General features: G+C 45.0%; 53 protein-coding genes and 1 pseudogene (2 of these 54 cut by a window edge). 35 read left to right on the top strand and 19 right to left on the bottom strand.

The window, feature by feature from the left end; translation table 11 throughout:
* The 10 genes from DZ860_RS11235 to DZ860_RS11190 form a co-directional block, all read left to right on the top strand.
* A protein-coding gene (locus tag DZ860_RS11235; protein ID WP_120031272.1) for a CoA transferase subunit A crosses the window boundary here: on the top strand, positions 1-246 show its 3' portion. The gene continues 630 nt to the left of window position 1, outside the view; 246 of the gene's 876 nt are visible here — the last part of the coding sequence; the start codon falls outside the window, past its left edge; it ends in the stop codon at positions 244-246.
* 11 nt (positions 247-257) lie between these two features.
* A complete protein-coding gene (locus DZ860_RS11230) occupies positions 258-1,088 on the top strand; it encodes a CoA-transferase subunit beta (protein ID WP_120031270.1) in 831 nt (276 codons plus the stop codon).
* Positions 1,085-1,969: an enoyl-CoA hydratase gene (locus DZ860_RS11225; RefSeq protein WP_120031268.1), complete on the top strand. Its 885-nt coding sequence runs from the start codon at positions 1,085-1,087 to the stop codon at positions 1,967-1,969. Before DZ860_RS11230 ends, DZ860_RS11225 begins: the two co-directional genes overlap by 4 nt.
* 5 nt (positions 1,970-1,974) lie before the next feature.
* Positions 1,975-3,069, top strand: a complete 1,095-nt coding sequence (locus tag DZ860_RS11220) for an NAD(P)H-dependent flavin oxidoreductase (RefSeq protein ID WP_120031266.1) — start codon at positions 1,975-1,977, stop codon at positions 3,067-3,069.
* Positions 3,070-3,840: an enoyl-CoA hydratase family protein gene (locus DZ860_RS11215; RefSeq protein WP_120031264.1), complete on the top strand. Its 771-nt coding sequence runs from the start codon at positions 3,070-3,072 to the stop codon at positions 3,838-3,840. It abuts the gene before it with no gap.
* A gap of 62 nt (positions 3,841-3,902) precedes the next feature.
* Positions 3,903-5,054, top strand: a complete 1,152-nt coding sequence (locus DZ860_RS11210; protein ID WP_120031262.1) for an acyl-CoA dehydrogenase family protein — start codon at positions 3,903-3,905, stop codon at positions 5,052-5,054.
* 8 nt (positions 5,055-5,062) lie between these two features.
* A complete protein-coding gene (locus DZ860_RS11205) occupies positions 5,063-6,133 on the top strand; it encodes an acyl-CoA dehydrogenase family protein (RefSeq protein ID WP_120031260.1) in 1,071 nt (356 codons plus the stop codon).
* Positions 6,133-7,284: an acetyl-CoA C-acetyltransferase gene (locus tag DZ860_RS11200; protein ID WP_120031259.1), complete on the top strand. Its 1,152-nt coding sequence runs from the start codon at positions 6,133-6,135 to the stop codon at positions 7,282-7,284. The genes DZ860_RS11205 and DZ860_RS11200 overlap by 1 nt, the downstream gene beginning before the upstream one ends.
* Before the next feature lie 98 nt (positions 7,285-7,382).
* A complete protein-coding gene (locus tag DZ860_RS11195) occupies positions 7,383-8,261 on the top strand; it encodes an SDR family oxidoreductase (RefSeq protein WP_120031257.1) in 879 nt (292 codons plus the stop codon).
* 1 nt (position 8,262) lies between these two features.
* Positions 8,263-9,840, top strand: a complete 1,578-nt coding sequence (locus DZ860_RS11190) for an amidase (protein ID WP_120031255.1) — start codon at positions 8,263-8,265, stop codon at positions 9,838-9,840.
* A gap of 212 nt (positions 9,841-10,052) precedes the next feature.
* Here DZ860_RS11190 and DZ860_RS11185 read toward each other — a convergent pair whose 3' ends face one another.
* The 6 genes and pseudogenes from DZ860_RS11185 to DZ860_RS11160 form a co-directional block, all read right to left on the bottom strand.
* Positions 10,053-10,439, bottom strand: a complete 387-nt coding sequence (locus tag DZ860_RS11185) for a hypothetical protein (protein ID WP_120031253.1) — start codon at positions 10,437-10,439, stop codon at positions 10,053-10,055.
* 1,248 nt (positions 10,440-11,687) lie between these two features.
* Positions 11,688-12,002, bottom strand: coding sequence for a helix-turn-helix domain-containing protein (locus DZ860_RS11180; protein WP_120031251.1), 315 nt, complete (start codon positions 12,000-12,002; stop codon positions 11,688-11,690).
* Positions 11,989-12,120 (bottom strand): annotated as a pseudogene (locus DZ860_RS24955) (type II toxin-antitoxin system RelE/ParE family toxin); the annotation flags it as partial. The pseudogene DZ860_RS24955 and the gene DZ860_RS11180, both read right to left, overlap by 14 nt.
* A 540-nt stretch (positions 12,121-12,660) precedes the next feature.
* Complete coding sequence (locus DZ860_RS11170; protein ID WP_120031248.1) at positions 12,661-13,020, bottom strand: DUF6559 family protein; 360 nt, start codon at positions 13,018-13,020, stop codon at positions 12,661-12,663.
* Between the two features lie 247 nt (positions 13,021-13,267).
* Positions 13,268-13,789: an NADPH-dependent FMN reductase gene (locus tag DZ860_RS11165; protein WP_120031246.1), complete on the bottom strand. Its 522-nt coding sequence runs from the start codon at positions 13,787-13,789 to the stop codon at positions 13,268-13,270.
* A 112-nt stretch (positions 13,790-13,901) separates the two neighbouring features.
* Complete coding sequence (locus DZ860_RS11160) at positions 13,902-14,759, bottom strand: LysR family transcriptional regulator (protein WP_120031244.1); 858 nt, start codon at positions 14,757-14,759, stop codon at positions 13,902-13,904.
* Positions 14,760-14,869: 110 nt separating this feature from the next.
* On the opposite strand from DZ860_RS11160, the gene DZ860_RS24425 reads away from it, so the two are divergent.
* Complete coding sequence (locus DZ860_RS24425; RefSeq protein WP_165862890.1) at positions 14,870-15,040, top strand: hypothetical protein; 171 nt, start codon at positions 14,870-14,872, stop codon at positions 15,038-15,040.
* Positions 15,041-15,206: 166 nt separating this feature from the next.
* Here the strand turns inward: DZ860_RS24425 and DZ860_RS11150 are convergent, their stop codons facing one another.
* A complete protein-coding gene (locus DZ860_RS11150) occupies positions 15,207-15,458 on the bottom strand; it encodes a hypothetical protein (RefSeq protein ID WP_120031240.1) in 252 nt (83 codons plus the stop codon).
* A 550-nt stretch (positions 15,459-16,008) separates the two neighbouring features.
* On the opposite strand from DZ860_RS11150, the gene DZ860_RS11145 reads away from it, so the two are divergent.
* Positions 16,009-17,229, top strand: coding sequence for an acyl-CoA dehydrogenase family protein (locus DZ860_RS11145; RefSeq protein ID WP_120031238.1), 1,221 nt, complete (start codon positions 16,009-16,011; stop codon positions 17,227-17,229).
* A gap of 54 nt (positions 17,230-17,283) precedes the next feature.
* On the top strand, positions 17,284-18,318 hold the full coding sequence (locus tag DZ860_RS11140) for a ferredoxin--NADP reductase (protein ID WP_120031237.1): 1,035 nt from the start codon (positions 17,284-17,286) through the stop codon (positions 18,316-18,318).
* Positions 18,319-18,526: 208 nt separating this feature from the next.
* Here the strand turns inward: DZ860_RS11140 and DZ860_RS11135 are convergent, their stop codons facing one another.
* Complete coding sequence (locus tag DZ860_RS11135; protein WP_120031235.1) at positions 18,527-18,913, bottom strand: universal stress protein; 387 nt, start codon at positions 18,911-18,913, stop codon at positions 18,527-18,529.
* Positions 18,914-19,172: 259 nt separating this feature from the next.
* Between DZ860_RS11135 and DZ860_RS11130 the strand changes: the two genes are divergently transcribed.
* The 3 genes from DZ860_RS11130 to DZ860_RS11120 all read left to right on the top strand — a co-directional run bounded on the left by DZ860_RS11130 (position 19,173) and on the right by DZ860_RS11120 (position 22,136).
* Entirely contained in the window at positions 19,173-19,922 is a 750-nt protein-coding gene (locus DZ860_RS11130; protein WP_120031233.1) for an electron transfer flavoprotein subunit beta/FixA family protein, read from the top strand.
* A gap of 9 nt (positions 19,923-19,931) precedes the next feature.
* On the top strand, positions 19,932-20,891 hold the full coding sequence (locus DZ860_RS11125) for an electron transfer flavoprotein subunit alpha/FixB family protein (RefSeq protein WP_120031231.1): 960 nt from the start codon (positions 19,932-19,934) through the stop codon (positions 20,889-20,891).
* Between the two features lie 66 nt (positions 20,892-20,957).
* Positions 20,958-22,136 carry a helix-turn-helix transcriptional regulator gene (locus DZ860_RS11120; protein ID WP_207890621.1) on the top strand — a complete coding sequence of 393 codons (1,179 nt, stop codon included), beginning with the start codon at positions 20,958-20,960 and terminating at the stop codon, positions 22,134-22,136.
* 493 nt (positions 22,137-22,629) lie between these two features.
* Here the strand turns inward: DZ860_RS11120 and DZ860_RS11115 are convergent, their stop codons facing one another.
* The 5 genes from DZ860_RS11115 to DZ860_RS11095 form a co-directional block, all read right to left on the bottom strand.
* Positions 22,630-23,409, bottom strand: coding sequence for an SDR family oxidoreductase (locus DZ860_RS11115; RefSeq protein ID WP_120031227.1), 780 nt, complete (start codon positions 23,407-23,409; stop codon positions 22,630-22,632).
* A 30-nt stretch (positions 23,410-23,439) separates the two neighbouring features.
* Positions 23,440-24,480: a 4-hydroxy-2-oxovalerate aldolase gene (gene dmpG / locus DZ860_RS11110; RefSeq protein ID WP_120031225.1), complete on the bottom strand. Its 1,041-nt coding sequence runs from the start codon at positions 24,478-24,480 to the stop codon at positions 23,440-23,442.
* A gap of 10 nt (positions 24,481-24,490) precedes the next feature.
* Positions 24,491-25,393, bottom strand: a complete 903-nt coding sequence (locus DZ860_RS11105; protein ID WP_120031223.1) for an acetaldehyde dehydrogenase (acetylating) — start codon at positions 25,391-25,393, stop codon at positions 24,491-24,493.
* Between the two features lie 124 nt (positions 25,394-25,517).
* A complete protein-coding gene (locus tag DZ860_RS11100; RefSeq protein ID WP_120031221.1) occupies positions 25,518-26,315 on the bottom strand; it encodes a fumarylacetoacetate hydrolase family protein in 798 nt (265 codons plus the stop codon).
* A 9-nt stretch (positions 26,316-26,324) separates the two neighbouring features.
* Positions 26,325-27,293, bottom strand: a complete 969-nt coding sequence (locus DZ860_RS11095) for a flavin reductase (RefSeq protein ID WP_120031219.1) — start codon at positions 27,291-27,293, stop codon at positions 26,325-26,327.
* Positions 27,294-27,562: 269 nt separating this feature from the next.
* Here DZ860_RS11095 and DZ860_RS11090 point away from each other — a divergent pair, with 269 nt between their 5' ends.
* The 5 genes from DZ860_RS11090 (at position 27,563) to DZ860_RS11070 (ending at position 35,508) form a co-directional block, all read left to right on the top strand.
* On the top strand, positions 27,563-28,948 hold the full coding sequence (locus DZ860_RS11090; RefSeq protein WP_120031217.1) for a DUF1329 domain-containing protein: 1,386 nt from the start codon (positions 27,563-27,565) through the stop codon (positions 28,946-28,948).
* A 15-nt stretch (positions 28,949-28,963) separates the two neighbouring features.
* A complete protein-coding gene (locus tag DZ860_RS11085; RefSeq protein ID WP_207890620.1) occupies positions 28,964-30,475 on the top strand; it encodes a DUF1302 domain-containing protein in 1,512 nt (503 codons plus the stop codon).
* A 489-nt stretch (positions 30,476-30,964) separates the two neighbouring features.
* Complete coding sequence (locus tag DZ860_RS11080; RefSeq protein WP_207890619.1) at positions 30,965-31,972, top strand: WD40/YVTN/BNR-like repeat-containing protein; 1,008 nt, start codon at positions 30,965-30,967, stop codon at positions 31,970-31,972.
* A 20-nt stretch (positions 31,973-31,992) separates the two neighbouring features.
* Positions 31,993-34,398 carry an efflux RND transporter permease subunit gene (locus tag DZ860_RS11075; protein ID WP_120031213.1) on the top strand — a complete coding sequence of 802 codons (2,406 nt, stop codon included), beginning with the start codon at positions 31,993-31,995 and terminating at the stop codon, positions 34,396-34,398.
* Between the two features lie 303 nt (positions 34,399-34,701).
* On the top strand, positions 34,702-35,508 hold the full coding sequence (locus DZ860_RS11070) for an SDR family NAD(P)-dependent oxidoreductase (protein WP_207890618.1): 807 nt from the start codon (positions 34,702-34,704) through the stop codon (positions 35,506-35,508).
* 133 nt (positions 35,509-35,641) lie between these two features.
* Here the strand turns inward: DZ860_RS11070 and DZ860_RS11065 are convergent, their stop codons facing one another.
* From DZ860_RS11065 to DZ860_RS11055, 3 genes are all read right to left on the bottom strand, one after another.
* Complete coding sequence (locus DZ860_RS11065) at positions 35,642-37,063, bottom strand: coniferyl aldehyde dehydrogenase (protein WP_120031211.1); 1,422 nt, start codon at positions 37,061-37,063, stop codon at positions 35,642-35,644.
* Between the two features lie 153 nt (positions 37,064-37,216).
* Positions 37,217-39,334, bottom strand: coding sequence for an oxidoreductase (locus DZ860_RS11060; RefSeq protein WP_120031209.1), 2,118 nt, complete (start codon positions 39,332-39,334; stop codon positions 37,217-37,219).
* A gap of 18 nt (positions 39,335-39,352) precedes the next feature.
* Positions 39,353-40,183 carry an alpha/beta fold hydrolase gene (locus tag DZ860_RS11055; protein ID WP_120031207.1) on the bottom strand — a complete coding sequence of 277 codons (831 nt, stop codon included), beginning with the start codon at positions 40,181-40,183 and terminating at the stop codon, positions 39,353-39,355.
* 241 nt (positions 40,184-40,424) lie between these two features.
* On the opposite strand from DZ860_RS11055, the gene DZ860_RS11050 reads away from it, so the two are divergent.
* The 3 genes from DZ860_RS11050 to DZ860_RS11040 are packed head-to-tail and all read left to right on the top strand — an operon-like array spanning position 40,425 to position 44,480.
* The gene (locus DZ860_RS11050) at positions 40,425-42,317 is read left to right on the top strand and encodes a long-chain-acyl-CoA synthetase (protein WP_120031205.1); all 1,893 of its coding nucleotides are present in this window, start codon (positions 40,425-40,427) and stop codon (positions 42,315-42,317) included.
* 11 nt (positions 42,318-42,328) lie between these two features.
* Positions 42,329-43,540 carry a thiolase family protein gene (locus DZ860_RS11045; protein WP_120031203.1) on the top strand — a complete coding sequence of 404 codons (1,212 nt, stop codon included), beginning with the start codon at positions 42,329-42,331 and terminating at the stop codon, positions 43,538-43,540.
* Between the two features lie 4 nt (positions 43,541-43,544).
* Entirely contained in the window at positions 43,545-44,480 is a 936-nt protein-coding gene (locus DZ860_RS11040; protein WP_120031201.1) for a bifunctional OB-fold nucleic acid binding domain-containing protein/MaoC family dehydratase, read from the top strand.
* 266 nt (positions 44,481-44,746) lie between these two features.
* Here DZ860_RS11040 and DZ860_RS11035 read toward each other — a convergent pair whose 3' ends face one another.
* From DZ860_RS11035 to DZ860_RS11025, 3 genes are all read right to left on the bottom strand, one after another.
* Positions 44,747-45,244 (bottom strand): fasciclin domain-containing protein, encoded by a 498-nt coding sequence (locus DZ860_RS11035; RefSeq protein ID WP_120031199.1) that lies wholly within the window; start codon positions 45,242-45,244, stop codon positions 44,747-44,749.
* A 254-nt stretch (positions 45,245-45,498) separates the two neighbouring features.
* Entirely contained in the window at positions 45,499-46,305 is an 807-nt protein-coding gene (locus DZ860_RS11030) for a 5'-methylthioadenosine/S-adenosylhomocysteine nucleosidase (protein ID WP_120031197.1), read from the bottom strand.
* Positions 46,306-46,545: 240 nt separating this feature from the next.
* The gene (locus tag DZ860_RS11025; RefSeq protein ID WP_120031299.1) at positions 46,546-47,331 is read right to left on the bottom strand and encodes an enoyl-CoA hydratase; all 786 of its coding nucleotides are present in this window, start codon (positions 47,329-47,331) and stop codon (positions 46,546-46,548) included.
* Between the two features lie 155 nt (positions 47,332-47,486).
* On the opposite strand from DZ860_RS11025, the gene DZ860_RS11020 reads away from it, so the two are divergent.
* The 11 genes from DZ860_RS11020 to DZ860_RS10970 all read left to right on the top strand — a co-directional run.
* The gene (locus tag DZ860_RS11020) at positions 47,487-48,254 is read left to right on the top strand and encodes an SDR family oxidoreductase (protein WP_207890617.1); all 768 of its coding nucleotides are present in this window, start codon (positions 47,487-47,489) and stop codon (positions 48,252-48,254) included.
* 136 nt (positions 48,255-48,390) lie between these two features.
* On the top strand, positions 48,391-49,365 hold the full coding sequence (locus DZ860_RS11015) for a bifunctional MaoC family dehydratase N-terminal/OB-fold nucleic acid binding domain-containing protein (protein WP_207890616.1): 975 nt from the start codon (positions 48,391-48,393) through the stop codon (positions 49,363-49,365).
* Entirely contained in the window at positions 49,362-50,474 is a 1,113-nt protein-coding gene (locus DZ860_RS11010; protein ID WP_120031195.1) for an acyl-CoA dehydrogenase family protein, read from the top strand. Before DZ860_RS11015 ends, DZ860_RS11010 begins: the two co-directional genes overlap by 4 nt.
* Positions 50,452-50,874: a MaoC family dehydratase gene (locus DZ860_RS11005; protein WP_120031193.1), complete on the top strand. Its 423-nt coding sequence runs from the start codon at positions 50,452-50,454 to the stop codon at positions 50,872-50,874. Before DZ860_RS11010 ends, DZ860_RS11005 begins: the two co-directional genes overlap by 23 nt.
* An 11-nt stretch (positions 50,875-50,885) precedes the next feature.
* Positions 50,886-52,061 carry a lipid-transfer protein gene (locus DZ860_RS11000; protein WP_120031191.1) on the top strand — a complete coding sequence of 392 codons (1,176 nt, stop codon included), beginning with the start codon at positions 50,886-50,888 and terminating at the stop codon, positions 52,059-52,061.
* 8 nt (positions 52,062-52,069) lie between these two features.
* Positions 52,070-53,236 (top strand): acyl-CoA dehydrogenase family protein, encoded by a 1,167-nt coding sequence (locus DZ860_RS10995; RefSeq protein ID WP_120031189.1) that lies wholly within the window; start codon positions 52,070-52,072, stop codon positions 53,234-53,236.
* A gap of 16 nt (positions 53,237-53,252) precedes the next feature.
* A complete protein-coding gene (locus tag DZ860_RS10990; protein WP_120031188.1) occupies positions 53,253-54,461 on the top strand; it encodes an acyl-CoA dehydrogenase family protein in 1,209 nt (402 codons plus the stop codon).
* Positions 54,462-54,472: 11 nt separating this feature from the next.
* On the top strand, positions 54,473-55,597 hold the full coding sequence (locus DZ860_RS10985) for an acyl-CoA dehydrogenase family protein (RefSeq protein WP_120031186.1): 1,125 nt from the start codon (positions 54,473-54,475) through the stop codon (positions 55,595-55,597).
* 318 nt (positions 55,598-55,915) lie between these two features.
* Positions 55,916-56,701: an SDR family oxidoreductase gene (locus DZ860_RS10980; RefSeq protein WP_120031184.1), complete on the top strand. Its 786-nt coding sequence runs from the start codon at positions 55,916-55,918 to the stop codon at positions 56,699-56,701.
* Between the two features lie 12 nt (positions 56,702-56,713).
* A complete protein-coding gene (locus DZ860_RS10975) occupies positions 56,714-57,175 on the top strand; it encodes a MaoC family dehydratase (RefSeq protein WP_120031182.1) in 462 nt (153 codons plus the stop codon).
* A 16-nt stretch (positions 57,176-57,191) separates the two neighbouring features.
* Positions 57,192-57,671 carry the 5' end (the start) of an acetyl-CoA C-acyltransferase gene (locus tag DZ860_RS10970; protein WP_120031180.1) on the top strand. It continues 726 nt past the right edge of the window, so only the first 480 of its 1,206 coding nucleotides appear in the window; it begins with the start codon at positions 57,192-57,194; its stop codon lies off the right edge, out of view.

Genomic DNA, 57,671 nt, shown 5'->3' with positions numbered 1-57,671 from the left:
TATGTACTGTGGGAACGTAGCCAAACGACTGGCGTGATTGAAGTGGCTGGTGGTGCTCACCCTACGTCTTGTGCTCCTTTGTATGGCTTTGATACTGCTCACTTTAAAGAGTACGCCTCTTCAGCTCGAGAGGGTGGTTTTGAGGGCTACTTCAGCAAGTACATCCAAAACAGCGATGAACTAGCCTACCAAGAAAAAGTGGGTGGCTTGGATGCTATTCGCCAGTTATCACTGCCAGTTTACTAGAGGACGATTCGATGAAAGCAGCACAAGATTATAGCCTTGCGGAATTAATGATTTGCGCTGGCGCAGAGGCGTTTCGTCACGATGGCGAAGTATTAGCGACCGGCATTGGTGTTATCCCTCGCTTGGCGGCAAGCCTAGCGATGAAGACGGTCAACACAGATTTAATGATGACGGATTCGGAAGCATTTCTACTTTCAGAACCGAATCCCATTGGTCAGCGCGGCGAGCAGTTCGTGCAAAAAAATGAAACGTGGATGGGTTTTTCTCGCATTTTCGATAATGTTTGGAGTAAGAAACGCCACGCCATGGTTGGTCCGACTCAAATCGATCAGTATGGTCAATCCAATATTTCCGCACTGGGCAGTGATTACCAGCGTCCAAAAGTACAGATGCTGGGCGTAAGAGGCTTCCCAGGTAATTCGATTTGCCATGCCAACTCGTTTTTTGTACCAGACCATAACAGCCGAGTTTTTGTTAGCGGCGAATGTGACATGGTGGCATCTATTGGTAAAAATCCGGCTCGACTACCGAAAGGTTACTCTCTTGATGATATTGATCTTCGTTTGGTCATTACTAACCTTGCGGTGATGGATTGGCAAGGGCCAAATAACCAGTTGCGTTTAGTTAGTTTGCACCCAGGGGTGACAGTGAATGAAGTTGTCGCGAATACAGGTTTTGAAATTTTTGTTCCTGACAATGTGGTGATTACGCCAGCACCAACAGAAGAACAGCTCGCCATTATTGCTCAACTTGACCCAGATAATATTCGCTCTCGTCAACTTAAAGGTAACCCATCAGGGGTTCGAGAGGAGTCGAAAGCGGTTAAGGAGAGCCTTGTATGAATGAAGCCCCAATCTTGATTGATGATGTGGTTGAGTACCACATCAAAGAGGGTATTGCAGTTGTCACTATGGCAAGAGCGCAATACAACAATGCACAGAATGGACAAATGACTTACGCGCTTGATAAAGCGTTTAAGCTCGCGTGTGATGACGATGAAGTCAAAGCTATCGTCTTATGCGGCGCCGGAAAACACTTTTCAGCTGGGCATGATATTGGTTCTCCCGGTCGTGATATTGACCAAAGCTTCGATCGCGCCAGTCTTTGGTATGACCATACCAACAAACCTGGTGGTGAGTTTCTTTATGCGAGAGAGCAAGAAGCCTATTTAGGTATGTGTCGTCGCTGGCGAGATATGCCAAAACCAACTATCGCTATGGTCCATGGCGCTTGTGTTGCTGGTGGATTGATGCTGGCTTGGGTGTGTGACTTGATTGTTTGTTCGGAAGATAGCTTCTTTCAAGATCCGGTGGTGAGAATGGGGATTCCCGGTGTGGAGTATTTCGCTCACGTATTTGAGATGAATCCTCGAATGGCTAAAGAGTTTCTTTTCTTGGGTGAAAGGATGACCGCCCAACGTGCCTATGAGCTTGGCATGGTGAACCGTGTGGTAGCTAAAGCCGACTTGGAAGCAGAAACCTTTAAAATGGCCGGTAAGATAGCGACCATGCCAAGATTGGGTTTGCAACTGACTAAACAAGTGGTGAATACCGTCGAAGATATCATGGGTAAACGGACCTCCATGGATATGGCGTTTGGTTTCCACCATTTTGCTCATACTCATAATCAATTGATCTCCGGTGATAAACTTTCTGGTTTTGACGCTAAAGCGATGGCGCAAGCGAATAAGCAACAAGAGACCGAGTCCGCAAAAGGGAGGTAGGAATCATGTTACAGACAGAATTAACACGCAAACTAGGATGTCGATACCCTATCGTGCAAACAGCAATGGGTTGGGTGTCGGATTCAAACTTAGTCATAGCCACGACCAAAGCCGGAGGCTTTGGTTTTCTTGCTGGCGCCACGATAGTTGCGGATGAACTAGAAGATGAAATCAAACGAGTCATCTCTGAGACGGGCAGTCGTAACTTCGGCCTCAACTTTCACATGTTTCAAGAAAATGCGGCGCAATGTGTTGACCTTGCGATTGAGTATAAACTTAAAGCGATCAGCTACGGTCGCGGTCCAGATAAACAGACTATTGCTCGCCTAAAAGCGGCAGGTGTACTGTGTATTCCGACCGTCGGCGCAGTAAAACACGCGATTAGCGCAGTGAAATTGGGCGCGGACATGGTCACTATCCAAGGTGCGGAAGGTGGCGGTCATACTGGTGGTGTTCCCTCTTCAATATTACTTCCTCAAGTTTTAGACGCGGTTGATGTTCCTGTTATCGCTGCTGGTGGTTTTTCTACTGGTCGTGGCCTTGCTTCTGCGCTCGCCGCTGGCGCTTGCGGCATTGCGATGGGCACTCGCTTTTTAATGACGACCGACTCACCAACACCAAGCACCACGCTTGAACGATATCTAGCCGTGCATGATCCACAGAAGATTCAAGTGACCACCGCAGTGGATGGCTTACGACATCGCATGATCTCGACCGCATTGATTAAGAAACTCGAAAAATCGACCGCCATGGGACGCTTATTTATCGCACTATCAAGTGCATGGAAATGGAAGAAGCAAACCGATATGACGTTAGTTCATATGATGAGTGTTTTCTTCAAGTCATTGAAAGAAGATCCGGCAGAACTTTCACAAACCGTTATGGCTGCGAACCAACCGGTGTTATTGCAACACTCAATGGTCGATGGGCATCCAGATCAAGGTATTTTACCGAGCGGACAAGTCGCCGCTGCAATCAATGAATTGATCTCAGTCGATGCTTTGATAAATGAAATTGTTGATGAAGCCAATCAGTGCTTAATCAGTTTGTATCACAACAACGCCAATGATTTGGCCTATCAGCATAAGGAAGTGAGTTAAATGAAAGAACAAAACCAAACCAGTGCTTTTAGCATTGTTGTTGATAACGGTATCGCCGAACTGGTTATTGCAAGGCCACCGGTTAATGCACTAGATAGCCGTGAGTGGTTGGAATTGGCGCAAGCGATTGAACAGCTTGGTACGCAAGAGCATGTGAGCGTCATTGTTATTCGCTCAGAAGGCCGTGGCTTTTGCGCTGGCGTCGATATTAAAGAGTTGGATCAATACCCTGAGCGTATCGTTCAGGTTAATGCAGGAAATTACGCCACATTTAAAGCGGTTCACCGTAGCCCTGTACCTGTGATTGTTGCAGTGCATGGTTATGTGCTTGGTGGCGGTATTGGAATTACAGGAGCCGCTGACATTGTGGTGGCTTCTGAATGTGCCACATTCGCACTACCTGAGGTTGATCGTGGAGCAATGGGCGGCGGTGCCCACTTGCAACGCTTATTCCCAGTACAAAAAGTGCGTTATATGTTTTTCACGGGTGAAACCGTTACGGCACAACAGGCGGATCGGTATGGATTTATTGAACGCATTGTTCCTAAAACCGAGTTAAGAGAAGCCGCACTGGAGATCGCGGGTAAGATTGCCGCGAAAAGTCCAGCGATGATAAGAATTGCCAAAGAAGCACTCAATGGAATCGAAGATGGTGATCTAGAAGCCAAATATCGCTGGGAGCAAGGATTTACATTAGAAGCCTATACAAGGCCGGACTCGGCTGAAACAAGACGAGCGTTTGTCGAAAAACGCGAAGCACGTTTTGACTAATCTGAACTGATTTTAGGTTATTCCGAGTTCAGGTTAATTGGTTATGGAGGACATAAACCACCATGGAATTACATTTTACCGATAAACAACGAGCCTTTCGCGACGAAGTACGCCAATGGCTTGCAAGCAACGTCCCGCGCGAGCCTTTGGCAAGTTACGACACCAAAGAGGGTTTTGAGCAACATCGCGCGTGGGAGAAAAAACTCTACGAAGCACGCCTATCAATGGTGATGTGGCCAGAAGACTTGGGCGGCCGAGGCTGTGACTTAATTGATTGGCTCATTTTTGAAGAAGAATACTACGGCGCTGGCGCTCCAATGCGCGTCAATCAAAATGGCCAATTACTTCTTGGTTCTACACTGATTGATTTTGGTACCGAGGAACAAAAACAGCAGTTTTTGCCTCGTATGGCGTCGAGTGATGACATGTGGGCGCAAGCTTGGTCTGAACCTAATGCTGGTTCTGATATGGCTGCGATTACCAGTAAAGCGGTACTTGATGGCGATGAGTACGTCATCAATGGTCAGAAAACCTGGTCTACACGAGCGATTTTCGCTGATTGGTGTTTTGGACTGTTTCGCAGCGATCCGGATTCGGTACGTCACCATGGCTTATCTTATTTGATGGTAAAACTCGATACCCCAGGTGTGACGATTCGTCCAATTAAAGCGTTAAATGGTAAAGAAGCGTTTGCCGAGATCTTTTTTGACAACGTTCGCGTTCCGGCTCAAAACCGTATCGGTGAAGAGGGTAAAGGTTGGCAAGTCGCGATGGCGACCGCGGGCTTTGAGCGTGGCTTGTTACTGCGTTCGCCAGCACGTTTCCAACAGACGGCGCGTGAACTGATTAAGCTGTTCCATGAAAACCAAACTCACGCCGCGCAAAACCCAGCGCTTGCAGTAGACGTTGCTAATGCTTGGTCTGATGCGCAAGCCTATGCTCTATCGGCATATTACACGGTAGGGCGTTTGAGTAAGGGCGAAAAAATTGGTGCAGAATCGAGTGTGAATAAGATTTTTTGGTCTGAGCTTGATTTGAAAATGCATGAACTCGCCATGGAGATTTTAGGCGCACGCGGTGAGTTGACCAACGAAGCCAGCACGCGATGGCTTGAGGGATTCTTATTTGCCCAAGCGGGTCCTATCTACGCCGGAACCAATGAGATCCAGCGTAATATCATTGCTGAGCGAATGCTTGATCTACCAAAAAGTTGAGGTGAAAAATGGATTTTACATTCACAGAAGATCAGTTGGCCTTTAAGGATGCAATTAGCCGTTTTTTGATGACGGAAACTGCACCGGAAGTGCTGCGAGAGATCTGGGAAACTGACTCAGGACGTTCACCAAAACTGATGAGTAATATCGCGGAGCAGGGGATGCTTGCCGTCTCTGTTCCAGAAGAAAACGGCGGCATCGGCATGGGTGATGTTGCTTGGTCTTTGTTGACTCAAGAACTTGGCTATTACTGTATTCCTGACGTTATTGCTGATACCGGTTATACCGCCGTTGGCTTACTCAGCGCACTGCCACAATCCACATTACGTGATGAATGGCTTGAGCACATTTCTACTGGTTCACTGCGTGTCGCGGTTTCTCATCCTGAAAACCCTTTAGTCGCGGACGCGCATTTGGCTGACTTGTTGTTATTAATCGATGGTGATGATGTACATGCAGTGAAACGCGATCTGGTTGATGTTGTTCCGTGCACCAGCATTGATTCATCACGAAGATTGGCGAAAGTGGCTTGGAATCCGACTGATGAAACCAAGCTAGTCGGTGGCGAGCAAGGTAAGCAGGTTAAAGAACAACTGTTTAACCGAGGAGCATTAGCAACCTCTGGACAGTTATTAGGGTTGGCGCAACGGATGCTGGATCTCTCCGTTGATTATGTCGCGCAACGAAAACAATTTGGTCGTGCCATTGGTAGTTTCCAAGCGATTAAGCACCACTTAGCTGACGTAGCCAAAGAAATAGAGTTTGCTCGCCCAGTATTATACCGCGCTGCACACTCGCTTGAGACCGGGCATCCTGACGTTGATTTGCATGTTTCTCAAGCCAAATTGTACGCGGCAAAAGCGGCACATTTAGCTGCTAAGCAAGGCATTCAAGTTCATGGTGCCATGGGTTATACCTGGGAAGTCGATCTGCAAATGTTCATGAAAAGAACATGGGCACTAGAGTCTTACTGGGGTTCAAAAGCATCTCATCAGCAGAGGTTGTGTGACTTTGTCCACTCCACGCTTGCACAAGATTTGGTGAGCGCTGGTCCAGAATCAACATTTGGGAGAGGCTAATGGCACAAGCATATATTGTCGATGCGATCAGAACGCCAACAGGGCGACGTAAGGGAAGTTTATCCGATATTCACGCCATCGATCTGGGCGCTCATGTGTTGAAAGCCTTAGTAGAACGTAACGCGATCCCCGCTGAAGATTACGATGATGTGATTTTTGGTTGCGTCGATACGATTGGCTCTCAAGCGGGCAACATCGCAAGAACCAGCTGGTTAGCCGCAGGTTTACCACTGAACGTGCCGGGGACAACCGTTGACCGTCAGTGTGGTTCTTCGCAACAAGCGATTCATTTTGCTGCTCAAGCGGTGATGAGTGGTACTCAAGATGTCATTGCAGTCGGTGGCGTACAAACCATGACTCAAATCCCCATCTCTTCTGCGATGCTCGCCGGCCAACCTCTGGGTTTTACCACTCCATTTGCTCAAAGTGAGGGTTGGAGTGCACGCTTTGGGGATGCACCCGTCGATCAGTTTTATGCCGCTCAACGGATTGCCGATCATTGGGACGTGACGCGCGCAGAAATGGAAGCGTTTGCCCTCGAAAGCCATCGCCGTGCAATCGCAGCTCGTGATGAGGGTTATTTTGAGCGTGAAATTGTCCCAATTGCAGGGCTAAGCGCAGATGAAACACCAAGACAAACCTCTGTTGAAAAAATGGCAGAGCTTGATCCTGTTGGAGAGAGTTATCCATCTATCACTGCGGCAGTCTCAAGCCAAACTTGCGATGCTTCTTCTGCGCTGTTGATCGTCTCAGAAGAGGCGCTCAAGCGTTATAACTTAACGCCTCGCGCACGTATCCACCACATTAGTGTGTTGGGGGATGATCCTATTTGGCATCTAACGGCTCCAATTCCAGCGACCAAAGCGGCGTTGAAAAAGGCCGGATTAACCATAGATGATATCGATGTGGCGGAAGTGAATGAAGCGTTTGCTTCGGTAGCGATGGCATGGATGAAAGAAACGGGCTGCGATCACGAGCGTATGAATGTGAATGGTGGCGCCATTGCACTTGGTCACCCATTGGGGGCGACGGGGGCAAGATTGATGACTGGATTACTGCATGAACTTGAGCGTCGAGGTGGGCGTTTTGGTTTGCAAACCATGTGCGAAGGCGGTGGTTTGGCGAATGTGACTATCATCGAACGGCTTTAAATCACGATTATAGACAGAGCAAATACGTCATGGCGATACGAAATTAATACGAACATTAATCCGTCTGCCATGACGTGACGATAAGTTAAGGAGAGACAATGGAATGGTGTAGCGGACGCACAGTGATCATTACCGGTGCAGGCGGCGGACTTGGTCGATCGTATGCATTGGCTTTTGCCAAAGAAGGTGCCAATGTTGTTGTGAATGATATTCGCCATGATGCGGCAGCGGCGGTTGCTGATGAAATTGTGACAGCAGGTGGCAAGGCGATAGCGAACAGTAACGATATTACAGCCCTAGACAGTGCTCAGTTGATTGTTGATGCGGCCCTGTCGAAGTTTGGTGAAGTACATGTTCTCGTCAATAATGCTGGGATCTTGGCTGACAGAATGTTTGTCAGCTTGACTGAATCTGACTGGGATAAAGTGATGCAAGTGCATCTTAAAGGTCATTTTTGCTTAGCGAATATCTTGGCTCGTCGTTGGCGCGATTTGGCCAAAGCGGGCACGCCAGTCGATGCTCGCATTATCAATACGACTTCAGGAGCTGGGCTACAGGGTTCGATTGGCCAGTCTAATTATTCGGCTGCAAAAGGTGGAGTAGCGAGTTTAACGTTAGTTCAAGCCGCAGAATTAAAGCGTTATGGCATCACTAGTAATGCGTTAGCGCCAGCAGCGCGTACTCACATGACCGAAAGTGCCATGCCGGATGTGGTGAAAAAACCAGAAGATGACAGCTTCGATTTATGGGCTCCAGAAAACGTCGCACCGATTGTCGTGTGGCTTGGCAGTGCGCAATCTTCTCATGTGACAGGGCAAATATTTGAAAGCCAAGGCGGTCGTATCTCCTTGGGTGATGGTTGGCGCACGGGTGTTACCGAAGACAAAGGCGCGAAGTGGACATTAGAGCAAGTTGGCCCATCGATTGACGCTCTGCTCGATGAAGCTGTCCCTGCTCAAAAAGTATGGGGATCGTAATATGGAAGAGATCGATCGTCGTCGTCGCCAGCTTATTAAAGGTGGGTTAGGCACTGGTGCACTCGTGGCATCTGGCGTGAGCTTTGTCGCGAATGCCAATGCGTTATCGGGTTCTGCTAAGCAACAATCTTTGCCATTACCAGAATATGAGCGTTGGGACTTAACCGATATGAGCGAGTTGCTCAAAAAAGGGGAAGTCACACCGTTAGAGCTGTTTGATGCAGCAACCGCAAGATTTGAGCAGCGCAAGCAGTTCAATTTGCTGACGGTGAATCACTTTGACCAAGCGCGAGAAAAAGCGATTGAACAAAGTGGCTACTCAGCGAAACAGCGCGAAGCTATCTATCAGAAAGCGCCACTGCAAGGTGTTCCTTTTGCCTTGAAAGATCTTCATATCCAGCTCAAAGACACCATTACAACCAATGGCAGTGAGTTCTATAAAGACGCTCTAGCGAAGCAGAACTCAACATTGACCGATCGTTATCAAGCGGCCGGGCTTAACATTCTTGCTAAGTTGAGCAGCCCAGAGTTTGGTCAAACTGCCACGACAGAATCTAAGCTTCATGGTGATACATTAAATCCATGGGACGTACGCTACTCTTCAGGTGGTTCAAGTGGGGGTTCTGCTGTCGCCGTTGCTGCTCGTATTCTTCCGGCTGCCCACGCCAGTGATGGCGGTGGTTCGATCCGAATCCCAGCTTCGCACTGTGGTGTGTTTGGGTTAAAACCGAGTCGTGGCTTAGTTCCGATGGGCCCCGGTCAGGTTGAAGGTTGGATGGGGTTGTCTGTCCATAACGTGATTACCCGAACGGTAAGAGACACAGCAAAACTTCTTGAAGTGACCAGTGGTTCAGAGTCTGGTTCGCGTATACACCATCAAAATACCGATTTTGTTGCAGCGATTGCACGCCCACCAAAGCGTTTGAAAGTGGCGGTGATGGCGACGCATCCATTTGGTTTACCGATTGATCAAGACTGTTTAGACGCGGTAAACAAGACGGCCGAGTTACTGACTTCTCTCGGCCATCAGGTGGAATACGCAACGCCAGCATTGCCAATTAAAGATATGTTTACCGGTATGGGAATCGCCACATCCAGTGGTGTGCTTCATGCCATTCGTGAACGAGAAGCCATTGTTGGACGAGCAGCGGTAGAGAATGAGTTTTCTCCGATTGTTTGGCAGCATATCCAGCGCGCGAAAACATTCACAGCGCAGCAAGTTTATGATGCACGTAAAGCATTCGACGAGGGTGGCAAAGTATTTGATGATTTCTTCAATCAATACGATGTGATCTTATCGCCGGTTACGGCTGGGCCGCCACCTAAAATTGGCGAACTGACGCTTTACCAACCATACGATGCGTTTGTGCAAGAGGTAATTAAAGCGTCACCCATCACGGCGTTATTTAATATGACGGGTTTACCTGCTATGTCAGTACCTTTGCACTGGAATGCAGAAAATCTACCCATTGGCGTGCATTTTGGCGCCGGATTTGGTCAAGAACCATTGTTACTTTCATTGGCAGCAGAGCTAGAAACCGCCCTCCCGTGGAGTGACCGCATGCCGAGTACTATCTAACCTAGGTTCATTATTCATTCTGCTTACTATGAAGTAGGGGGGATACAACAAAAACGCCCGCTAAGTATGACCTAGCGGGCGTTTGTTATTTCTGGAGGGGTAATATTGCTAGAGTAGTTTGTGGTTTGGTTTTGGATAGAAGCTTGTCAGCGAATTATCTAGTTTCGCAATCTATTAATCAAATCATGTATGGCAAAGCCAAATTAGAAATGTCACATTAAATATTTATCCAATATAAATGCAAGTAATGTAGAAACTACTGCCACAACAATATTACTTTCTAGCACACTTTTAAGCTTTGCAGCAACACTCGTTGTGACCAGTATGTTGTGATCACCAACCTGTACTGCTTCTGAATTTATATTATAGGTATTGTTCACTTGTTCCCCACTTTGCTTAGTGCCGGTGTATTCAATATTAATCGGATTGTCCTCATGAAAGGAGGGCAAAGGAGATTTGCAAGTTCTGTTCATAAACTTAAACTGGTTACTTAAATCGCTACGAGTAATTTTTTCGATAGAACTGAAATGTTTACTTAAACCACTGTTGGTAATCTTTTCGATAGAACCAAACTGCTTACTTAAATCATATTTATTCATAGTTTAAGTTAATCCTTACTGACGTCTTTTGTTTAACTATCAGATAAGTTATCACATTGAATCATTTACCGTTTGTGGGGTATTTCCATCTTAAGAGGAATGTGTAAATAAAATTAGATACTTATGGAGAGTCATGATTGATAAGAAAAATTTAAAAAAATCTTCGAAGACAATAAAAGGAAAAAAGCCCTAGAAAGGGAAGGAACAAAGGTGATTTAGGCCACTGCGAAGGATTCCTTCCTAGTTGCCAGCTCGGAATGGGGTAGAAGTGAATTAGGTATAGTTGTTAGTGCAATGTGAGCACTAAGCGATTTTGTCGAACTTTTAAATAGAGCCGAAAGACCCCTCCTAACCTCCCCTTTATTGTGTTTTTAGGCCAATTTTATTTCCACTAAGGGGAGGGACGAAATGCTAAACGTTGAAGATATGGTGATCATCTTATGCTGTTCATTATTTACTAAATGGAAAAGCCAACGTTTCACACTCTAATTAGCCAAAAGTTTCCAACCACACGAGGAAAAAATTCAGGACAGAATTTTTAGGTTTTCGGCGTAGGGAACGCCTAAAACCGACCGGACAGCACACTCGATCAAAAAGCGCCTTTCTGATGACTCTTTGGCAAGACAAAGAGTTATTGGTCCGCATTCGCGAGGTGAAAGAAATGCTCGGTAGTTTTAAGCGGGACACACAGCGTCGGCAAACTAGAACAGACCTTAAGGTGTCTGTCTCTCTAATTCTCCAATCCTCTCATCATTCAGCCGAAAGACCCCTCCTAACCTCCCCTTTGTTGTGTTTTTAGGCCAATTTTATTTTTCAGCAAGGGGAGGGACGAAATGCCAAACGTTGAAGATATGGTGACCACCTTATGCTGTTCATTATTTACAAAAATGGAGCCTGCTTATCACACTTCAATTAGCCAAAAGTTTCCAACCACACGAGGAAAAAATTCAGGACAGAATTTTTAGGTTTTTGGCGTCGGGAACACCTAAAACCGACCGTTTAGCACACTCGATCAAAAAGCGCCTTTCTGATGACTCTTTGGCAAGGCAAAGAGTTATTGGCCCGCATGCGCGAGGCGAAAGAAACGCTCGGCAGTTTTAAGCGGGACATACAGCGTCGGCAAACTTGAACAGACTGTAAGGTGTCTGTCCCTTTTAATCCCTAAGCTCAATATTCATTCTGCTTATTATGGAGTAGGGTGGATATAACGAAAACGCCCGCGAAGTTTGGACTAGCGGGCGTTTGTTGTTATAGCTCAGCTATGTGCGAAAGAGTTTCTGGGTTACGCTGAACCAATTTTAAAAGCGTTACCGCTTGTCCATTTGGTGCGCTTCGACCTTGTTCCCAACTTTCTAATGTACGAGATGATGTGTGTAACAAACGAGCAAACACACCACGAGACATATTAAACTGTTCACGAATACTCACGATTTCATCAGGTGAGATATTTAACTCACTAATGTCGTTAACTTTATGAGTTTTAAGGGTTAGTTTGCCCTCTGAATGCTCTTTAGCTTCAGTAAGTGCTGAACTTAACTCTGCAAATAGATCACGATTGCTCATTACGCCATGTCTCCACAAAAGCTTTTAGCTGTTTCTTCTGGTCTGCGGTTAAATCGGACATTTCATTCTTGCCATAAATGGTCAGTAAGTAGAAACGACACTTTTCATACGCAAAGTATACGTGATTAACGTACAGTTGACAAAGTTGCCCATCCAGTACTCTCATCACTAAGCCGAATGACCCCTCCTAACCTCCCCTTTATTGTGTTTTTAGGCCAATTTTCTTTTTCAGTAAGGGGAGGGACGAAATGCCAAACGTTGAAGATATGGTGTCCATCTTGTGTTGTTCGTTATTTGCACAGCAGAAGAGCGAACGTTTCACACTCCAATTAGCCAAAAGTTTCCAACCACACGAGGGAAAAATTCAGGACGAATTTTTAGGCTTTCGGCGTCGGGAACGCCTAAAACCGACCGGATAGCACCCTCGAACAAAAAGCGCCTTTCTGATGACTCTTTGGCAAGACAAAGAGTTATTGGCCCGCATTCGCAAGGTGAAAGAAACGCTCGGTAGTTTTAAGCGGGACATACAGAGTCAGCAAACTAGAACAGACGGTAAGGTGTCTGCCCCTCTAATTTATTTCAAGTAGAACGGTACTCATAAGTAGATAGGGGCGATAGGTAGAAATATCGAGAACATCCCTCTACAACGATCTCTAACTTAATAACGACTCGTCATCCCCATTCTATGTGACATATCATCATTCATACGGCCGCCTTTCCATCCACCTTTACCTAGTAAATTAAGCACGTCGCGAGCATTAAATTCATTGGCTAAAAAGAAATCGTATGAAATATCGTGGCGAATTTGGCTAAGAGCAGGATTATTCGCCAAATCTAAATCGAGAGGATCAGCAAATAATGCGAACGTAATTTGCTGTTGGCGTTTACACAGTGTTGTCACATTGGCTTGTATTTGTCCTACAGTGAAGTAATCACGGCTTCCATACCCTTTTTGCAATATTGGTGACAGTGCCTTAATGACTTTCTTTACTCGACGGCGTTGGATATATCGAAACATATTACCCTCAACTTCACTGTTATCTTTATTGGTCGTATACCATGTTTAGAACACATTACAGGCATGAGGAAAACCAAGTCAAACACTTACTGCTAAAGAGGACGTTAGTGGAAATACACACTAACAATCATTGGCAATTTCAAGTTAAATCTTTAGACGAAAAAACGCCCGCTAGTCAGACTGAGCGGGCGTTTTTATCAAAGTACACGTCTAAGGCAAATGTATAAAGTCGACGTACTTTAATTTGTTATAGCGTTTCAATGGTATCTAGTAGCTGACGATTGAACTCTTCAGATGTGACTTGCGCCGTTTCCATGTCGAAGTTCTCGTAAAAGCTTGGTAAAGAGATGCTCGCTTTTACGTCCGCTGCAAAGTAAGGCGCTGAACCTGTTGCGGCTGCCAATACACTCGCTGCACCGCCAGGGCCGGGTGAAGTCGCTAGCATGATGACAGGCTTACCTTGGAATACTTGCATGTCGATACGCGTTGTCCAATCGAACACGTTCTTATAGGCCGCAGTGTAAGAACCATTGTGCTCAGCGAAAGAGATAACAATAAGATCTGCATCGCTGATTGCTTGGAAAAATTGCTTAGCTTGCTCAGGTTGGCCAAGTTCTTTTTCGCGTTCATCACTAAAGATAGGCATTTCTAGTTGGTTGATATCCAACATTGTGATCTCAGCGTTTGGAACTTGCTTTGCTGCGTAGTGAGCCAATTGTTGGTTAATTGAATTCTGGTTGTTGCTTGCGCCAAACGCTAATACTTTCATCTGCTATTCCTCAGTGCTTTTGCTCAATTCGGTTGATGAGGGGAGTTTACTTTGATTCCATATTTTGATTAATAGGGTTAATGTGTAATCATTATTTCCATATGACTTGCAATTAAAAGCACTCGCTACTCTTTCGTTGCAACCATTCGAGTGCTACACCTATGTTTTTTTCTTTAACCGTAATTCTATCAATCTGAATGAGCCAATCTGTTTCTTCTTTAGGTAGTTTCAATATCCTGATCTCTGGATATTTGTTAATTACATGATTAGGGATCAGTAGCCAATTGCTGTCGAGTTTTAGTAATTCAATGGCGGACTCAATACTGTTTACATAAGTGATGCTTGGCGACAATGGTGTGCTGTATTGGCTATTCTCATCGAGCAAGATAATTTGTCGATGTTTTTTCAACTGTTCGAATACAAGCTGTGAGTCATTGAGTAAAGGGTGAGTATGATGAACGGCCACAGAAAATGGTAGATAGCCAATCATGCCTACTTCAATCCCTTTCGGAAGGCTGTTGCCAAATGTCATAAAGCCAATATCTGCTTTGTGGTTCACTACTGAGTGAGCGACGTTATCGTTACTTTCACTGTATAGATTTAGCTCTGTATCTGGAAAGCGTGAATAAAATTCACCAATCATTTGATAAAAACTTGGTGTGAGGAGAATAGGATTAATGGCAATAGATATCTTACCCTCAATTCCAGAACTGAATGCATGAATCATGTTCTCGATGCTTTGAGAGTAGTCCACTAAAGCAACAGCTCGCTGATACAGCTGCTCACCTTGATCCGTTAAAACGGGAAAACGGGAAGAACGGTCAAAAATTTGGATTCCGGTATCAATTTCTAAGTTAGCAATGGCTGTGCTAACCGCTGACTGAGCTTTTCTTAGTTTTCTCGCAGCCGCGGAAAAAGATCCACATTCGACGCACAGCACGAGAGTTTCTAACTGGTTGAGATTGAACATGCGTATCTATCTATTTTTTAGATGGAAAGTAACTATACGTCATATTGATTGTAGATAGAATGGCGACATCTCCCTAACAAATTGAACGTATCAATCTAGAAATGCAAAACATGAAAACCAATACTTCAAACGAGCTAACTTCAACACAGCAAGAGCTACAAGCATTAAGAGAACGTATTAAACAAAATACAGAGTCTATGCTGACTTCAACCAAAAAAGTGGATGTGAATGACGCGATGTCAGGTGTGATAAAAGTGATCGGTACTTTTGAGAAGTCTTAACAGGCGTTAAATCAGATCAACAAACCACTTCTTGTATCAACACGAAGTGGTTTGCTTAACAAAAACGACTTTAGCTCTAATAGTAACAAGACTATCGCATTATCGTAGAGGCGATTAAGTTGGCTACTTGTTGATAAAGCAGCGCAAAAATAACGGGTTAATTAGTTTAATCCACAGCTCGTTTAATGATGATTTGATTGGGAAAGTGTTGTTTCATTTGATTGGTTTCATAAGGCGAGGTGTATTGTTTTACATCAGCGATGGGAGCCTCTGTTGCAACCTCAATAGTGACTCCAAACTCATGGGCACGTGCTTCAAATTCATCAAATACGGCTTTTTCTTGCTCAGTTAACTGCGTTAAATCTTTACCTTCCAATGCAATCATCTTATCAAATAATAATTTGTCTTCTGGGCTCATGATTATGTCCTCAATGCTGAATCTTATTACTACTTTAGCCCCATTATTCACAAAATCCAACGAGTGCTGATTTGGGTGGTTTTAGAGGAGTAGTTTGATGAGCGAAGATTCCTCCCCAATGGGTGTTGGGTAAGCTATGTACTTTTATCGACATTTAAAAGAATTTAAGAGGATTTCAGCGAATTTACCTCAATAGATGCCATAAAGTAACGCAATTCATAATAGCGTTTAAGGTGTCTGTCCTTTTAATTTAGCATTTTAATTTTGCGTTTTTATCTCGATGATATGACGTTTCTACCACGGTTTTTGAGACTGTTTCTATCGTGGCAGTGCATAACGCGGTTTGGTACGTGTAGTTGTGATGGTTTTAACCAGCAGGCGTAAGTTTTGATGAATAGTTGATGATTAATTGATGGTTCTTTCATGATTGCTTGGTTAGTCCATATTGACGATGAGTACCCACTTAAAGTGTGGAAATCTCGTAAAGACTAATCAAAGAGAATAGCGTCGAAACCATTCTGAATCGGCGTGGGTGTTTAGGAGAATAAACATGGCAATCTATCAAGAAATAACGTCACATGAAGTCAAAGAAGACTACCTCACGCCAGAGGCGCTTGATCTTATTGAGAAAGCAACAGCGTTAATTCCGACGTTGAAAGAGCGAGCTCGTCAAGCAGACGTCGATGGAAAAGTACCGGACCAGTCAGTGGCTGACATTGCAGAAGCTGGCTTGTTTCGAGTATTGCAACCTAAGCGATGGGGTGGCTATGAACTTGATCCACGAGTGTTTTATCGAATCCAGATGATCTTGGCTCGAGGCTGTATGTCTACGGCGTGGATTTATGGTGTTATTGGCGTCCACAATTGGCAGTTGCCACTGTTTCCAGAGCAAGCACAACAAGATGTATGGAAAGACGATTCGAGTACTCGTATCGCTTCAACGTATATGCCTGTGGGTAAAGCGGAGAAAGTTGAGGGGGGTTACAAATTCACAGGTCGCTGGGGATTCTCAAGTGGTTGTGAACATTGTGAGTGGATTTTCCTTGGTGCACTTTTACCGAAAAAAGATAATCCTGAAGAGCTGGAGCATGCGACTTTCCTACTGCCTAAGTCAGATTTCTTAATTGAAAAAAATTGGGATGTACATGGCCTAAGAGCGACAGGAAGTCATGACATTGTAGTTGAAGGTGCATTTGTTCCTGAGCATCGCGTTCAACGAACTAATAATCATAGTAATGATGGTTGTCCGGGGCGCGAAACAAACCCAAGCTGGTTATACAAAATTCCATTCACTCAAGTTTTTCAACGCGCAGTATCTTCGGCTTGTATCGGTGCGCTTGATGGTGCGATTGATGAGTTTAGAGAGCGTGCGAGTGCCCATATTGGTAAGCACGGCAGCAAAACGGCGGAAGATCCAAATGCACAATATGCAGTATGTGATGCCATGATGCTTAGCGATCAACTTAAGTTGGTACTGCTTCGTAACTATGGACGCATCGTTGATAACATCCGTGATGATCGAACTCTTGAAGTTGAAGAACGCTTGATGCAACGCGCACAATCAGCGGCAGTGCCAAAACTGTGTGCAGAGCAAGTTGATTCACTACTTAGAGCATGTGCCGCTTCTGGGCTGTATCGTTCAAATCCGATTGAACGAATCGTTCGAGATATTCATCAAGCTCGTGGTCACATTGCGAATAACACTGATGCTTATATGCGTGCCCAAGGCTCGGTGATGCTTGGTATGCCCAATATGGACCCATTTGTTTAGCGAATTTTGCTGATCTAATGTGGCTTTGCCAACCCTGTTTATTGAGGATCACCTATGTCGACAGTTCATTATCATTCTCTTGTCGTTAAGCAAGTTATTGAAGAAACCGAAGCGGCTATTTCGTTGCGCTTTGAGGTGCCTGAATCTCTGCGCTCCTTATATCAATATCAACCGGGGCAATTTCTTACTCTCCGAGTGCCATGGGATGGCGGACAGCAATTGCGCTGTTATTCTATGTCGAGCTCGCCTGAATTAGACGAAGAGTTACAAGTGTCAATCAAGCGTGTTGAGGGTGGACGAGTATCAAATTATCTCTGCGATCACATCAAAGCGGGGGACAGTATCGATGTCATGCCGCCCTCTGGTGTGTTCGTTCCAAAGAGTTTTGATGATGAGCTGTTACTATTTGCTGGCGGTAGTGGTATCACCCCAGTCTATTCAATACTCAGAACTGCGTTGGTTAAGGGGAATGCTCGTATTCGTCTAATCTATGCAAATAGAGATGAAGAATCAGTGATATTTAAAGATTCACTGAAAAAACTGCAGGCAGATTACCCTAATCGTTTAGAGGTTATTCATTTGCTTGAAAGCCTTAGTGGGATACCGAGCCAGTTATTTCTAACATCATTAGCGAGCGCGATGTCGCCATCGAGCAAGGTATTCATTTGTGGTCCTGCGCCATTTATGGATGCGGTAGAATTGGCATTATTCCATTTAGATATTCCCAAATCGGCAATTCATCTTGAACGTTTTGTTGCACCATCGGCGGATTCCGTTTCTAGCTCAGAAAATGTGACTATGTCGGATACGTTTTCAGAGTGTGATACGACAGTGGAGATAGGCAGCAATACTCATCGCTTTGCTTGGAAGCCAGATGAGACACTGCTTAATGCCGCTGAACGTTCTGGGGTAGAGCTCCCTTATTCTTGTTGTAGTGGTCTTTGCGCATCTTGTATGTGCGAGGTCGTTGAGGGAGAGGTGAGTATGTTGGTTAATGAGGTGCTTGATGAGCGTGATATTAAACAAAACCTTATTTTGAGCTGCCAGGCAATACCGCATTCAGATATAGTAAAAATTCGTTTTACGTAATCCCACTAGTCAGAGTCTTACTAAGCCACGAAGCTTAATTGTGTGAGGTTAAATAGTGAGGTTCAATTGGTGAGTGGGATAGAAATAAAAACGGGTAGACAATGTCTCCCGTTTTTTTGTTGTTAGGGTTAACCCAACAGCTAGTAGGAGTGTGATTTCGGCTTCATTATTAATTCTCTATTTAGTTAGCCATTCAAGATGGTGTGGTTTAGGAGAGATAAACCACTAATAAGTCAGCTTCTACAGCATTAGCTAATTTGGGAACGGAAGAGGAAAAACGGCTCAAAAACTTATGATGATGACCGCAAACGACCAAGTCAATATTCATGTTTTTTACTAGGCCAGAGAGCTTTATATGTAGATCGCCGATAACGACTAAAGTATTTGTTACTGGATAATCTGCTTCATCTGCGAGTGTTTGTAACTGTTGATGTAACGTCTGTTCTTCTTTAGGTTCTAAGACAACTTTATCAACATCGACATAAACAAATGACAACTTAGAATTTGCGTTTTTCGCTAAGGAAATCCCTTTATTGATGACATCCTTGCTGGATTTAGTTAGATCAACAGCCACCAAAATATGTTCATACCTCATGACGCTCTCCCTTGATGAGTTCTAATACGCAGCTTTAAGTCTAGCATTGCTCATCTGACTCATCTGTTTTGTCTAGCCTTTCAAGCCTGTGCGCCTTGCCACTTCATAACCTCTGTTTAGATATATTTTATTGATTTTTATTCGATAGTCTCAATGGACGATGTTGAGAAAGATGTTTTTTCCTAATCTGAATGAAACTTACGGAAAGTCTGATTAATGGATGATTAATCGGTACCACATACAAATGAGGGAGTAATGCATGAAGATTCTCGTTCCCATTAAAAGAGTCGTTGATTACAACGTGAAAGTAAGGTTGAAGTCAGACCGCTCTGGGGTTGATCTTGATAATGTGAAGATGTCGATTAACCCATTTGATGAAATTGCTATCGAACAAGCAGTTCGTTTAAAAGAAGCCGGCGTCGCATCAGAGGTCGTGGTTGTCAGTGTTGGTAGCCAAGGATGCCAAGATATTATTCGAACCGCACTAGCAGTCGGTGCAGACAGAGGTATTCATGTTCTCGCTGAAGATGGGATTGAGCCTTTGTCCGTCGCGAAAACTCTTAAAGCGGTTGCAGAACAAGAATCACCAAAACTATTACTGTTAGGTAAACAGGCCATTGATGATGACAGCAATCAAACCGGTCAAATGTTAGCGGCGCTGCTGCACTGGCCACAAGGTACATTCGCGTCTGAGATGGAAATTGAAGGCGAAGAACTGACAGTAACACGTGAAGTTGATGCGGGTTTGGAAGTGTTGAAAATGCCGCTACCAGCAGTGGTGACTTGTGATCTTCGACTCAATGAGCCTCGTTATGCGTCACTCCCAAATATCATGAAAGCAAAACGTAAGCCTATAGATACCTTAGATATTTCAAGCTTGGGCGTCGATACTACACCTCGTTTTACGGCCGTTTCTTATGCGATGCCTGAGCAACGCAAAGGTGGTGTCATGGTATCAAGTATTGATGAGCTTATCGAAAAGCTAAAAAGCGAAGCTAAGGTGCTTTAGGAGAAAATAATGAAAATTTTAGTTATAGCAGAACATCTGAATAACCAACTTATTAGTGCGACGCTTAATGCCGTTGGGGCTGCTAAAACACTCGCAAGTTATACATCAGACTCGACAATTGATGTGCTGGTTGCAGGTCATCAATGTTCAGATGTAGCGCAAGAGTGTCAACGTATTTCAGGGGTCAATAATGTGCTACATGCAGAGGCGGAATACTACGCTGGTGGGTTGGCAGAAAACGTTGCGCAGCTAGTTTTGGAAGTCACTGAAAATGAAAGTTATGACGCGATTATTAGCGCAAGTACGACGTTTGGTAAGAATGTATCTCCTCGCATTTCCGCACTTCTTGATGTTGCTCAAGTTTCAGACGTAACGAGCATCGAAAATGTTGGCATCTACCAGCGTTATATATACACTAGTAACATTCTCTTAACATTGGAATCTAAAGAGAAAGTACAGATCTTAACCATTAGAACGACGGCCTTTGAAAAAGCAGGAATGGAAGGCCAGGCGGAAGTGAAAAATATCGCAGCTGCAGCAGATGTTGGTCTATCGCAGTTTGTTAGAACAGAACTTGTTGAATCGGATCGTCCAGATCTAAGTACTGCGTCAGTGGTGGTCTCCGGGGGGAGAGGTCTTGGTAGTGATCAAAACTATCGAGATATTTTAGAACCATTGGCAGATAAATTAGGAGCGGCTCTTGGAGCTTCGCGAGCTGCAGTTGATGCAGGTTATGTTCCTAATGACTATCAAGTAGGGCAAACAGGTAAGATTGTTGCACCTGAGCTCTATATAGCAGTAGGCATTTCCGGCGCGATTCAACACCTTGCAGGGATGAGCGACTCTAAAGTTATCGTAGCCATTAATAAAGACCCTGATGCACCAATATTTCAGTATGCTGATTATGGTCTTGAGGGGGACTTGTTTACTTTGGTTCCTGAACTCACGGAGTGTCTAGCTCAGTCATAGCGCGATCCGCAGTAAGTGATTGCTGCGGGTGCCTACCCTTAAATAAGTATTATAAAGGAGGGTAAATTGGCGGACATGTCTTACGATTTTCAGCAATACAGCGCGCTGATAGAGAACATATACGAATTTTCGCAAAGTAAATCCAATTGGTATAAACCATTGCAGGAACTGCGTGATTGTTTTTCGGCTAACTATGTCACTTTGATTCTTAAACCGACATTTGAAAACGAGGAAGAAGAGCTAGGATTAATGATTGCGATAGGAAGTGGTATTAGCGCAGAGAAAAAAGTGCAATACCTTCCTTATCGTTACCACATCACCCCTTTCAACAATCAACGTCCAGATACGGTGTTTACTGTTGATGACCTCATGGATGAAGAAGCTTGGATCCAAAGTACCTACCGTAAGTATTGGTGTGCCAATATTGGCGTCTACCATGTCATGTCTGCTGATATTTCAACAATCGACGGTGGCTTAGTCAAACTACGTATTACAAGACCTGAATCACAAGACAATTTTAGCGACGAAGACAAAGCACTTTGTCAGCTGCTGATTACCCACCTAAAGCGCGCACTTGATATCCACCATCAACTTGACCGAAGTAATTCCATCGGTTCTATGTATAACGAGGCGATTAGTCGTTTATCGATTGCAACGGTACAGATTGATGAGTCCGGAAGAATCCTTGAACAAAATGTATTTGCCAGCGAATTGTTGTTGCAAGAAGATGGCTTAAAAGTTCAAGGGGGTAAACTAACCGCCCACTACCCAAACGATAATCGTGAGCTTAAACAGCTTATCGCCGATTCTTTTAAAATGGTCAGTGAATCCGACCGTCCTATGTTACCTGAAGCAATGTCAATCGCCCGCCCATCTGGTGAGGTGAACCTTGGCGTTGTTGTGGAAGTCATTCCATCACCAGCATGGCAGAAAGGAACAGGGCAGGGCAAAGCCGTGGTTTATATTCGAGACTCTGTTGCTAAGTCTCAGGCAAGTAGCCATGTCGCTAAGAAAATTTTTGGTTTAACCTCTGCCGAGACGGCATTAACCCTTCAACTAGCGAACGGTCTTTCATTAGAAGAGGCCGCAGAAGTACTCAATATCCGTCGTAATACCGCCCGAGCGCATTTACGCTCTATCTTTTCTAAAACGGGTGTTAGACGACAAACAGAGTTGGTTCGTATTCTGTTAAATAGTGTCGCACCACTTGCATGCAAAGAGACCGATATTAATGTTGGACCTTAACGTTAATTTTAGCTTTGACCATGACCAAAATAGACTTGGATGAATAACCAATGTGACCAATAGCAGACTGCCCCCCGTCTAGTCTTGATAGTCATCTACATTTAAACGCCCGATGTTTGCATTGGGCGTTTTTATTTTAACCTCTAGGTATTATCTCAAGGTGTAGAGAAGAGAAGAGAAGAGAAGAGAAGAGAAGAGAAGAGCTAGGGCTGATAAGGGAAAGTCTCGAGCATAAAAAAGACCACTACTCCTATCAAAATAGTGGCCAATAAGACACAGCAGACAACACAAAATAATCACAGAGCAACTAAAGTGGTACAGGCAGTTGCAAAAAGCTAAAAGTTAGCTGCAAAGTAATTATACCGTCATACTTGAAGTTGCAGGGTTGTCGCTCGATGTTGCTATGGCCCAGCCACATACTTTATCTATGCTCACGGGCCTTGCTAACGTCTATCTACATCTTCAAGTTTCTAGGGTATTAGAGTGAATATCTTTAGAATTTGTTAGAACGCATCATTGCATCCATACCACCATCAACAAACAGTACGCTACCGTTCACAAAGCTGGCTTTCTCCGACACAAGGAACGAGACTGCGTTTGCGATCTCTTCCGGTTGACCATTTCGGCCAAGGGGAGCGACAAAGTTCTTCACTGCTTCACCAAAGCGAGGATCTTCTTTCGAAGCTTGATGCAAAGGCGTTTCTACTGCGCCAGGGGCAATGACGTTTACTCGAATACCTTGTTTGGCAATTGATATAGACAGCTTACGCGCCCACGCTGTAACCGCATATTTAGACGCGGCATACGCCAGGTGAGTCGAACCCAGTGTTTCAGCGATAAGGTTGGCTTTCTCTTCCTCACCGGCAAACATGGCTTCAGCCAGTTCGGCGGTTTCTTGCTGCTGATGAGTCGCAGCAACTGAACCTATGATAACAATGGAAGCGTTGCTTGCTTTAGTCAAAGAGCTAGTCAATCCATCAATAAATTCTGTTACACCAAAGTAGTTCACACCGACAATGAGTGATGTTGATGGTGCCGTGACACCAACACCAGCACAACAAATAATGCCATCTAAGCTTCCCTCACATAAGCGAGACACTTCTTGAACTGCTAGTTGTCGACCTGTCGAATTTGATAAGTCTGCTGCTATTCTTGTGTGTTTCTGGTCGATGTTTCGGTCAATACCGATAATAGAATGCCCTTCTGACTCAAGCATTTTACATACCTCGGCTCCAATCCCTGAGGCAGAACCTGTTACTGCAATAGAGGCCATAACCACTCCTTAGTTATTAAAATAAACGTATTAAGCGCGAGATAAAGACGAGGTGCGCAATTTAGCCATCGTCATCGCCGTATCATCAATCATATCTTCTTGACCGCCGATAGTACCCTGACGTCCGAGCTCCATTAATATGTCACGTGCAGGTACCCCAAATTTGGCCTCTGCACGTTTTGCAAATAGAAGGAATGATGAATAGACCCCAGCATAGCCAAGAGTTAGCGCATCTCGATCGATACGGATCGGTTGTTCCATCATTGGTGTCACGATATCTTCCGCAACATCCATCACTTTATACAGATCGACACCATGGTTCACCGCCATGCGATTAAGCACAGCCACCATGACTTCTAATGGTGTATTACCCGCACCTGCGCCTAGGCCTGCGGATGAAACATCAATTCGAATAGCGCCAGCATCCATCGCTGCAAGAGAGTTAGGAATACTCATACCCAAATTGTGATGCCCATGAAAGCCAATTTGAGTATCTTGGCTCAGCCCATCTCTTAATACGGCGATGCGTTCAGTTACATCGGCAGGCAACATGTAGCCTGCGGAGTCTGTACAATAAATACAGTTTGCTCCATAAGATTCCATGAGTTTTGCTTGTTCAAGCAGCTTTTCAGGTGATGCCATGTGCGCCATCATTAAAAAACCGACCGTATCCATACCCAATGAGCGAGCCAGACCGATATGTTGACCTGAGACGTCAGCTTCGGTGCAGTGGGTTGCGACACGAATTGTGCTTACGCCCAGATCATGCGCCATACGTAAATGTTCGACTGTTCCGATTCCCGGTAACAACAAAGCTGAAACTTTGGCTTGTTTCATTTTAGGAACAACAGCTTTTAAGTATTCTTCGTCACTGTGAGCCGGAAAACCGTAATTTAATGATGAACCACCGAGACCATCACCATGGGTGACTTCAATTAAAGGGACACCCGCTTCATCAAGTCCGGTTGCGATATCACTCATTTCAGAAACGCTAATTTGGTGACGTTTCGCGTGCATACCATCACGAAGGGACATTTCGTGTAAGATGACATCTCTATTTTCAACTTTCATGGTGTACTCCTTACACTGCAACTGAGGGTTCAACATTAGACAAGATACCTGCTGCGAGCATTTCTGCGGTTCTAGCTGCTGATGCCGTCATGATATCGAGGTTACCCGCATACTTAGGTAAGTAGTCGCCGAGTCCTTCGACTTCTAAGAAAACCGACACTTTATTGCCATCGAAAATAGGGCCATTTTTTAAGGTATAACCCGGTACATAACGTTGCACTTCTTCAATCATTGCATGCACTGATGCGGTAATGGCGGCTTGGTCAGGTTCATTTTCAGTCAAGCAGTGAATCGTATCTCGCATCATCAAAGGTGGCTCGGCAGGGTTGATAATAATGATCGCTTTACCCTCCTTTGCGCCACCGACTTCTTCTACTGCTCGTGATGTTGTACGCGTAAACTCATCGACATTTTGACGAGTACCTGGGCCGACTGAACGAGAAGAAACGGTCGCTACAATCTCGCCGTATTTCACTTCTTGAACGCGAGAAACCGCTGCAACCATTGGTATTGTCGCTTGACCGCCACAGGTCACCATATTGACGTTCATCGTTGAACTGGCCAATTTGGTTAAGTTAACTGATGGAATGCAGTAGGGGCCAATCGCTGCAGGTGTGAGATCAACCATTACTACGCCGAGTTCGTTGAGTTTGCGAGAGTTTTCGGCATGCACATAGGCTGATGTTGCATCAAAAGCGATTTTAATATCATCGGCAATGACATGAGGGAGTAAACCATCTACACCCTGATCTGTTGTTTTTAATCCAGCATCGCGGGCACGAGCTAAGCCTTCGGATTCAGGGTCGATACCGACCATCCAAACTGGTTCGAGTACTTCACTACGCTGTAATTTGTATAGCAAGTCTGTACCAATATTCCCTGAACCAATCAGGGCACATTTGATTTTACTCATTGGTTTCTTCTTCCTTATTGTTCTGTCGAGTGCGCTTCATCTATCCAATAAGCCCGCTATTCAATAGGTCATCAATGAATGGGCTTATTCATGATCTCACTAACGATATAGGCGGCTGACGACATTAGGCTTTGAAGCGGATACTCGCTTTCCCTAACCCTTCGATTTCCATATCAAAACGGTCTCCGGCTTTAGCATCAATGAGAGGGGCTAATGCACCGGAAAGAATAATTTCGCCTTTTTTGAATGGAATACCATATTCACCTAACGTATTGGCAAGCCACGCAACCGCTTCGGCAGGGTGGCCTTGAACAGCGCTCCCGATGCCTTGTACTGCCAGTTCGTTATTGTGATAGACACGCATTTGAGCTGCGGCTAAATCCAGTGATAGGGGGTCAATACGCGATTCACCAATCACAAATACACCACAAGAAGCGTTGTCTGCGACAGTATCAATAATGCTGATCTGCCAATCTTTGATGCGTGAATCGACAATTTCGAAACAAGGTGCAACCCACTCAGTGGCTTGTAATACTTGTTCTGCAGTGACATTGGGGCCGATAAGATCTTCTTTTAGACAAAAAGCGATTTCACCCTCTGCACGAGGTTGAATGAGTTTTGCTTCTTTTAAACTGATTTCACTGCCATCTGGATAGTGCATAGTGTTAGTAAGAAAACCAAAGTCAGGTTGGTGTACGTTGAGCATTTCTTGAACGGGCTTACTGGTAACGCCAATCTTTTTACCGATGATTTGCTCACCGTCTTGTTCTCTTTTTGCCAACGTATATAAAGAAATTTGGTAAGCGTCATCAATGGATAATGATTGTCCAATGTCACCAGAAATAAGTGGCACAATCGTTTTTCTTTGACGTAACGCTTGATATAAATCTTCGCCTAGTTGTTCAACAGCCATAGTACTCATACGTCCTCCTTATGATGCGTTTTCCCATAGGTCAGGAAGACCTGGATCGGTTTGTTGAATCAGTCGTTTGAGCATCACTTTCAGTGCCATGATATCGCCCTCACCAAGTTGTGAGACGATATCATCTTCAATGGATTTCGCTTCTGCGATATGGAGAAGCGTGGCTTTATGGCCTTTTGCCGTAAGCATGTACTTACTATCAAGGGATTTAACCAAACCTAATTCCACAAGCTCATTCATATGAATGACATCGAGTTGGTGACCGGTATAACCAATATGAGCGTTAATATCATCGAGTTGAACGTTATCTTGAATAGCTAATACTGACAGTGCAAAGAAGTGCAGCGCAGTGACACTTTGTGAGTTTAGTATTTGCTGCATTTTTCCTAGCATTTGGAAATGGGCGCGACCGACTAAGTAACCGAGTAAATCTTCGCTATAGCTGCAATCTAGTGGTTCTTCGACAGACGAGAGTTTCAATTCTTGCCAAGGCTTCTTCGCCGTGACGGCATATTGACCAGATTGGAATGCCAGCGGTGGGAGATCGGATTGATCAAATGCGATGACTTCACCAATAAAGATGATGTGGTCACCACCGTCATGAGTAAATGCAGTTCGGCATTGGAAACGGGCTGTGCATTGTTGAATTAATGGTGCATCTGAAACGCCCTGATCTAACTCTAATCCTGAAAATTTATTTTCGCCTTTTGAAGCAAATCTCATAGAAAGTTCCTGTTGCTCGGTGGAGAGAACGTGAACATTCCAATGAGTGGTCGAGGTAAAGGCAGGCAGGCTCAACGCTGTCTTAGCGAGACTCCAAAGCACAAGTGGTGGATCTAAAGAGACTGAATTGAAACTGTTTGCGGTTAGACCTACGGCCTGTCCCTCTCCATCACGAGTGGTAATAATAGTCACGCCAGTCGTGAATGTGCCTAACGCGTTTCGAAGCGCCTTAGGATCGATGATCGATTGCTGCATCTGCTTCTCCTTTGAACAAAATTCTCGTTGTATTACACCCTTTCATTATTGAGTGGACGCGCGCTAGCTCCATCGTCAATACGGACTACAAATTAATTCACTCAGTTTTAGCGCCTAGTCCCAATAGACGATTTCAGCGACCCAGCACTTAGAAAACAATCGTTAGGCAATCATCAAACAGACACGATTCGATGTACTGCTAGCCACAACAACGCACTCAAAATAGTGATAGAGCATGGTTAACAGGTGAAAGAACCAAGGAGAGATGCATGAAATACCAAAAAGGATTCCCCGCGCTGTTAGCAACAATGCTACTGGTTCCAGCCACTTCTGCATTAGCGAAAGTTTCGCCAGAAGAAGCAAGCAAACTGGGCAATGAGCTAACGTGTACAGGTGCAATTGCTGCTGGTAATAGCGATGGAACGATACCTGCGTTTTCAGGAAAGTGGTTAGGAAAACCCGATCATGTTGAGTATGAACTCAGTGTTGGACAACCATTAGTAGACCCTTATCAAGATGACAAGCCACTGTATGTTATCGATGGTAAGAACTTTAGTGAGTACGAAGACAAACTGACTCCAGGGCAAATTGCGATGTTCCAGCAATACCCTGATACGTTCAAGATGCCTGTTTACCCTGGTCGTCGAGATTTTCGTTATCCAGATGAAGTTTGTGTAACGATGAAGAAAAATGCTGTTGAATCTGAGCTTATCGATGAAGGCTTTGGCTTTACAGGCTACAAAGGGGGCGTTCCGTTTCCGATTCCTGATTTAGAACAGCCAATGCAAATTCTATCAAATTTGAATTTCCCTTACCGTCCTTACACTTACAGTACAACTCGTGATGTTGCTGATGTAAGTTCAACCCATTCAATTGCTTGGGCACGTACGCTTAATGAGGGGCTAAATGTAACAACGCATCCAGATGAAATCGGCAAACCTATTGAAGGCGTAATGGCTTACAGTTTTGTATCTTCACTCTTACCTACGCGTGCAAAAGGTTCAGCGACCGTTACATCTGAGCCTGTTAATTTCACTCGAGGAAAGCGTCTTGCTTGGACTTATAACCCTGGTACTCGTCGAGTTCGTCAGTTACCTGAATATGGTTTTGATACTCCGCTAACGGGCACGTCAGGCAAGTTAACTCTAGATTCAGACCGTCTAATGAATGGTTCTCCAGAGCGCTATGAATGGAAAGCGTTCGAGCGACGTGAAGTGTTTATTCCTGCCAATGCTTACCGTGTCCACCAAGATGACGTGACTTACGATGAGCTGTTAACGCTAAACCATGCTAATCCTGATTTTATGCGTTATGAGCTACGTCGAGTTTGGGTGCTAGAGGGTGAACTGAAAGATGAATATCGTCATAAGTATGGTCGTCGAGTAATGTATCTCGATGAGGATTCTTGGCACGCTATCATCAGTGATTATTATGATACGCGAGGTGAGTTGGTTCAGCATGCCTACATCAACTACTACTACGCGTTTGACGCGAACAGTTATGAAGCGGGTTCGAGCTTTTACCATGACTTAAAAAGTGGTGGTTACGTTGGCTACAACTTATTCCAAGAACGTGGTTTAGCACCGGTTCTGAATAAGGGTAATTTCACCGCCAACAATTTTTCACCAGCCGCATTGCGTCGTCTAAGTCACTAATCAAGGAGTAGAATAGTGAATATATCAATGAAATGTAGACTGTCTGCACTTAGCTTAGCGGTGTTTGCAGCGACCTCTCAGGCTGGAGAAACACTTGAGCTTGGTAATGATGTGATGCTTGACTGGAAAGGAACAGTCACCTATTCAGCAGGTATGCGCCTCGAAGAGCAAGATCCCGTTTTAGCTGCGAAATCATCGGGTGACCGAAATTTTGATCAATACGATATGATTGGTAACGGTCTTTACCTTTTGCTTGAGAGCCACCTACGTTGGGACAACTTTGGTTTCGTTGCTTCCGGTAGTACTTTTTATGATGAAGTTTATCAAGACGACAAATTCTCTGATGATGCGCAGAAATACAGTGGCGGTTATACACGTCTGCTCGATTTCTATGGCTACACATCTTTCTCTTATGGCGAATATGGATATGCCGATATTCGTGTCGGACGTCACGTAGTCGCATGGGGTGAGGGACTTTTCTTTCCAAGCATTTCACTCGCCCAGGGCCCAACTGATGCGATTAAAGCGTCAGTCCCTGGTACTGAAGTAAAAGAGGTATTGTTACCAGAAGATCAAATTTCGATGCAGCTTGAGGTGACGCCAGAGCTATCATTGCTCGCTCAATGGCAATTTAACTGGCAAGAGACATTAGTTCCTGAACCTGGTACGTTCTACAGCACCTCAGAAGCTGTGGGCGAGGGGGCAACCTGTTTAACCCAAGCACCGGGTGAACCTTGTGTAGTGGCATCTCGTGGTCCTAATATTGAGCCGGGTAAAACGGATCAATGGGGTATTGGTACTCGATATCGTGTGACAGATGTTTCAGAGCTAGGTTTGTACTTCTTGAATTACTCTGATCGTATCCCTATGGTTGATTTAGACATCAGTAATATGTTTATTGGTCAATTGCCAGAATACAACGTGGTCTATTTTGATGACATTAAACTGTATGGTTTAACTTATTCAACCAACGCAGGTATTGCTTCAATTGCAGCGGAAGTGACGTATAAAGATGGTGCACCAGTATTAGTTGGCTCTGCATTACCGACACGTGGTGAGATATTGCAAACCAACTTGAATACCATTGTTAACTTTGGTCGTAATGCTTTGGCTGAATCAGTCAACTTAACGGCAGAAGTCGCGTATGTGAATATCCTCGATGCAGAGGCTCGCAGCATGACTGGTACTCCTGGCCCTAAAACCGATGAGCTTTATTATTCTAACCACAGCTTAGCGGCTGCTGCGACGTTAATTTTGTCTTATCCTAGCTTTACTGAGGGGTGGGGGCTATCGATTCCTATCGGGTATACAGGACAGTTGAGCGGTAGAACTATTACAGGTGGCGTCGGTGGTGAGGGCGATCACCGAGCTCGCCTTGGCGTAGAGTTGACACATAACGCAACCGATATACTGCTTGGTTTACAATATGCTGGCTACTTTGGGAATCCAGATGTTGATGACCCAACTAAAGAGCGTCCTTTAAGTGATAGAGATAACATTTCGTTTACGGCAAAATATTCGTTCTAATCGATACACTTTCCTATTCATATTCAATGGAGGCATTTATGCCTCCATTTTTTTATCGATTAATCTAGCGTCATTTCATCTAACTTATTTTATGGCTTAACTTGCTATTAATATTTGACGCATACTCTCATCCGACTTGTTGAACATCTTGGTAACATATAGCCAATTACCGATTTGTTTTTTTGCTATCCGTCATTCGCCTCGTTTCTATGCAATCAACATGCAATCAACGTTTATATGCAGTTTATAAGTAAGCAACGAGGTTTTCCTCCTCCTTTAGCTACAAATAAAAATCACTTCTACCCACAAAATTTGTGTGATTATTTTGTATTGAAAATGTAAACAACCGTATTCTCTAGCTCGTTTGGACGATGCTGACATTCCTCATCTGCAACTATAAATAGCACAATAAACAGTATCAACTTTGGTGTTTTGAACGCTATGAGTTCTGCTAGTTGATACTCAAACAACGTGGAAATAAGGTGGCATATGAAAAAAATAACAACAACCAAAATGGCGGTCGCTTTGTCCCTCATCATGGCCACAGCTGGTGGCATTGCTTTCGCTCCTCGTCATACCTTACCCCTTGCTCCATCGGAGATCCCAGTTAACAACATGATTATTACTAGTGTTGCTGAGTCTAACGTCGGGCTCGTTGCAGCCGGTGAGCTAGGACATATCATTTTATCGCAAGACAATGGCAAAACATGGGGAAAAGCGGCGATTGATCAACAGAGGCATGCACTCATTACCGATGTGGCATTCCAAGATGAAGCCCACGGCTTAGCGGTTGGTCACGAGGGATGGATCTTGCGAACTCAGGACGGCGGTGAAAGCTGGAAAGAAGTCAGCTTTGGCAATAAAGGCAGCGTTCCGTTGTTAAACATTAGCCAGCTATCCTCTGATTTATGGATCGCTATCGGTGCTTATGGTTTAACTCGAATTTCTAATGATAACGGTAAAACTTGGCAAGATGTGCCACCTCCTGCGGGGACGGACTGGCATTTAAATGCCATCATTACTTCTGCAAGTAGCGATACTTGGTTAATCGCAGGAGAAGCTGGAACGTTATTAAGAAGTACCAGTGCGGGAGAGTCGTGGGAGATGACGACACCATTTTATGATGGTTCTTTCTATGGTGGCCTCCACCTTGGTGGGCAATCTTGGTTAGTTTACGGTATGCGAGGAAATATATTCCGTTCAAGTGACGATGGTGTGAATTGGCACCGCGTAGACTTTGAACTGCCTATTTCTCTATTTTCTCATTTGCAATTACCTAACGGAAATCTCTTGCTAGGGGGACAGGGAGGCATCTTGCTCTCCTCCAACGATAAAGGCGAAACTTTCGAATTGATTCGACGTGGAGCGCGCGAAACCATCAATGATATTGAATTACTCGACAGTGGTGATTTTTTGCTCGGTTCAGAAGCTGGGGTGATTCATTTCCCAGCCCCTGACTCAACCAAACTCGCTTATCTATCTACCTCAACCAATTAATGATTGAAATCGGAGCAACCATGTCGACACATACCCCAACACAGACACAACAATTCGTGGATAAAATTGGCCGGTTAATCATCAACTGGCGCTTTCCTCTGGCAATAATATTTTTATGCTTAACGGTCTTGCTGAGCTATACCGCGACCAAGACCCGTTTTGATCCTGGCTTTACTAAGCTAATTCCGGTGAAACACCAGTATATGGAGGCGTTTTTAGAGCACGCTGAAAAGTTTACTGGTACCAACCGAATTATGGTCAGTTTAACGTGGCAAGGTGAGGGCGATATTTATAACCCTGAGCTGCTTTCTCGTTTGAGAAAAGCCACTGACAGTGTCTTTTTTACCCCCGGGGTAAACCGAGCTACAGTGCGATCTTTGTTTACACCTGAGATTCGTTATCTTGAGGTCACTGAGTTTGGCTTCATGGGCGATGTTGTTATCCCATCACGATTTACTGCTGATAAGGCTGGTCTCGAGCAAGTTCGCAGCAACGTGGCGAAATCAGGTCAAATCGGTAACCTTGTTTCCAACGATCTCAAATCCGCAATGGTGCAAGCCGAACTGCTCGATATTGACCCTGAAACCGGTGAAAAAACCAATTATGCTGCTGTGGCTAAGCATCTAGAAAATATACGCACAGAGCTTGCTGGCGCAGGTGTGGATATCCAGATTATTGGCTTTGCCAAAGTGATGGGTGATGTCATGGACGGTTTGTCTAACGTTCTGATGTTTTTCTCAATCGCATTCGTTGTGACTGTTTTGCTGTTATGGCACTACACCATGTCGATTAAATTGACGGGCTTGATTGTGGCGGTTGCACTATTACCGGTTGTTTGGCTATTGGGAACGCTGCCTCTAATTGGCTATGGTATTGATCCAATGTCGTTGTTGGTACCATTCCTTATTTTCTCAATTGGTGTTTCACACGCGGTTCAGATGACTAATGCGTGGAAATTGGATGTGCTCTCGGGTATTGATTCAAAAGAGTCTGCGATTAATGCATTCCGACGTTTAGCTATTCCTGGAACAGTTGCACTGTTAGCGAATGCTCTCGGCTTTATGGTGATCATGGTGATCGATATTCCGATCGTGCATGAATTGGGTGTGACGGCCTGTCTTGGCGTGGCGATGATGATCATGACTAATAAAATGTTCATGCCAATTATTCTCTCTCACCTAAGCCTTGAAAACATGGCCCTACGCCATAAACCGACCAATGAAAAACACAGCTCTTTTTGGTGGTCGATATCGGCGCTGGCGACAGAAAAGCCAGCAAAAATCTCCGTCGCGATTATGTTGATTTTATTGGTGGCGGCGACATGGCAATCTCGTAACCTTCTTACTGGTGACATCGGTAATGGGGTTCCTGAGTTACATGCTGATTCACGCTACAATCTGGATAACGAAAAAATCGTCAACGATTACTCAATTGGTATGGATGTGTTATCCATCTACTTGGAAACGCGCAATCAAGAAGAAGCCTGTCTGAATTGGGAAATCATGAATGCTGTAGACCGTTTCGATTTTCATATGCGTGGTGTCGATGGCGTCCAATCTGTCGCAACAACAGCAGGTACCGCGAAACGTTATGTATCCGGTAATAATGAGGGTAATCCTCTGTGGCGCACCTTGCAACGTGACCCTATTGCGTTACGTGCTGGAGCACAAGCGGCTCGTCCTCAGCTTGGTCTGAATGACAATGGTTGTCAGACTATCAACATGATGGTGTACCTCAATGACCACCAAAGCACTACGCTTAATCACGTGGTTTCAGAAATCAAATCTTTCATTGAAAAAGAGCAGTTAACCGATGCAGAGTTTCGATTGCTTGGGGGTAATGCAGGCGTAGCCGAAGCGACCAACCAAGCAGTAGAAAAGGCAGAAGTACAAATTCTTATCTCAATTTTTGTCGCAATCGGTGTGTTGTGCTGGCTGACGTTCCGCTCATTTACCGCAACCTTGTGTGTGATTTTGCCGCTAATGTTAGTGTGTATTATGTGTAACGCCCTAATGGCAACTTTAGGTATTGGTCTTAAAGTGGCGACCTTACCGGTGATTGCACTGGGCGTTGGTGTCGGGGTGGATTACGGCATTTATATTTATGAACGGATGCAACACGACCTTAATAGAAATATTCCATTACGAGAGGCTTTTTACCAGTCGATTCAAACTCGTGGTATTCCTGCGATATTTACCGCAGTGACCATGTCAGTCAGTGTGGCGACTTGGGCTTTCTCATCATTAAAATTCCAAGCGGATATGGGTGTCTTACTGGCATTTATGTTCTTGGTAAATGTTCTTGGAGCCATGTTGCTGCTTCCAGCATTGGCCTATTTATTAGGGGCGAAAGCAGTCGTGTTAAAGTCTCCAAAAACTCAAGAGGCTTGTGATGTAAATAAGCTTTCTGCAGACGATAAAGCTTAATCTATCACTTGGCCTTAGCTTGGCCTTAGCTTGGCTTGGCTTGGCTTGGCTTGGTTTAGTTGAGTTGCTGGAAACGATATAGCGGAAAATAAAGAGTATGGCGACTGGGCAAATAAACCCATGTCGCCATTTTTTATGCTGTCGTACATAGAGCGTTATGCATAGAAAATATGCCTAGAAACCAATGTCTAAAAACCTGCGCCTAGAAACCTACGCGTAGAAAACAGTAGATCAGCAGCGTCGAATGAGATGTGTAGAACGAAAGCAAAGTGAAGCTAGCGAAGAGACGAAAGGATGCAATGAATGATGGAACAGCAGAAGCATAATACAGAGCTAAATAGTGCCAAATTAAGCGATACCAAGTTAGGTAATAAAGTGGCGCTCATAACAGGGGCTGGGCAAGGAGTCGGTCAAGGCATCGCGATTGCACTGGCCAAGCAAGGTGCACGCATTGCAGTCGCGGGCAGAACCGAAGCTAAACTAAAACAAACGTGTGAATTGATCCATGCGTTTGGTGGAGAGGCGCAGCCGTTTATTATCGACATTACCGATGCAGCGAGTACTACGGATTGTGTTGAGGCTGTGGTTAGCCATTTTGGTGGTCTTAATATTTTGGTGAATAATGCCCAAGAATCCCCCCTCGGGTTGTTAAACGAACTGACAGAGATTGAGTTGGAGCGTGGTTGGCAATCAGGCCCGATGGCGACATTTAGGTTGATGAAACTCTGTTATCCCTACTTAAAAGGGGATGGCAGCATTATCAACCTAGCCAGTAGTGCGAGCAAACGTTGGGATATGAGCGGTTATGGTGGATATGCTGCAGTCAAAGAGGCGATTCGTTCTCTGACACGAACGGCCGCTAACGAGTGGGGACCAGATAATATTCGCAGCAATGTCATTCTTCCTGTCGCCAAATCTCCCGGCCTCGGTTGGTGGGCGGAGCATAACCCAGAGGAAGCACAAGCGTTTCTAAACACGATTCCACTACAACGCTTTGGTGACTGTGTCGATGATATCGGGCAGTTTGTTGCCATGATGTGCAGTGATGAATCTCGTTACCTAAATGGACAAAGTATTGCCCTTGATGGCGGGCAAGCATATCTAGGTTAGTGGAAGCACGTTTAACTCGACGTGTTTCGGAGAGTGAACTTAGCAAAGGTTGGGAGTTGGGGAGAATACGAGTTAATCAACAGGGCTATTAATATATGATGGTTTAATAGTCGATGATTAACTCGTTTTAGATCTAGTCCGCTGTGATTTGCGCTTCGATCATGGCTTTAAAGTCGTTACTAAATGGTGGCAGCATTCCCCATTCTCGACGAAGATCCTGTGCGGGTGCATGGAAAATCGTTTTGTTGTGGCTGAACGTAAGGAAACCTTCCTTGCCATGATAATGCCCCATACCTGATTGACCGGTCCCTCCAAATGGAGCGTCATGGATGGCGGCATGCATAAGGGCATCATTAATCGAGACACCACCGGCGCGGATATCCTCAAGAACTTGAGTTTGCTGCTTTTGGTCATTACCGAAGTAATAGAGTGCCAGAGGGTTAGGGCGTGACTGAATATCTGCTATCACATCCTCAAAATCGTCGTAAGTTTTAATGATAACCGCTAGGCCAAAAATCTCTTCCTGCATGATTTTTGAATCTGCTGGAGGGTTGATTACCATCGTCAATGGCATTCTACGTCCGACAGGATCTTGCTCATCATGGCTATATTCGACTTTAACCCCTTTCGCCACAGCATCATCAATGTAGTGGTTAATACGCTCATAGTGCGTAGCATTAATGATCGGCACCAAGTCAGGATTATTCGTAATTGTTGGGTAGCAACAAGTAAACTCCGCGTTGAGCTCTTGAATGGCGCTATAGAGTAGATGTGACGGTACGTAGATGATGTCAGGACTAATACAAATTTGACCACCGTTAGTCCCTTTTGCAATCGCTAGTCGGCGACAAGCATCTTGTAAATCGGCAGATGTGCTAATGATGGCTGGTGATTTACCACCAAGCTCTAGCGTGACAGGGGTTAGGTTTTCTGAGGCAGCAGCCATGATTTTTTTACCGACATTCGGTGAGCCAGTAAATACGATGTGGTCAAAAGGCGTGGCACTAAATGCCTTGCCTATTTCACTATCACCGGTAACTACATTCACCCAGTTTGGATCGATTTTCTGCTGAACCAATTCCGCCAAGACTGCAGCAGTGCGTGGCGCTAATTCCGAAGGTTTAAGGATAACTCGGTTACCAGCTCCTAGTGCACAAGCAAGTGGACTGAGCAAAGTATAAAGTGGCGCGTTCCATGTGCCCATAATACCAATGACACCTTTCGGCTGATACATGACTTGTGCTTTTGCGCCTAATTGATCGTATGGAGCAAAAACGTCACGCTCTTCAATGGTTAACCATTGTTCAAGGTTATCTCTTGTGTGCTTTAACGATCCCAGTGATCCTAAAATATCGTTCATCAATGAGAATGTTTGGCTGCGACCGCCAAAATCAGCTTCCATTGCTTCTGCCAGTGACGAGTGGCCATCAACGAGCATTTGAATGACTTGCTGGATCACCTCTCGGCGCTCTTGCGCGGAGCTCATTGGTTGAGCGTTATGAGCGGCAACCTGTTGTTCAAAAATACGGTTGAGATGAGTGAAGTTATCTGACATCCGTTTCTTCCTTTTGTATTGTTGGAGTGTATCAACCACCGTAACAGCCACCGTAAGGTATGACGTTATTCGATTGTTAATACACTCAAGCCATCTACCCGTCCTACTTATTGCCTGTCAGCATCTTTAAGTATTTGGGTATCATTTCCATGTCTATATTTTGGCTGCGATTTTCCAAGCAGACGAAAGGGCACCTTCGATAAAGTCGAGAGAGGTACAATCCCCTACTTGATGAACGGGATAGATACTCGAAATATCATCCGCCATACTCGTATTTGTCTCAGTGCCAACCGCTAAGATTACTGAACCGGCTTGTGCGGTTTGCACATTTTCATCACCGTCGAAAGTATAATGTACTTGTTTGGCGGTGATTTCTTTAATCGTTACGGAATTGTGCATGGTTACACCGAGTTTTTCGACTTCATGCAATACTCGCCAGCGGCGAACAATAGAAAGTTCTTTGCCTAGCATTTCACTCGGCTCTAAAACAGTGACTTTTCGACCCCGTTGCGCGAGAAACTCTGCCAACTCCAGGCCAACAAGACCCCCGCCGATAATGCAAACATTGTCAGCCAACGGCATCCATAGGTGAGAGAGCTTTCGTGTAGCTTCAACTGACCCTGTTACGCCACTTAATTGGCCACTTTTAAGCATGGTTCTTTGAATGAAATTGAACTTCTCTTTGCTGACTTCACTACTGTCACTAGTCATCACTTTTCGAAGTTCATCGCCACTCCATACGTGCTTTTGGTCTGCACCTTTAATGTCAGGCTTGCCTCTTAACGCCCCTGTAGCAATGACAACTTCATCCGGTTGTAACTTGATGAGTAGGGCTTTGGTTGCATTAGTATTTAGCTGTACGTCGATCATTGGATGATCAATTTGTTGGTAGAGGTGATCGAGCAATTTGCTGTTTTCTGGGTAGACCATAGAAGCAAAAAATAGCGTGCCGCCTAGGCGTTTATCTTGCTCAATAAGAGTGACCTTATGACCACGTCGAGCAATTTGACTCGCCGCTTCCATACCACCGGGACCTCCACCGACGATCACAACGTGTTTTTGACGTTCTGCTAAAGTAATTTGGTATTCAGATTCATGTCCCATAGCCGGGTTCACGGCACACTTAACCCGTTTATTAATGAAGATCTCACTCACGCAGGCATAGCAGTAGATGCACGGACGTATACTCTTGGGGTTATTAGCGATTAACTTGTTTGGTAACTCTGGGTCAGCAAGAAGTTTTCTTCCCATAGCGACAAAGCTGCATTGGCCTTTTTCAATCGCTTTGTTAGCGATTTCAGGCTCTAAACGACCAACAGCAATGACAGGGATAACCAATTGTTTGGCCACTTCAGTTGCCCAATCAAGAAACCCTGCTGGTTTATGAACCAGTGGCGCTTCAGTAAAGGCATCACCACTGGTGGTGGTTGCGTAAGCTGAAATACTTACCGCATCTATGCCAAGTTTTTCTGACAGTTTGGCAACGTGCAAACAGTCATCTAGGTCAATGCCCTCAGGCGTTCTTAACTCGCAAGCATCAAGGCGCAGCCAAACCGGGTAATCTTGTCCCACACGTTGGCGAACTGCTGCAATGATTTCGCGAAGCAGGCGAGTTCGGTTTTCAAAACTACCGCCATATTCATCAGTACGTTTGTTGTAATATTTCGATAAGAAACCAGCAATGATGTAGCTATGAGCTGCGTGAATTTCTACGCCATCAAAGCCCGCTTTTTTGGCTCTTTCTGCTGCGTCCGCAAACCAGAATACCATTTGCTCAATGTCTGGTTTTTCCATGACACGAATTTTGACATTGCCCCCTTTAGGGCGAACAAAAGAGGCGAGTTCTTGTTTTGATAAAGCCGCCATCATGCCGAGTTTTGCCGGCGGTGGCATGGAGGGAACCCATAACTCTCGTCCCTCAGCCATGTCTCGAACTGCCGTTTTTCCAGCGTGTTGAAGCTGAATGGCTATCTTAGCGCCATGTTTATGAACGCGTTCGGTCAATTGAGTTAAGCCAGGTAAAAATTCATCTGATGAAAGGCCAACTTGATAAGGTTCTGCCGTTCCCGCAGGGTAGGCAACCGAACCCACACCCATGGTGATTAATCCTGCACCGCCTTTTGCTCTTGCTTCATAAAAGGCTTGAATGCGTTCGCTGCAATGTCCGTCAGCTTCTGCCAGATTGGTTCCCATTGGGGCAGAAACAATACGGTTGCGAACCGTCATTGAACCGATTTTTCCGGGTTTAAGTAGATGTTCAAAGGTACTCATATTACTTTCCTTGTAGGATTACCGACCGAGGAGGAAATCTAAACATGTACGATTAAAGAGTTCTGAGTGCTCAACTTGAACCCAATGACCACATTGGTTAAGTAAGATAAATTTTGCTGTTGGTACATTATCGAGGAACTTAAAAACCCCTGCTGGCGGATTGAAGACATCGTTGCTGCCCCAGAAGCCAAGCATTGGACACGCTAGCTTATGGAGATCTTCCGTCATATTAGGAACCATCATGGTGGAAAACAACTGACTTGGTTGCGTTACCGCGACTGCAACACGTTCTTGTAAAATTTCGTCGGTAAGTTGTGATGAATCATGGAGTTGTAAACTCATCACTTCTCTCATTTCATGAATGCCCATTGGCCCTTGATTGTAGGTCGCAACCATCTTTTGGATGCCCTCCATCTCAAAGTAGGTTTCACGTTCTTCTACGCCACCGGGTGCCATAAGAATCAGTTTATTGACGGTCGTTGGGTGTTTTAATGCTTGCCCCAGCGCAATTGCTCCGCCGAGAGAATTACCTAACAAGGTACAAGGTGCGAGATTGAGAGCTTCAATCATTTCATTTAGAACACTGACAAAAAAGTCGAGGTTGTATTGAACATCGTCAGGTTTATCTGAACGGCCAAACCCAGGTAGGTCAAGAACGATATTGCGGAAACCTTGCTTGGCAAAATAAGGATAATTACCTTTAAAGTTGCTGTATCCCGATGCGCCAGGTCCACTTCCGTGTAACCAAAGAACCACATCGCCTTTCCCCTCGTCGAGGTAATGTACAGTCAAACCATTTTGCAATGTTAGGTAATGCTGCTCAGGCAAACTTAGACCTAAATTTGACATTGCTTTCTCCTTCCTTGTTGTTATGCATTTCAGTCGCAGAGACTGTCATCATGACATCGTCTTGTTTTTGAGCTTTTTGAGCATCGTCCATTTGAACCAGATTGAAATTTCATCAATCCGGACTTATTAGTCCCGTTGGACGATGTTAGTTTGCGCAAGTTTTTCAAACATAAGGTTGGTTCAATTATGTTGGAAATGCGGATATTGAAAGGTATCCGATAGAATACGGCAGGAAGTTACTATGACAGACACAATAAGTCCGAAGGTGGATGCCACCTATGACGAAGTAGCAGACGTCATTTTGCCTGTTCCTCGCAGTGAGACACAGGAAAAAATGGATCGTAGAGCGAAAGCGGCGATGTTAATAAAACCGTCTGATCATTACACGCTCGCGGATCGATTTGAGCACCAAGTAAGCCAAAGAGCAGATCAATCATTTTTGATCTACAACGATCGGTCTTTGAGTTATCTTGAGGTTGATCATCAAGCAAATAAGATCGCCCATACTGCTTATAAACTGGGTCTCAGAGCCGGAGATGTATGTGCGATAGCCCTTGAGAATCGACCTGAATTCTTTTTTGCGTGGTTTGGATTGGCAAAAATAGGGGCAACCGTCGCCTTTATTAATACACAAATTCACGGCACACCTTTGGTGCATGCACTCGAAGCATGTAACCCTAAAATGGTATTAGTGGGTGAAGAATGTGCTTCACTGTTTGCTAAAACAATGGATCAGCTTACGGATCTCCCGTTGTATTTGTTACCGGATTCGGAAAAGCCAGCCACGAGTGAGGTTAATGCTCAGTTTGATGCGAGTTTTGCCCATGCGCTTGAAGCCGCCTCAATAGAATCGTTTGATAAATCGGTGCGTTCAGCAGTTACAGCAGAAATGCCGTCACTTCTGATTTTCACATCAGGAACGACTGGCCTACCGAAAGCCGCGATATACAGCCATATGCGTTGGATGTGTTCAGGTGACGTGATGCACGTGACTTTGGATGCGGTCCCTGATGATATTTTCTATTGTTTTCTGCCTCTTTATCATGGTGCAGCTGCAACTTCTATCACATCTACAGCCTTAGCTGCTGGATCATCTATTCTCCTAAGACGTAAATTTAGTGTCCGTTCTTTCTGGCCTGACATTAAGAATAACCAAGTGACTGTCGTGCAATATATCGGTGAAATTTGCCGTTATTTACTCAATCACGATGACGCAAACAACCAAGAGCAGGGTTATAGAGATCATCAGGTTCGCGCTATGTTAGGAGCGGGGCTAACTGCGGAATCATGGCGTCGTTGGTTGGATAAATTTGGCTCGATGGACGTTTATGAGGGTTGGGGTTCAACAGAAGCGAACACTAATTTGATCAACCTTGATAACTATATTGGTTCTTGTGGTCGTGTTCCTGATAAGAAAAAGACCAATTTCCTTTTGGTTCGATATGATGTTGAAGCGGATCAATATATTAAAGATGATCAAGGCTTTTGTATTCCATGTCAGGAAGGGGAAGTGGGTGAAGCCTTAGGGATGATCATCAATCACCCTGATATGGGAGCCGGCCGCTTCGAGGGTTACACCTCAGCAGAAGCATCAGAACAAAAAATCGTTCGAAATGTACTGAAAAGTGATGATGCTTACTGGCGTTCCGGCGATTTGCTCCGTTACGATCAGGATGACTATTACTATTTTGTTGACCGCATTGGGGATACGTATCGCTGGAAAAGTGAAAATGTGTCAACTCAAGAGGTCGCGACGGCGCTTGAAGATTTCCAAGGTGCTGAAACTATCAATATCTACGGTGTGTTGGTTCCGAACCATGAAGGGCGCGCTGGTATGGCAGCGATAGTGATGCAAGATGGAGAAACATTTGATCCAAAAGCGTTCTTTCAATTAACCGAACAACGATTACCGCGTTACGCGGCGCCACAATTTGTTCGAGTTTGTGGAGCTGCCGATATCACCACCACATTTAAGTTGCGTAAAGTGGACTTACAAAGACAAGGTTACGATCCGAAAGCGTGTCGAGACCCATTATTCATCCGTAATGAAGAGGCTTCAACATACGAGTCATATTCGCCGGATAGGCTGGCTGCCGTGGGGTATCCACCATTTCAACATAGTGAGCAGGGATAAGGAGTCCAAAAATGGGATTAAAGGGAACCGCAGCGATCGTTGGCGCGGCGCAATATAAGCCAGAAAAATATCAAACCGCCCCTCAAATGTTTCATCTAGAGCAAGTGGCTGACTTAAGTCGTCAGGCTGTTTTAGATGCAGGTTTGAGTATGAAAGATGTAGATGGTCTTGTTTTACATGGGCCACAATTTCACGAAGCCTCAATTTTTGTACCTGCTATGGCGGCTGAATATTTGGGTGTTGAAGTCAATTTTGCGGAAGTTGTCGATTTAGGAGGCTGTTCGTCCGTAGGTATGGTTTGGCGCGCAGCAGCGGCAATCGAAATGGGATTATGCCAAGCAGTATTGTGTGTAATACCTGCTCGTATGGCACCTTTTGCTCCAGGTGAAGATTTAAGCTGGATGGCAAATGCCATGCGTTATGGTGGACACTCGACAGCATTTGGTGCGCCAGAAGCGGAATTTGATTTGCCTTACGGTCACGTCGGACAAAATACCGGTTATGCGATGATCGCCCAGCGTTACGCAGCACAATATGGTTATGATAAAAAAGCAATGGCGAAGATTGCCGTCGATCAACGCTTTAACGCTCAATACCATCCGGATGCGATCTTTAATGGTCAAACTCTAACAGCGGAAGATGTATTGGCGAGTAAAGTGGTCGCAGATCCTCTTCATGTACTTGAAATTGTGATGCCTGTTGCTGGCGGAGCCGCGGTACTAGTGACTTCTAAAGAACTGGCTGCGCGTAGTCGCCACCGTCCTGCGTTTGTAAAAGGTTTTGGCGAACGTCTTTCTTATAAGTCGCCATCTTATAGTAATGAAATGACGGTGACCCCTTTAGCGCAAGCGGCAGAAAAAGCGTTTTCTATGGCTGGAATGAAACCTGACCAAATGGATGCAGCCCAACTTTACGATTGTTATACCATCACAACGCTTTTATCTCTGGAAGATGCAGGATTTTGTCCAAAAGGTGAGGGGATGAAATTCGTTAATGAACACAACCTAACCTTTAAAGGCGACTTCCCACTTAATACTCATGGTGGCCAATTAAGCTTTGGTCAATCTGGCGCCGCTGGTGGCATGTCGCAAGTGATTGAAGCATTCCAGCAGATTGCCGGACGAGGGGATAAACGACAATTGGCAAAATGTGATCAAGTATTTGTCAGTGGTACGGGTGGAGTAATGAGTGAGCAAGGCGCGTTGATCTTGCAAGGAGCTTAAGTCGATGAGTAATAGCAAACCAATGCCGTTAGAGACGGCGATTTCTGCACCATTTTGGCAATCGTTAAAAGATGGTGTCGTACGAATTCAACATTGCCAAGATTGCCAAGGTTGGGTGTTCTATCCTCGCAACCACTGTTCTCATTGCTTGAGCGATCAGTTGGAGTGGACTGAAGTCTCAGGTGAAGCGACCTTGTATAGCTTTACGATTGCTCGCGTGCCGACCATGTCTGAATTTGAGAGTGATAAACCTCAAGTATTGGCGGTGGTTAAATTGAAAGAGGGTGTGCAAATCAACACCACGATCGTAGGGCTCGATGAGAGTCAAATTACGGTTGGTATGGCACTTAAGCCGGTATTTGAACAAGTGGATGCTGAGGGAACAACCTTATTGCAGTTCACTGGCAAGGAAGCTGACTTTGATCGCTTAGAATATAAAAATCCGTTGGCGGATTTAGCCAAGAACGATCAAGGTCAAGTGCAGATTTCAATTGATAATAGCGCTGCAGTTTCTGCTCTACCGTCGTTCGGTTTTACCCCATGGAGTAATGAGATCACGGTCGATCAGACATTGATCAATGATTTTGCCAAATTGTCCGGTGATGATTATTGGTTGCACACAGATCCAGAACGCGCCAAAAAAGAGAGCCCATTTGGGAGCACGATTGCTCATGGCGCTCTGGTTCAGGTTCTTCAATCGCGTTTTGATCTGGCGTTGCCTTATGAGATCACGGGTTTCAAAACTATGGTTAATTACGGCTCAGATAGATTGCGTTTCCCTGCGCCAGTGCCCGTAGGTTCAAACTTGCATGCACGTTCTCGAGTTAAGTCTGCACTGAATACTCATAAAGGTCTTCAGTTGACGCTTGAGGTCACGACACATGTGGTCGGTAATGAACGTCCATCGGTGATTAATGAATTGGTGATTTTGTATCGTTAATTCATTATCTAGACGGCTAATTCGTTGCGCGTTAGTTCATTATAAGCAAGTTCGTTGCTAGCTATTTTGTGACAAGCTCTTTGCTGTGAAACGGCGTAGATAGTCGTTTGATTAACCAATGTAGAAATCCGAGTGAGGCGACCCACTCGGATTTTTTGTGCTTTCAAACAATAGTATTTCTAAAAGATTATATTTTTTAGAGCAATGCGACTCAGACATATCATTTTTGCTCAAGGTTGTTTCTTTTCTTAAGATTGCTTCTTAGCTTATTGCGGCATCAAGACCGTATCAATAACATGTATAACGCCATTGCTTGCATCAACGTCTGTCCCAATGACAGTGGCATCATTGACCATCACTTTGTCGCCGTTGATAGTAAAGCTGACTAACTCACCTTGAACCGTTTTGGCGTCTTTCATTTTTACTACCTCAGCAGCCGTAACTTCTCCAGGTACGACATGGTAAGTGAGGATTGAAACAAGCTTATCTTTGTTTTCTGGTTTCAAAAGCATTTCGACAGTGCCGTCTGGTAGTTTTTCAAATGCTGCATCAGTGGGAGCAAAGACGGTAAAAGGACCATCGCTTTTTAATGTACCAACCAGCTCAGCCGCTTTCACTGCGGTGACTAACGTGTTGAATGAACCATTTTCAACGGCGACATCAACGATGTCTTTCTTCATCCCATGGTGATCGGCTAGAGCAATCGTGGAAAATGTCGCGGTAGCGACAACTAAAGATGCACAGGTAGCTACTTTTCTAAACATTATATCGTCCTTTTTAAATGGCTGCGTTTTGGCTTGGCGTATAATTCTGCATGTGATTTTGCATGGTTTCCGAAAAGTTATTACGCAGCTCTAAATGGATTGGATCATAAGAATTTCTGTTTAATAAGTTCGACCTGTCCGTTCAATGTAACTCGATGTGATTGGGTAACAGAGGATCAATTCGGGGGGAATAGATAAGGGGACGGGGAAGAAAAGAGGTAAACGACCTCTTTTCTAAATTGAATATGGAAAATTTATTGTTGTTTAATCAGTGCCTTAACAACATCTAGGGTATAGAGCTGACAATCAATAGCGGTTTGTGGGTCAAAATCTTGTTTGTGTTGATCAGTGTTAGAAAGAACACGGATACCAACAAATGGGACTTGATAGGCTTGCGCGACGAGTGCGGCAGCTGAAGTTTCCATTTCTTCAACTGAAGTGCCTAGCGTGTCGTGGAACCAGTTGATGCGATCGACTTCTCGGTTCCATTCGTCTGCTGAGCCAATTAGACCTTTAACGACTTTGCCGTTCTTGTACACGTCTGCTTGTGAGTAGGCGATATTGACCAGTTTCTCATCGGCTTTAAATTGTTTGTATTCAACAAATTCGCCATTTTCACGTAAACGCATGGTTACATCGAAGTTTTGCCATTGAGTTGGGTCAATGCCTTGGCCTTTTTCTTTGAATGTAGATTTGTAAGCGCCCATGTTGAAGCTTGCTTCACCGACAACAATATCACCACGGTACAATTTCGGATCGTGACCACCAGAAGTGCCTTGGTTGATAATGTACTTTGGATTGAAATTTTCGATGCCAATAGTGGTTGAAGCCGCCGCATTTGCTAAGCCAACTTCAGTACGAGAAACGACCACTGGATAGCCATCAATTTCACCTTGCCAAAAAGTCCAAGAACCAACGGTTGTCTGTTTAGATTCTTTTAGTGCCGAAACAAGGGTACTGGTTTCGATTTCCATGGCACCTTGTATCAAGATAGGTTGTGGTTGGGCAAAAATAGAAAAAGAGACAACAACTGGGGCAAGCGCAATTAAACGAATAAACATAACGACATACTTATCAATAAAAAAGATGGCGTAACTTACATATAGCAAACGTTTGCGTCAATCACGAAACGTTATTTTTAGCCAAAATATCACTCTTTTTCAGATTGAAATTCAAAATAGAGATGAATTTTTGGAAAGGGACTCTTGGAGGGACAGCCATCAATGGCCTTGGTCGTTAATAGTCAATTAATGACCATGCAGAGAGAGCACCAGTCTAGACTAGTGCTCTGTGAGCTAAGATTAGCGTCCTTTAAAATCAGGATAGCGCTTTTCGATGAAAGCTTTCATGCCCTCTGTTTGATCTTGTGAAGCAAACAGTAGAGCGTTTGCTTTACGTTCGAGTGCCATAGCGGAATCCAGAGAAGCATCCATACCGGCATTAATGACTTCTTTTATTTGTTCTGCGGCGAGTGGGGGCATTCTTGCGACTTTCTTTGCAACAGTATTGGCATGTGCGAGCACATCATTGTCGGCACAAGTTTCACTCACTAGCCCTGATACCCAAGCTTCATAGGCCGAAATCGGCTTACCTGTTAGCGCCATCTGCATCGCTTTTACTTTGCCAACAGCGCGAACTAATCGCTGCGTTCCACCAATTCCGGGCATGATGCCAATATTAATTTCTGGCTGACAAAATGAAGCACTTTCGCCGGCAATGATGATGTCTGCATGCATCATTAATTCACACCCACCACCGTATGCGTAACCACATACTGCCGCGACAATCGGTTTAGGACAGTTGGCTATCGGAGCCCACAGCCTTTCAGTATGACGCTTGTAAATGTCGATGGCTCCGCAATCAACCATGCTATGAATATCCCCTCCAGCAGCAAAGACATTCTCACCTCCGGTCAGCACGATACAACGAACCTCTGGGTCATCGGATAATTGTTCAAAATATTCGGCAAGTTGCTTTTGAAGATCAAGGCTAAGTGCGTTGGTTGCTTGGGGTCTGTTTAATGTTAACTGCGCCACGCCCTTATTAGGGTAAGACAGTAAAACAGTGTTCTCTTTACATTCTTCCATACATTCATCCATCGAAACGCCTCTTATTTAATGCAAATTCTCTACGGATAAAGCTTTTTATCATCGTCCATTTAGACGACGAATTTGTGGGGTGTAGTGATGAGAATAGCAATATGAGGTTCTTTCCATTGTGAAGGAAAACGATAGGGGAAGTGATGATGCAATTCGAAAATAAAGGCAAAACCGTTTTGATTACCGGCGGCACTAAAGGGATTGGTGCTGGGATCGCTAAGACGTTTTTAGACAGTGGAGCAGATGTGATCGTGTGTGGTCGATCCGCACCCGAGACACTACCGGCAAGCGGAGGGCGAGAGGCCCGTTTTCTACCTGTTGATGTTCGAGACTTAGATTCAGTCGATACGCTGTTTTCTGTTATCGAGAGTGAATATGGCGAGTTAGATGTATTGATTAACAATGCAGGCGGTAGCCCTTTTGCATTGGCAGATAAGGCATCTCCGAGGTTTCATGAAAGCATTATTCGCTTGAACCTCATTGCTCCTCTCAATATCGCTCAGCGCGCCAATACTTTGATGCAAAAGCAATCTCGTCAGGGCGTGATTATTTTTATTAGCAGTGTCAGTGCACTAAGACCCTCTCCAGGTACAGCGGCTTATGGTGCAGCGAAAGCAGGTGTCCTCTCATTGGTTCAATCTTTGGCTGTTGAATGGGCACCAAAGGTGAGAGTGGTCGCTGTGACTCCAGGTTTAGTGAAAACAGAACAATCTGCGCTTCATTATGGTGATGAAGCGGGTATTGCGGCGGTAAGCCAGACTATCCCCCTTGGGCGTATGGCAGAGCCAAGTGATATTGGCGGCGCGTGCCTATTTTTGGCATCGGAACATTGCTTATATGGAAGTGGCTGCAATCTGGTGCTCCATGGTGGAGGCGAGAAGCCTGCTTTCTTATCTGCGGCAGACGTATAAACACAATTGTTCATAATAAAACAATTCATAACGCATTGTTTTATTGAACATTATTTCATTGCGAATTGCTTTATTAAGTACGGTTTTATTAAGCACACTTTTAATAAGCTGTGTTTTGAAGATTAGGAGAAAGACATTGTCTGAAAATAACTGGTTAACCCCAATACGCGAAATGGTAGGCAAAGAGTTTGGCCGAATTTACGCGTGGGACGAAGTGAATCCAGCAATGGTGCGACAGTGGTGTGAAGTAATGGGGGTAACAAATCCTCTATATATTGACCCTGAATACGCACTTCAAACGGAATTTGAAGGATTAGTTGCGCCACCAGCGATGCTACAGAGCTGGTGTCAATCGGGTTTGTACCAAGACAATTTTCCGCCGGGCTCTACGGATGATAACCCTTACGGTGTACTTAAATTGCTTGAAGAGCAAGGCTATATGTCGGTCGTCGCGGTAAATTCAGAATTGACCTTTGAGCGCTACCTAAAAATGGGTGAGCGTCTTTATTACACCACGCGTTTTGATTCACTCAGCGATCAAAAGCAAACAGCACTCGGAACTGGTTTTTTTGTGACATTGAAAATGACCTATTTTTCACAAAAGCCATATGGTGATGAACAAGTCGGTGAATTGTTATTCCGCGTGTTTAAGTTTAAACCGGCTCAGGTAATAGAAACTAAAACTGAAAGCAAGCCAGCTATTCCAGTGATTAAGCGTTCAAAACCGGGGATCAGCGATGACACTCGCTTTTTCTGGGACGGTTGTGACGAGAAAGAACTGCGCATTCAGCATTGTAAAAGCTGCGATAAATTACAGCACCCACCTGCACCAGTGTGTATCCATTGTCAATCATTCGACCTTGATTACAAAGTCGCGAGTGGTAAAGGTGAGTTGTACTCCTATGTAGTGATGCATTACCCAGAAATTCCACCGTTTGATTACCCAAATCCGATTGGATTGATCGAACTGGAAGAGGGGGTTCGCTTAACCGCTGGGTTGGTTGGTGTTGATCCTAAAAACCTATCGATTGGTACGCCCGTTGAAGTGTGTTTTGAAACGTTCGATGGCGACTTAACACTACCAATGTTTCGAACTAGGGAGGAGTCATGAATTTTACTTTGACAGAAGATCAGCGTGCGATTCAAGAGATGGCCGTTGCTGTATTCAGTGATTACTGTGATGACGAAACACTTCGTTCGTTTGCAGAATCTGGTGAGACTCGCATGGCTCCGCTTTGGAAAACCTGTATTGAAACTGGGTTGCACTCGCTAATGATTCCAGAAGAGATTGGTGGCAGTGGTCTGAATATGACGGATCTGATGGTGATCCTTGAAGCTCAAGGGGCTTCGCTGGCATTGGTCCCGTTATATCGCCATCAAATGGCGGCGTCGGCTATTTATCACTTTGGGGATGAATCCCTATTGCCAATCGGCGTGACAGCGGCAGAAGGCGCGAATGTCCTGACGATTGCCAATATCAATGAAGCTCCGCTGACAGCAACTGTCGACGGCGCTGAGTTGGTTTTGACTGGTGAGCTGAGTTGTGTAGCCGAAGTAAGCAACAGTCAATATGCACTGGTGGCAGCTGAACTAGACGACATTAAACGCCTTGTTGTGGTTGATTTGTCACTGACAGGTATTGCTCGCATCGATGGTGTTTTAACTCAAGGCGAATCCGTATCCGATCTTAAGTTCGACAATGTACGATTAAAAACAACCGATCTACTTTCTGAAAGTGCGATGGCGTGGTTGGCACCTCGCCTCGTGGCGGCACAAGCGTCAATGCTGATTGGTTTATGTGAGCAGCAGCTAAAGCGAACCGTGGAATACGTAACAGAACGTCGCCAGTTTGACCGACAAATCGCGACATTCCAGTCGGTACAAATGACGATGGCAGATTGCCAAATCTCGCTAGAAACGCTGCGTTCAACGCTTTGGCAATTGGTTTATCGTCTTGATGCAGGCATGACAAGCGAGCCTGAATCGTATTCGACGGCATGGCAAGCGTGTGAAACAGGGCACTTCATTTGTCATAAAGCTCAGCACTTACATGGTGGCTTTGGCGTCGACATCAGTTCACCAACGTATCTCTTTCTATATTGGAGCAGAGCACTTTGCCTTGGACTTGGCGGGAGCAGTGAAAATCTGGAAGTACTAGGGGATTGGCTAGCAAATAACAACACACTTGGGTGGAAATATGATCTCGCAGAACAAGAATAATTTAAGTGATATCAATATTGGTGACAACTTACCGACACTATCGGTTCCGATCACTGTTGCGTTAATTACAGGTGGAGCAATTGCAACACGTGACTATTTCGCAGGTCATCATGATAAAGATGCAGCTCAAGCTTCGGGTACGCCCCATATCTTTATGAACATTTTAACCACCAATGCGCTAGTTCAACGCTATGTGGAAGATTGGGTTGGACCGGGCGCTCGTTTAAAAGATCTTAAGATCAAGTTAGGCATGCCTAATTACCCTGGCGACACCATGGTGTTTAAAGGCGAAGTCACGCATATCGATGCTGAATCTAACGATGTTGTCGTCACCATTGTAGGGAAAAACAGCATGGGTACGCACGTTAGTGGCACAGTTTCAATCGCATTGTCAGCATAGGGAGAATGAAAATGGATTCGTCAATCAGTGGTAAAGCTGCCATTGTTGGTTTGGGCGCAACAGAGTTTTCAAAAAACTCAGGACGTACAGAGTTGCGTCTAGCCATGGAAGCAACGTTAGCAGCACTTGAAGATGCAGGCATCTCACCATCGGATGTGGATGGTTTTTGTAGCTACTCTGTCGATAAAGTACCTGAGTACGAAATGGCGCGTTTGCTGGGCTGTGATAAAGTCACTTTCTTCTCACAAATTCCTCACGGTGGTGGCGCGGCTTGTGCTCCTATCATCCATGCGGCTATGGCGGTTGCTTCAGGTCTTGCTAATACCGTTGTGGTTTATCGCTCTATGAACGAGCGTTCTTGGTACCGTTTTGGTAGTGGTGATTATGGATTTGGCTCGACGCCAATTTTCGAAAACGTCAACTATGGTTGGTATATGCCACACGGTTTCCATACGCCAGCGGCATGGGTGGGTATGTTTGCTCAGCGCTATATGCACGAATACGGCGCAACCTCAGAAGACTTCGGCCGTGTTGCTGTCGCCGCTCGAGATTTCGCAGCGACTAACCCAAACGCATTCTTTTATGAAAAGCCGTTGACCCTCGAAGAGCATCAAGCCTCTCGCTGGATTTGTGAACCACTGCACCTATTTGATTGCTGCCAAGAATCTGATGGCGCTGTTGCTATGGTCATTACTCGTACCGAAGTGGCTCAAGAGTTACAGGTTAAACCTGTCATTATCAAAGCGGGTTCGCAAGGCATTGCCGATGGTCAGCAATCCATGACCTCTTTTTATCGTGAAGACATTACCGGATTGCCAGAAATGGCTGTCGTTGCTGAAGAGCTTTACAAGCAATCAGGGCTAACGCCAGACGATTTTCAAACCGCGATTATTTATGATCACTTTACGCCTTTTGTTTTGCCACAACTGGAAGAGTTTGGCTTTGCTCCAAGAGGACAGGCGAAAGAGTTTATTCGTGCCGGTCACCATGCCCGTGGCGGCAAGTTGCCAATTAACCCCCATGGTGGGCAAATCGGTGAGGCCTATATCCATGGTATGAATGGGGTGGCTGAAGCGGTAAGGCAAGTTCGCGGCACTGCGGTGAATCAGGTCGAGAATGTACAAAACGTATTGGTAACCGCCGGTACAGGAGTCCCAACCAGTGGGCTTATTCTAGGTAACGAGTAGGAGTCAGTATGTTTGTCGATTTAACACCAGAGCAGCATGAACTGCGTCTTACCGTTAGAGATTATTTCTCTTCGTTGATGACGCCGGAATTGAAACTCCGATTACGTGGGGCAGAGAGCGGTACTGAATATCGTGATGTCATTCGTCAAATGGGTAAAGATGGTTGGTTGGCTGTCGGCTGGCCAAAAGAATATGGTGGCCAAGGTTATAGTGCTACAGAGCAATTGATCTTCTTTGAAGAGGCGAACATCGCTGGTGCTCCTCTTCCGTTCGTCACCATCAGTACTGTTGGCCCGTCATTAATGGCATTCGGTTCCGATGAGCAAAAGGAACAGTTTCTTCCGGGTATTGCGCGTGGTGAAACACACTTTGCGATTGGCTATTCCGAACCTAACGCAGGCTCTGATTTGGCTAGTCTGAAAACCGTCGCACGACCAAAAGAGGATCATTTCCTTGTTAATGGCACCAAGCTTTGGACTTCAGGAGCGAACAATGCCGATTATATTTGGTTGGCCGCACGTACAGATGCTGACTTACCAAGGCATAAAGGTATCTCCATTCTGATTGTCGATACGAAAAGTGAAGGCTTTTCTCATACATTGATTCCAACAACATCAAACACAACTACATCAACGTATTACGACAACGTGGTCGTTCCTCAGTCGATGTTGGTGGGAGAGTTAAATGGTGGTTGGAAGTTGATGACCGCACAGCTTAATCACGAACGATTGGGCTTAGGTTCATGGTCTGATAAAGTGGTTGGTCTATTCCGCCGCGTGTTTTTATGGGCAAAAACACCGGATGAGCAAGGTAAACGAGCCATCAATAAGCCTTGGGTTCGTACAGCGTTGGCAGAGTGCTATGCACGCCTTGAGTCTATGCGCTTAATCAACTTCAGAATTGCTGCTGATCTTGAGGCGGGTTCTCTTGGCGTATCACTCGCATCAACAACAAAAGTGTACGGTTCGGAATCCGTTATTGAAATATTACGTCGTTTGCAAGAGATTACTGGCGCAAACGGTATGGTTCGTGAGGGCTCTGCGGCTTCATTGCTCGAGGGTGAATTGGAATACGAAGTACGCGCTTCTGTTACCGTCACTTTTGGCGGTGGTACCAATGAAATCCAACGCGAACTTATCGCACAATTTGGTTTAGGGTTACCCCGAGCTCGATAATTCAAGGAGAACAAGGATGGTTGATAAAGGTGAGTTTCGCGCAGAAGTCAGATCGTGGTTAGAAGAAAACTGCCCGATGTCATTAAGAACGCCTACTCCAGATGATGAATTAGTGTGGGGTGGAAGTGATATTGCGTTTAAAACCCAAGATCAACGTCAGTGGTTTGAACGTATGCGAGACAAAGGTTGGTTCTGCCCGAACTGGCCAACCGAATATGGTGGTGGTGGTCTTAGTGCTGAACAAGAGACGATTCTTGAACAAGAGATTCGTCGTTTAGGTTGCCGTCCGGCTCAAATTAATTTAGGTATTTGGATGCTTGGCCCGGTGGTTTTGAAATACGGAACCGAAGAGCAAAAACAGCGCATTCTTACACCGATGACCAAGGGTGAAGTACGTTGGTGTCAGGGTTTTAGTGAGCCTAATGCAGGGTCTGATCTCGCTAATATTAGAACGACTGCAAAAGACGAGGGTGATCACTACGTAGTCAATGGTGCAAAAATTTGGACCTCTTACGGCAATAAAAGTGATTGGATGTATGCCTTAGTACGAACCGATAGTTCAGGTAGCAAGCATCATGGAATTTCACTGTTATTGATAGACATGCATGCACCGGGCGTGACCGTTTCACCGATTGATCTCATCAGTGGCAAGTCAACATTTTGCGAAGTGCATTTTGATGAAGTAAAAGTCGCGAAAAACAACTTAATTGGAGAGTTACATTTAGGTTGGTCACTGGCTAAGCAACTGCTGCAACACGAACGTGCCGCGATGTCTAAATTTGGCGAGTTCAGTTTACCAACACACTATGATCTTCTCGCTCTAAGTAAAGACTACCTGTCTGATTCACCAACAGCAGCTAATGCCGGGTTGAAAGCGCGAATCACTGCCGCTGATATGGACGAGCACGCCTATGGGCTTACGGTTCAGCGTATGACGGAGGAAGCCCGGCTGGGCCTTGATGTTAACGGCACTATGTCAATCATGAAATTAGTGCATACCGAGCAAGAAAAAATCAAATTTGAGCTACTGCTCGATGTGATGGGTTACCGTGCACTTGGTTGGCAAGGTGATGGTATCTCGGAGCAAGAGCTTGGCGTAACTCGTGCTTGGTTGAACAGCTTTACTCAAACCATCGCAGGTGGCTCATCAGAAATTCAACTCAACGTGATCGCGAAGCGTATCTTGAATTTGCCTGATGCTGGCAGCGCAGACAAACAACAATAAGGGGAACACCAATGAGCCTGACTTATTCACAAGATGAGCTGATGTTATTGGAAAGTGCGCAAGGACTTTTGGGCGAAATTAGCCCTGTTTCAGCTCAAAGAGCGCTACGTGATACCAACAATGAGCAAGGCTTCGATAGCGAGCTTTGGAACAATATGATTGAGATGGGGTGGACTGCCATCCCATTCTCAGAAGAATCTGGTGGTTTAGCTTTTGGCTACAAAGGAATGGGGGCTGTGTTCACTCAGATTGGATACAACCTTTCTGCTTCGCCGTTGCTTTCTTCTGTCGTTTTATGTGGTTCGTTGATTGAATCACTAGGAAATGAACAGCAAAAAGAGAAATGGTTAGCCGGTATTATGAGTGGTGAGGTTCGCGTGGCTCTCGCTCATGAAGAAAGCCATATTTATGATCCGCTAGCAGTGGATGCTGAGTTAATGGCTCAAGGACAAGATTTGGTTTTGTCAGGGAATAAAGTGCTCGTAGCCGATTGTATCGGTGCGGATGCGTTTCTCGTCGTCGCAACATTGAATAACCAAGTCCGTTTGTTATTGGTACCGGCTACAAGCAGCGGGATTACCGTGACACCAATGAAACTGGTGGATGCTCGGAACATGGCGATGGTGAGTTTCGACCAAGTCAAAGTGAGCAACGAATCGTTACTTGGGAGCGTTAAGGAAACGGAGTCTGCGCTGGTCGCGTCTTTAGATGCGGCGACAGCTTGTTTAGCCGCTGAAATGTTTGGTGCTTGTGAAGCGCTGTTTAGCATGACGTTAGAGTACCTAAGAACCCGTAAACAGTTTGACCAGAAAATTGGGAGTTTTCAGGCGCTTCAACATCGAGCGGCGGCTTGCTTTGTCGAAATGGAGTTAGCGAAAAGTACTTTAATGCATGCCTTGTCAGCGGTGGACGATGCAACTGACGACAGTGAACGCGCCAAAGCGGTGAGTTTAGCGAAATGGAAAGTCAATAAGATGGCTGATCTTGTTACGAAAGAGTCGGTACAAATGCATGGTGGTATCGGTGTGACGGATGAGTTAGATGTGGGCCTCTACCTAAAACGTATCCGAGTCGCACAAATGCATCTGGGTGATTCTGACTACCATCAAACACGTTATGCCGCTTTGACTGATTAGCATTTTGTCTGATAAATAATGTGATTATTTTGGTGATGTAGGTGGAGAGCCTGCATCACCAATTTTGTTTTTGGTACTGTGTATCAAGGATTTATTGCTGTTTTATCGACGACATTCATTTTGACATCTTATCTTTATCTTCCTCATAGTCTCTCGTTCAATTATTTCTCATCCACCAAACTTTACATTTTCATTTGCTACCCACCCTTTAATCGGGCGATTCAGTTTGAATTAGTCCAGTTTGACGATGGCGTACTTTTCTTAGCGTGCTGGAATAAGGCTAATTACCTTTATATACGCAAGATAGGAGAGTTGAGCATGAGTCAGATCCCTGAGTACGTTCAAGGACACGGATTACTGGAAGGTCGGTCGGTATTAATTACGGCAGCGGCTGGAGCCGGTATTGGATTTTCTGCTGCTCAACGAGCACTTGAAGAAGGGTGCCGAGCTTTGATGATTTCTGATATTCATCCGGGTCGATTAGATCAAGCAGTGATGACGTTAAAAGATTTGCATCCTAAGGCTCAAATTTTTGGTCAGATCTGCAACGTAACCCAGCAAGAGCAAGTCGATAGCTTAATTGAGTATGCCAACTCGGCACTTGAGGGGATTGACGTTTTGATCAACAACGCTGGCCTTGGCGGTCAAAAGTCGGTCGTTGAAATGAGTGACGACGAATGGAACTTGGTACTGGATGTGACGCTCACAGGTACATTTCGTATGACGCGCGCTGTGCTTCCTTATATGCAGCAGCGCAAACAAGGTGTCATTGTTAACAACGCTTCAGTACTCGGTTGGCGAGCACAAAAAGAGCAAGCACATTATGCAGCGGCTAAAGCTGGTGTTATGGCGCTCACTCGTTGCAGCGCTTTGGAAGCTGCCGAGGATGGGATTCGTATTAATGCGGTATCGCCATCAATTGCCTTACATGACTTCTTGAAAAAAGCCTCATCTCCGCAACTTTTGGACGAACTCGCGAGCCGAGAAGCCTTTGGTCGCGCCGCTGAAGTGTGGGAAGTCGCGAATGTGATGATGTTCCTTGCCAGCGACTATGCCTCTTATATGACAGGTGAAATTGTTCCCGTCAGTTCACAACGCGCTTAATGGAGATCCATCATGAAAAACGTAGTTATTACTAACCCAGAAGAATTATTGAGCCTAGAGGGAAAAACCCTTGGGACGACACCTTGGCTAACCATGACGCAGCAACGTATTAATCTATTTGCAGAAGCGACCAATGATCATCAATGGATACATGTTGACCCGGAAAAAGCCGCAGCCGGTCCTTTTGGAGCATGTATTGCCCACGGCTACCTGACGTTATCGTTGGCGAGTGATTTTCTCGATCAGCTTATCGGTATCGAAAACCTAGCAATGGGTGTGAATTATGGCTGTAACAAAATTCGTTTCCCAGCCCCGGTGCCTGTCGGAAGTCAAATCCGCGGAAAAGGGGATGTCATTAGCGTAGAAAAGATCGGTGATTCTCTTCAAGCATGCATTCGAGTAACGATTGAGATTGAAGGGTCAGAACGACCTGGATGTGTTGTCGATACCATCAGTCGTTATTCATTTAATTAAGGTCAAGGAGTAGACCATGAAAAAAGCGGTTATCGTCTCTGCTGCACGAACAGCATTGGCAAAGTCATTTCGAGGAAGTTTTAATGACACAGAAGCGCCTGTTCTCGGTGGCGCCGTAGTGCAAGAAGTCGTGAAACGCGCCAACATCGATCCGGGCATGGTTGAAGATGTGATCATGGGCGCTGCAGTTCAGCAAGGTACTCAAGGTTATAATATTGGCCGTCTTTGTGCTTACACAGCAGGATTGCCTCAGTCAGTCCCAGGAATGGCAATTGACAGAATGTGCGCTTCGGGCCTGATGACGATTAGTGTCGCCGCGAATAATATTATGACTGGCGATATGGATGTTGTGGTCGCTGGTGGTGTTGAGTCATTGTCTCTGACCCAAACAAAACATAAAAATGCCTATCGAGCACGCTCAGAAGCGGTTATCGAGCAAGCACCCTCTGCTTATATTCCTATGATTGAGACCGCTGAGATTGTCGCTGAACGCTAC

Origin of the sequence: Vibrio sinensis (genome assembly GCF_003605645.1) — a bacterium.
Classification (GTDB): Bacteria; Pseudomonadota; Gammaproteobacteria; order Enterobacterales; family Vibrionaceae; genus Vibrio; species Vibrio sinensis.
Note: the sequence above shows the minus strand (reverse complement) of the source record. Positions and strands in the feature narration are given on the sequence as shown.

Excerpts from the sequence above, each read along its gene's own strand:
- DZ860_RS11165 (WP_120031246.1), bottom strand. The coding sequence starts at position 13,789 with ATGAAAGTATTAGCGTTTGGCGCAAGCAACAACCAGAATTCAATTAAC.
- DZ860_RS11130 (WP_120031233.1), top strand. The coding sequence starts at position 19,173 with ATGAAGATTCTCGTTCCCATTAAAAGAGTCGTTGATTACAACGTGAAA.
- DZ860_RS11075 (WP_120031213.1), top strand. The coding sequence starts at position 31,993 with ATGTCGACACATACCCCAACACAGACACAACAATTCGTGGATAAAATT.
- DZ860_RS11090 (WP_120031217.1), top strand. The coding sequence starts at position 27,563 with ATGAAATACCAAAAAGGATTCCCCGCGCTGTTAGCAACAATGCTACTG.
- DZ860_RS11035 (WP_120031199.1), bottom strand. The coding sequence starts at position 45,244 with ATGTTTAGAAAAGTAGCTACCTGTGCATCTTTAGTTGTCGCTACCGCG.
- DZ860_RS10975 (WP_120031182.1), top strand. The coding sequence starts at position 56,714 with ATGAAAAACGTAGTTATTACTAACCCAGAAGAATTATTGAGCCTAGAG.
- DZ860_RS11150 (WP_120031240.1), bottom strand. The coding sequence starts at position 15,458 with ATGAGCCCAGAAGACAAATTATTATTTGATAAGATGATTGCATTGGAA.
- DZ860_RS11000 (WP_120031191.1), top strand. The coding sequence starts at position 50,886 with ATGGATTCGTCAATCAGTGGTAAAGCTGCCATTGTTGGTTTGGGCGCA.
- DZ860_RS11160 (WP_120031244.1), bottom strand. The coding sequence starts at position 14,759 with ATGTTCAATCTCAACCAGTTAGAAACTCTCGTGCTGTGCGTCGAATGT.
- DZ860_RS11135 (WP_120031235.1), bottom strand. The coding sequence starts at position 18,913 with ATGAGGTATGAACATATTTTGGTGGCTGTTGATCTAACTAAATCCAGC.
- DZ860_RS24425 (WP_165862890.1), top strand. The coding sequence starts at position 14,870 with ATGAAAACCAATACTTCAAACGAGCTAACTTCAACACAGCAAGAGCTA.
- DZ860_RS11005 (WP_120031193.1), top strand. The coding sequence starts at position 50,452 with ATGATCTCGCAGAACAAGAATAATTTAAGTGATATCAATATTGGTGAC.
- DZ860_RS11030 (WP_120031197.1), bottom strand. The coding sequence starts at position 46,305 with ATGTTTATTCGTTTAATTGCGCTTGCCCCAGTTGTTGTCTCTTTTTCT.
- DZ860_RS11180 (WP_120031251.1), bottom strand. The coding sequence starts at position 12,002 with ATGAGCAATCGTGATCTATTTGCAGAGTTAAGTTCAGCACTTACTGAA.
- DZ860_RS11125 (WP_120031231.1), top strand. The coding sequence starts at position 19,932 with ATGAAAATTTTAGTTATAGCAGAACATCTGAATAACCAACTTATTAGT.
- DZ860_RS11220 (WP_120031266.1), top strand. The coding sequence starts at position 1,975 with ATGTTACAGACAGAATTAACACGCAAACTAGGATGTCGATACCCTATC.
- DZ860_RS10985 (WP_120031186.1), top strand. The coding sequence starts at position 54,473 with ATGAGCCTGACTTATTCACAAGATGAGCTGATGTTATTGGAAAGTGCG.
- DZ860_RS11185 (WP_120031253.1), bottom strand. The coding sequence starts at position 10,439 with ATGAATAAATATGATTTAAGTAAGCAGTTTGGTTCTATCGAAAAGATT.
- DZ860_RS11100 (WP_120031221.1), bottom strand. The coding sequence starts at position 26,315 with ATGAGTACTATGGCTGTTGAACAACTAGGCGAAGATTTATATCAAGCG.
- DZ860_RS11060 (WP_120031209.1), bottom strand. The coding sequence starts at position 39,334 with ATGAGTACCTTTGAACATCTACTTAAACCCGGAAAAATCGGTTCAATG.
- DZ860_RS11095 (WP_120031219.1), bottom strand. The coding sequence starts at position 27,293 with ATGCAGCAATCGATCATCGATCCTAAGGCGCTTCGAAACGCGTTAGGC.
- DZ860_RS11145 (WP_120031238.1), top strand. The coding sequence starts at position 16,009 with ATGGCAATCTATCAAGAAATAACGTCACATGAAGTCAAAGAAGACTAC.
- DZ860_RS11115 (WP_120031227.1), bottom strand. The coding sequence starts at position 23,409 with ATGGCCTCTATTGCAGTAACAGGTTCTGCCTCAGGGATTGGAGCCGAG.
- DZ860_RS11225 (WP_120031268.1), top strand. The coding sequence starts at position 1,085 with ATGAATGAAGCCCCAATCTTGATTGATGATGTGGTTGAGTACCACATC.
- DZ860_RS11230 (WP_120031270.1), top strand. The coding sequence starts at position 258 with ATGAAAGCAGCACAAGATTATAGCCTTGCGGAATTAATGATTTGCGCT.
- DZ860_RS11170 (WP_120031248.1), bottom strand. The coding sequence starts at position 13,020 with ATGTTTCGATATATCCAACGCCGTCGAGTAAAGAAAGTCATTAAGGCA.
- DZ860_RS11055 (WP_120031207.1), bottom strand. The coding sequence starts at position 40,183 with ATGTCAAATTTAGGTCTAAGTTTGCCTGAGCAGCATTACCTAACATTG.
- DZ860_RS11045 (WP_120031203.1), top strand. The coding sequence starts at position 42,329 with ATGGGATTAAAGGGAACCGCAGCGATCGTTGGCGCGGCGCAATATAAG.
- DZ860_RS11210 (WP_120031262.1), top strand. The coding sequence starts at position 3,903 with ATGGAATTACATTTTACCGATAAACAACGAGCCTTTCGCGACGAAGTA.
- DZ860_RS11040 (WP_120031201.1), top strand. The coding sequence starts at position 43,545 with ATGAGTAATAGCAAACCAATGCCGTTAGAGACGGCGATTTCTGCACCA.
- DZ860_RS11080 (WP_207890619.1), top strand. The coding sequence starts at position 30,965 with ATGAAAAAAATAACAACAACCAAAATGGCGGTCGCTTTGTCCCTCATC.
- DZ860_RS11215 (WP_120031264.1), top strand. The coding sequence starts at position 3,070 with ATGAAAGAACAAAACCAAACCAGTGCTTTTAGCATTGTTGTTGATAAC.
- DZ860_RS11010 (WP_120031195.1), top strand. The coding sequence starts at position 49,362 with ATGAATTTTACTTTGACAGAAGATCAGCGTGCGATTCAAGAGATGGCC.
- DZ860_RS11020 (WP_207890617.1), top strand. The coding sequence starts at position 47,487 with ATGATGCAATTCGAAAATAAAGGCAAAACCGTTTTGATTACCGGCGGC.
- DZ860_RS11025 (WP_120031299.1), bottom strand. The coding sequence starts at position 47,331 with ATGGAAGAATGTAAAGAGAACACTGTTTTACTGTCTTACCCTAATAAG.
- DZ860_RS10995 (WP_120031189.1), top strand. The coding sequence starts at position 52,070 with ATGTTTGTCGATTTAACACCAGAGCAGCATGAACTGCGTCTTACCGTT.
- DZ860_RS10990 (WP_120031188.1), top strand. The coding sequence starts at position 53,253 with ATGGTTGATAAAGGTGAGTTTCGCGCAGAAGTCAGATCGTGGTTAGAA.
- DZ860_RS11065 (WP_120031211.1), bottom strand. The coding sequence starts at position 37,063 with ATGTCAGATAACTTCACTCATCTCAACCGTATTTTTGAACAACAGGTT.
- DZ860_RS11050 (WP_120031205.1), top strand. The coding sequence starts at position 40,425 with ATGACAGACACAATAAGTCCGAAGGTGGATGCCACCTATGACGAAGTA.
- dmpG (WP_120031225.1), bottom strand. The coding sequence starts at position 24,480 with ATGAAAGTTGAAAATAGAGATGTCATCTTACACGAAATGTCCCTTCGT.
- DZ860_RS11105 (WP_120031223.1), bottom strand. The coding sequence starts at position 25,393 with ATGAGTAAAATCAAATGTGCCCTGATTGGTTCAGGGAATATTGGTACA.
- DZ860_RS11200 (WP_120031259.1), top strand. The coding sequence starts at position 6,133 with ATGGCACAAGCATATATTGTCGATGCGATCAGAACGCCAACAGGGCGA.
- DZ860_RS11190 (WP_120031255.1), top strand. The coding sequence starts at position 8,263 with ATGGAAGAGATCGATCGTCGTCGTCGCCAGCTTATTAAAGGTGGGTTA.
- DZ860_RS11070 (WP_207890618.1), top strand. The coding sequence starts at position 34,702 with ATGATGGAACAGCAGAAGCATAATACAGAGCTAAATAGTGCCAAATTA.
- DZ860_RS10980 (WP_120031184.1), top strand. The coding sequence starts at position 55,916 with ATGAGTCAGATCCCTGAGTACGTTCAAGGACACGGATTACTGGAAGGT.
- DZ860_RS11140 (WP_120031237.1), top strand. The coding sequence starts at position 17,284 with ATGTCGACAGTTCATTATCATTCTCTTGTCGTTAAGCAAGTTATTGAA.
- DZ860_RS11205 (WP_120031260.1), top strand. The coding sequence starts at position 5,063 with ATGGATTTTACATTCACAGAAGATCAGTTGGCCTTTAAGGATGCAATT.
- DZ860_RS11195 (WP_120031257.1), top strand. The coding sequence starts at position 7,383 with ATGGAATGGTGTAGCGGACGCACAGTGATCATTACCGGTGCAGGCGGC.